The following is a 57,671-nucleotide window of genomic DNA, read 5'->3' on the forward strand; positions in this document are numbered from 1 at the left end:
CACGAATTGAGGTTGTTTATAAAGAAAGAGTGATAAAATTATGACAAATGTTAAAATTGTAACCGATTCTTCTTGTACAATGCTAAAAAGCGTTCGTGATGAGTTGGATATTCAGATGATGCCTTTATCTGTGATGATCGATGGTGTTGTTTACGCTGATGATGATCATTTAGAGGGCGAACATTTTATGGAGCTTATGAGCGGAGCAAAAGCTTTACCTAAGACTAGCCAACCGCCTATCGGTGAGTTTGTTGAGCTTTATGATCGTTTAGGAGCTGATGGCAGCGAAGTGGTTTCGATTCATATGACTAAAGGATTAAGCGGTACAGTTGAAGCAGCTAGACAAGCTGGAAACTTAAGTTCTAGCAAGGTTACAGTGATAGATAGTGACTTTACCGATCAAGGCTTATCATTTCAAGTGATTCAAGCAGCCAAACTTGCTAAAAACGGCGCAAGTGTTCCTGAAATTTTAGCTGAAATCAATCATGTCAAAGAAAATACTAAATTATTTATTGGAATCTCTACGTTGGATAATCTTGTTAAAGGCGGCCGTATCAGTCGTACAACAGGACTTTTATCTAATATTTTTAATATGAAAGTTGTCATGGATTTTGATCATACTGAGCTGATTCCAGTTGCTAAAGGTCGAGGAATGAAAACTTTCAATAAGTGGTTTGAAGAATTAAAAAATGAATTGAGTCATTTATCAAACGTTCGACAAATTGGTATTTCTCACGCTGATGGATTAGAGTTGGCTAATGGATTTAAAGAGGGGCTACAAGCGCTGTTTCCTGACATGGAAATTCCGGTACTTCATACAAATCCTGTAATTGCAACTCACACAGGTAAAGGTGCTTTTGCTATCATGTATTATACAGACTGAGTCAAAAGCCTTCCACTCTGATAAATAAGAAGGAGCTGCTTTTTTGCCGCCTTTTAAGGTTCTGGGATATAACTCCAAGAGTTGTGTCCCAGACTCTTTTTTTATAAAAAATTATTTTTTATAAATTTTACTGTACAAATGCACTTAAAATAGAGATAATTTAATAATCAGGATTTTAAAATCTAAGTAAATAGAAGAAGCAAGGGATCATTTAGAGACTTTGTGCTGTAGATCGACATGCTCTTTTTGATTTGCAGTAAAGGAAGGGATACAATGAAATTATTTTTAGAAAAAAATTGGTCGAGTTTTGCCCTTTTTTTCATTATGATTATCGGCACTTTTGCAGTGTTGATGATAGCTGTTCCTAAGGAAAAACCAGTTTTAGGAATTGTAACAAAGCAAACTGTTAAAAACGAAACCAAAGAAGTGATTCATTATGTTGCAATTGGTGACTCATTGACTGAAGGGATCGGAGATTCAACCAACTCAGGCGGATTCGTTCCCTTAGTTGCCAAAGATTTGCAAGAAAAATACCATTTAAATGGTGTTCAAACCGATAATTTCGGTAAAAACGGCGACCGTAGTGACCAAATTCTTAAACGAATCAAAAAAAACACAGAAATTCAAGAAGGATTGGCTTCAGCAGATATGATTACTTTAACTGTTGGCGGGAATGATTTAATGAAAGTGATTAAGGGAGATGTATTTCGCTTAACCAAAAATTCATTTAGTAATCCTTTGAAAAACTACCAAAAAGAAGTCGCAAAGCTCCTTACAGAAATTCGTAAATATAATGCTGATGCGCCGATATATGTTTTAGGTATTTACAATCCCTTTTACCTTTATTTTCCTGACATCACAGAAATGCAAGAGATAGTGGATAATTGGAATAACGGGACACAAGAAGTTGTAAAGGCAGAGAAGAACGCCTATTTCATTCCAGTCAATGATTTACTCTATAAAGGAGTAGGGGACGAGGTTGGAATTGTCAGCAGCGAAGATATCAATACAACATCAAGCGAAGACCGTGATATCAAAAATAATGCGTTATATGAAGAAGATCGTTTTCACCCCAATAATTTAGGCTACCAAATCATGGCCAGCACAGTACGTGACAAGATGACTAGTACCGAAGATAAATGGTTAAATAAAGGAAGTGAGTGAGACAAATGACGAATGAACCAGAAGGAAAAAAAGCGAATAGACGAAGAAAAAAAGCACCAGAAGTGAAAAAAACGATAAACAATTGGAAAATTGCTTTCCTAGTTTTGATTGGTCTGATGATTGGAAGTATGATTTTTGTTTTTGTAAGAGTGACACAAGTTCGAGAACCAAACTACAAACCGGTTCCTGAATTAGTAGAAAAAGATGGGACACCAGTTATCGCCATCCAATCAAATAAAAAGCAGGTAAATGCATTAATCGATTTTTATCTTGAAGATTTTCAAAAAGGATCTGACATTACTTATAAATTTTATTTAGAAAATGAAGCGATGTTGAATGGTACGTTCGAAGTTCTTGGACACCCAATTCAGTTTTATCTTTATTTTGATCCATATGTAATGGACAATGGAAACGTACAACTAAAAGCAAAAAGTTTATCTGTAGGAACGTTAGGACTTCCAATGAAAGAAATCTTAAAATTCGTTCAAAGGGATTATAAACTACCTAGCTGGGTTGAAGTGAATCCTGATGATATCACAGTTTTACTACGCTTAGATCAATTTAGAATGCAAAACGGTTTATTTATACGGGCTGAAAAAATAAATTTAGTTGATGATGACATCCGAATGAACATTTATTTACCAAAAGATAATACTGATAAAAAGGAGGAGTCAAATTGAGCGAGATCGCAATTTTTGCCGGTGGCTGCTTTTGGTGTATGATTCAACCATTTGATAAACAACCCGGTATTATTTCTGTGACATCAGGCTATACCGGCGGACATGTTCCAAATCCAACGTATGAAGAAGTTTTAAGCCACACAACAGGACATACTGAAGCTGTAAAAATCGAGTTTAATCCAGCTCTAATGTCCTATGAAAAATTAGTAGAAATCTACTGGCAGCAAACCGATCCTACAGATGCTTTAGGGCAATTTGAGGATCGTGGAGATAATTATCGGCCGGTTATCTTTTATATAAACGAGCTACAAAAAAGAACAGCTGAAAAAAGCCGAGACGCTTTGAAAAATAGTGGACGTTTTACAGAGCCTATCGTAACAACGATTGAACCAGCAGCTGATTTTTATCCTGCGGAAGACTATCATCAAAACTTTTATCAAAAAGAACCTGAACGTTACAAAGAATCAAAAACAAATCGAGCAAATTTTATAAAAGAGAATTGGTGAATCTATGAGAAGAAGTTTTTATCACTATTTAATGACATTGAGAGCACCCAAAAAAACAGATGAAAGTCAATTTGCAAATGATGCTGCAAAAGATATTCAATTTCCAAAACAATCAGAAGATTATCATGAACTCTCAACTTATTTAGAAATGAATACAGACTATGTAAAAAACATGTACATTTTTGACGAGTTATGGGAAAAATATGTAGAGAATAATAAATAAAAAAAGAAGGAGGGGGAAAAGAAAGCTTTTCCTTCCTTTTTTTTCATGGTAAACTGGAAAACATGCAATGATAAATTTACAGAAAGAGATGACTTTATGAAAAACAAACAACAAGTCCCATTTCATCAATATATTATTTCTATTGCTTGTGTTGCTTTTTTGGCAGGTGGCAGCTCCTATATTTATTTTGATTATCAATATAAAAAGCAACTTGCTGACAGTCCTGTTCAAAATACAAATTTAAAAAAAGTAGATAATCTGTATAACGAAATACTTAGTAATTATGTAGGGAAAGTTGATGAGAATAAACTCGTAGACGGCGCCTTAAAAGGGATGACTGAAGCATTAGACGATCCTTACTCCACATATCTGAATGAACCAGAAGCTGGCGAATTAGATCAAAGCCTAGCAGGCAGTTTTGAAGGAATCGGCGCAACAATGACAATGACAGATGATCTTCCTGCTGTTGCTCAAGCACCAATTAAAGGCTCTCCAGCTGCTAAAGCAGGAATGAAAGTCAATGATACGATTTTAAAAGTTGATAATGAAGAAACAAAAGGAAAAAAACTTTCTGAAGTAGTCAGTAAAATTCGTGGTAAAAAAGGGACAGAAGTTCGATTGACGATTAAACGTGGTGAAGAAATATTTGAATTGAAGATCACTCGAGATACCATTCCAATTGAAACTGTTAGCGGTGAATTGGATAAAACTGATTCTTCAATTGGCTCAATCAAGATTACTTCTTTTGGTGAAAATACTTACAAAGAACTTCAAGAAACAATAAAAAAATTAAGAAAAGAAGGCGCTACTTCATTTGTGATTGACTTACGTCAAAATCCAGGAGGATTACTTGATCAAGTTGAAAAAATGGCTAGTATGTTCCTAAAAGACGGAAAAACAATCATCAAATTTGAAGACAAAAAAGGAAACACAAGTGAAGATGTTGCTTCTAGCCAATTAGATGGCGGATTTAAAGTTACTGAACCTACAGTTGTTCTTGTTGACGAAGGTAGTGCTAGTGCGTCAGAAATTTTCGCAGCTGCTTTAAAAGAATCTGGCAATAAAAAAATTATCGGGACGAAAACTTTTGGTAAAGGAACCGTTCAAACCGTAAAAAATCTAAATGATAAAAGTGAGATTAAATTAACGGTTCTAAAATGGTTAACACCAAATGGCGAATGGATCCATGAAAAAGGTCTAGAACCAACTATTAAAGCCGATTATCCTGATTACGCCTACTTGACTCCAATTTCTAGAGATAAAACCCTAAAAATAGGCGATTCCTCATCAGTAGTTAAAAATGTCAATTCCTTATTAAAAGCGCTAGACTATGATGTTAATGGAGAAAGTAGTGATTTTTCTGAACAAACAAAAGCAGCGGTTAGTTCTTTACAAACGGATAACAACCTACCTGTTACTGGAGAAGTAGATAATGAAACAGCAACTCAAATCGAGCTAGCTGTATCAAAAAAAATCAAAGAAAATGATCAAGCTTATGAGACAGGAATCAACGAAATTCAAAAAGAAAATAAAAAAGATTAAATAAAATAGGCGTGAAAAAAGTTCGTTTGAAGAAAAAAACGAGTTTTTCACACCTATTTCTCATTGATTTTTAAATGCGTTAACTTTTCCTTTAAATTAGTCGCTTTTTCTAGTAATTTTCCTTTATAATAGAATCAACAAAAGAAAGGGAGAGAAGAGAGTGGAAAAGCAGAAAACATATATCGGGTATTTTATTTTTTTCATGAAATTGCTCATTCCTTCTTTAGTACTGTTATTTATACTAAGAGGTTTTATTCTAATCCCTGTTCCTGTTGATGGTAATTCAATGGAAAAAACACTTAGTCAAGGTGACATGATCGTGATGGAAAAATTCTCATCCATCAAGCGTTTTGATGTAGTTGTATTCAAGCTACCAAATGGATCAATCTATATCAAAAGAGTGATTGGACTGCCAGGAGATGCTGTCAGGTACGAAAATGATCAACTTTATATAAACGAAAAACCGATTGAAGAACCCTTCTTAGAAAAAAATATAAAAAAAGATCATGAAACAGCTCCGTATACGACAAATTTTAATTTAAGTGATCTTACAACAGAAGAAGTTTTACCCCAAAATAGTTATTTTGTGTTGGGAGATAATCGAAGAATGTCAAAAGACAGCCGTTCTTTTGGTGCTGTTGAAAGTAAATATATTATAGGAAAAGCACAATTTGTTTACTACCCAATAAAACATATGAAATTCATACCAAGATAGGTGATAAGATGACAATACAATGGTTTCCAGGACACATGGCTAAAGCCAGAAGAGAAGTATCTGAAAAAATAAAATATGTTGATATCGTTTTTGAGTTGGTTGATGCTAGGTTACCCCTTTCATCTAGAAATCCAATGATGGATCAAATCGTTCAGCAAAAACCTCGTTTGGTTTTATTAAACAAAGGAGATTTAGCTGACAAAGAACAGAACCAGAAATGGCAGCAGTATTTTCAGGAAAAAGGCTATCACACTTTAGTTATTAATGCGCAACAAAATAAAGGTGTCAATAAAATTGTTCCTGAAGCAAAAAAAGCGCTAAAAGAAAAACTTGAACGCGAACGTTCAAAAGGGCTTAAACCACGTGCCATCCGTGCGATGTGTATTGGTATTCCAAACGTTGGAAAATCAACATTAATGAACCGTCTAGTAGGAAAAAAAATCGCTCAGACTGGTAATAAACCGGGAGTTACGAAAGGACAGCAATGGTTACGTTCTGGTACTGACCTAGAGTTGTTGGACACACCAGGAATCCTGTGGCCAAAATTTGAAGATCAGGAAATTGGTAAGAAGTTAGCCTTGACGGGCGCGATTAAAGATCAACTACTTCATTTGGATGATTTAGCTATCTACGGATTGTCATTCTTTTCACGTTTCCATCCTGGGCGTTTAGTTGAACGCTATCATTTAACAGAGGAAGAAACATTTTTACCTGCTGCTGAACTTTTGATGCTGATCAGTCAAAAGCGCGGTTATCGTGATGATTATGATCGAGCAAGTGAGATGATTATTCAAGAAATACGTAGCAGTAAATTAGGTCCGTATACATTAGATCGTTGGGAAGAATTAGGAGTCGTAAAAGATGAAAACTGAGTCAATTCAGCAAATTAAAACAGCTTTAGCAACTATTACAACAAGAGATGATAAAAGAATCCAGCAATGGAAAGAAGATGAACGCAGCGGTGTTCAGCAAGCTATTGCTCAATGGAATAGAAGAATGCAGCGGCATGAAAAAGAGGTAGCATTACTTGAGGAAATGCAAGAGTTTGAAAATAATGCGAGAGCAAAAGGTCATCGTTTGATTGTTGGCATAGATGAGGTAGGCCGTGGTCCTTTAGCAGGTCCAGTTGTAGCTGCTGCAGTTATCTTGCCGGAAAACTTTCAACTTCTTGGAGTAAATGATTCTAAAAAGTTATCTGCCAAAAAAAGAGATGAGCTTTATGATGAAATCCAAAATCAAGCAATTTCGATTGGTATTGGGATGGTGGATCATAATAAAATTGATGAAATAAACATTTATCAAGCATCCAAACTGGCGATGGGAATAGCACTGGAAGACCTTTGCTTCATTCCCGACTATTTATTGATTGATGCAATGGAGCTAGACGTAAAAATCCCTCAAGACAGTATTATCAAAGGTGATGCTCGTTCAGTGTCCATCGCAGCTGCAAGTATTGTTGCGAAAGTTATCCGTGATCGCCTAATGGAAGACTATGCTAAAATGTATCCTGGATATGGTTTTGAAAACAACGCCGGTTATGGAACAAAAGAACATTTGTTAGGTTTAGAGAATCAAGGAATCTGTACAATTCACAGAAAAACATTTGCTCCAATAAAAGATATGTGTTAAAAAAATAAAAAGCCCCTTTTTTTGCGGATACTTACTATAACAAGTATTTGTGAAAGAAGGTTTTTTTATGGAAGAAAAACAACGAGATTTAATATTTAAATTAGCTGTCTGCAATGGTATCGGTAATTTAGGCATGTTAAAAGTCTTAGATTTTTCAATGAAATACAACAATGGTACTGATTTTTCAAAAGAAGAAATCATTCAAATCGCTGGAATCACAACCTATCAGAAATTATTTGCTCAGTCATGGGATCACTGGTCCAAAAACACAGATAAATTGAAAGAATATCAGGCGCAACACACTTTTATCACCATTTTAGATCCAGTCTATCCGTATTACTTAAAACAAATATATAATTGTCCAGTATTATTGTTCTACAAAGGAAACCTACAACTTTTAGAAAAAAATTGTTTGGCTTTTATTGGAGCAAGAGCCGCTTCAGTTTATGGTATAAATGTTGCACGACAATTGATCCCGGAAATGATCAGTAATAATCTGGTTATTGTTAGTGGTTTAGCCAAAGGAATCGATAGTGTTAGCCACCAAGTTGCGATGCAACATGGCGGAAATACTATTGGTGTTATAGGAACAGGTTTGGATATATGCTATCCGAAAGAAACAGCTCATATTCAACGGAAGATGATGGAAGAGCAATTAGTTCTTAGTGAATATCCCAATGGTACAGGACCTAGAAGATATCATTTTCCTATGAGAAATCGGATAATAGCTGGTATGAGTCTAGGTACTTGCGTAATTGAAGCTCGAAAAAAAAGCGGCTCTCTAATAACTGCACAAGCCGCTTTAGAATACGGGAGGGAAGTTTTTGCTGTTCCAGGTAATCTCTTTGATTCGCAATCTGATGGCTGTCATGGTCTTATCAAAGAGGGGGCAAAATGCACTATTTCTCCTAAAGATATCCTAGAAGAAATTCAATTTTTTTCTATTTAACTGCATCAATCCTTGACAAACCTGTGATGAATAGATATGATGAATTACGATTTGTGAGTTCTCTACATTTTGATATATATAATAGAAGAAACACAAAAACCGAAAGGAGCCACACGTTGAATGGCGTATAAATATCTAGTTATTGTAGAATCCCCCGCTAAAGCCAAAACAATTGAAAAATATTTAGGAAAAAATTATAAGGTTGTTGCCAGTGTTGGGCATATTCGAGATTTACCAAAAAGTAAAATGGGGATCGATATTGAAAATAATTATGAACCTCACTATATATCTATCCGGGGCAAGGGCGATGTAATCAAAAGCTTAAAAGCTGCTGCCAAAAAAGCAGATAAAGTTTATCTCGCAGCCGATCCGGACCGAGAAGGAGAGGCCATTGCTTGGCATTTGTCTTTCCTTCTTGGCTTAGATTTGACTGATAAAAATCGTGTTGTATTTAATGAAATTACTAAAGAAGCTGTAAAATCAGCGTTTAAAGAACCTCGTACGATTAATTTAGACTTAGTAGATGCACAACAAGCACGCCGCATTTTAGACCGCCTAGTTGGTTATTCACTTAGCCCAATTCTATGGCGCAAAGTCAAAAAAGGCTTGAGTGCTGGCCGAGTGCAATCAGTAGCTTTAAAAATCATTATTGATCGTGAGAATGATATTCGTAAATTCATTCCTGAAGAATATTGGAGTATTGACGGAAACTTCCAGAAAGGCAAGAAAAAGTTTAAGGCAAATTTCTGGGGTCTAGATGGCAAGAAGAAAAAATTACCAAATGCTGAAGCTGTTAAAGAAGTGACCACTCGCATTAAAGGTAAAGAATATGATGTAACGAAAGTTGAGAAAAAAGAGCGCAAGCGAAACCCAGCACTACCTTTCACAACGAGTAGCTTACAACAAGAAGCAGCTAGAAAGTTAAATTTCAGAACACGTAAAACTATGATGGTTGCACAACAGTTGTATGAAGGAATTCCTTTAGGAAAACAAGGGACTGTTGGTTTGATCACATATATGCGTACAGACTCGACTAGAATAGCTGATTCAGCTAAAAGTGAAGTTGCAGAATACATTGAAAAAGCTTACGGTAGTGAGTTCTCAGCCCATGGCGGACGCAAAGTCAAAAATGCTCAAGGTGCTCAAGATGCCCATGAAGCAATTCGTCCTTCTAGTGTATTGCGTACACCAAATGAAATCAAACAATATTTAGATAAAGATCAATTAAAACTTTATACATTGATCTGGTCACGTTTAGTTGCCAGTCAAATGACACCAGCTGTTTTGGATACAATGAAAGTAACTTTAGAACAAAATGGTGTAATTTTCATTGCTAATGGTGCGAAAGTGAAATTCAAAGGGTTCATGCAAGTTTATGTTGAAGGTCGTGATGACGGCAAAGAAGACAAAGAAAATATCTTACCTGATTTAGTTCAAGGAGATAAAGTGAACGCCCTTGATATTGAACCAAAACAACATTTCACACAACCACCAGCTAGATTTAGTGAAGCGACTTTGATTCGCGCATTAGAAGAAAATGGTGTTGGACGTCCATCTACTTATGCACCAACCCTAGAAACGATTCAAAGACGTTATTATGTTAAATTGACAAATAAACGATTTGAACCCACTGAATTGGGGGAAATTGTCAATTCTCTAATCGTTGAATTCTTCCCACAAATTGTGGATGTTCATTTTACTGCTTCAATGGAAGGTGATTTGGATAAGATTGGTGTTGGTAATGAAAAATGGGTTGAAGTGGTTGACCGTTTTTATCAACCTTTCGAAAAAGAATTAACCAATGCTGAAGAGAAAATTGAAAAAATTCAAATCAAAGATGAACCTGCCGGATTTGACTGCGATCTTTGTGGCCATCCAATGGTGATCAAACTAGGACGTTATGGTAAGTTTTATGCATGTAGTAACTTCCCAGAATGTCGAAATACAAAAGCAATCGTCAAAGAAATTGGCGTAACTTGCCCTGTTTGTAAGGAAGGCCAAGTCATTGAACGAAAATCCAAAAAGAATCGCTTATTTTACGGCTGCAGTCGCTATCCAGAATGTGAGTTTACTTCTTGGGATAAACCAATTGGGCGTCCGTGTCCAAAATGTGGTCAATATCTTGTTGAGAAAAAAGTCAAAGGCGGTAAGCAAGTAGTTTGTATCAATGGTGATTATGAAGAAAACGTTCAAAAATAGCTCGTACTTTTAAAGAAAAAAATTAAAAACCAACGGACAATACCGTTGGTTTTTTGAAGAAAAGAGGAAATATATGACTACTTCTGTAACAGTTATTGGCGCTGGTTTAGCCGGCAGTGAAGCAGCATGGCAAGTTGCACAAGCAGGTGTACCAGTTACACTTTATGAAATGCGCCCTGTAAAAAATACCCCAGCGCATCAAACAGAAAATTTTGCTGAGTTAGTTTGTTCAAACTCATTAAGAGGGAACAACTTAACGAATGCAGTAGGTGTATTAAAAGAAGAAATGCGTCGTTTGGACTCAATTATTATTACTAGTGCAGATAAAACTGCTGTACCAGCAGGTGGCGCTTTAGCAGTGGATCGGGATACTTTTTCACAAGAAATCACTGATAGAATAAAGAATCATCCCCTGATAACAGTTAAAAACGAAGAAATCACAGCAATCCCTGAAGGAATCGTCATTGTTGCAACAGGGCCTTTAACTTCAGAGTCTTTAGCTGAACAAATAAAAGAGTTTAATGGTTCAGATGGTTTTTATTTTTATGATGCAGCAGCACCAATTGTAGATAAAGCAACCATTGATATGGATAAAGTTTATTTAAAATCCCGTTATGATAAAGGGGAAGCAGCCTATTTAAATTGTCCAATGACAGAAGAAGAGTTCAAAGCATTTTATGAAGCATTAATTTCAGCTGAAGTCGTGCCATTAAAAACATTTGAAAAAGAGAAGTTCTTTGAAGGTTGTATGCCAATAGAAGTAATGGCCAAACGCGGTATTAAAACAATGTTATTTGGACCTCTAAAACCAGTCGGATTGGAAGATCCAAAGACTGGAAAACGTCCATATGCTGTGATTCAGCTTCGTCAAGACAATGCTGCGGCATCTTTATATAATCTAGTAGGATTCCAAACACACCTAAAATGGGGAGAACAAAAACGTGTCTTCCAAATGATTCCGGGATTAGAAAATGCTGAATTTGTTCGTTATGGTGTCATGCATCGTAATAGTTTCATGAATTCTCCTGAATTATTAAAACCAACATACCAATCTCAAAAAAGAGATAATTTATTCTTCGCTGGACAAATGACAGGTGTTGAAGGGTATGTAGAAAGTGCTGCTAGCGGTCTATTAGCTGGTATCAACGCTGCACGCTTAGCAAAAGAAGAAGAACCAATTGTTTTACCAAGAGAAACAGCCTTAGGAAGTATGGCGTATTATATTACTCATGCAGAAGGCAAACATTTCCAACCAATGAATGCTAACTTTGGTTTGTTCCCTGAATTACCTGAAAGAATTCGTGATAAAAAAGAGCGCTACGAAGCAATTGCTGATAGAGCTTTGACAACATTAGAGAAAGTTAGTAAAGAACTAGACCTTGTTATAAAGTAAATAAACAAAGAGTGCGAAAAAACTGGACATCAGTTTTTTCGCACTCTTTTTCATTTATAAATTAAATTTCACTTATAATTCAGGGGACTTTATCGCTAAATATGAATAAATTGTTACTAAATTTGAAAATATTAATTAAATTCTGACAATTCATTTGTTTTTTCAAAATGGTTATGCTAAAGTTACTTTGTAATTTATTGGAGGGAGTCATATATGCAGGAAAAAAACTGGTCAGAGCTATTTTTAAATTATTTGATCGTTGAGCGCGGATATTCTGAAAAAACTAAAATTGCCTATGAAGAAGACATTATCAACTTTTTTATTTTTTTAAAGAATACTGGGGACACGAATTACTTAAGCGTGGATCATCTAGATATCCGTACATACTTGAGTTTTCTCTACGATAAAGAATATAGCCGAAACTCTATCAGCAGAAAAATTGCAAGTTTACGATCCTTCTACCAATTTTTACTTAAAAATGAAGTAATCAAAGAGAACCCTTTTTCATACGTACACATGAAGAAAAAACAATTACGTCTACCTAGATTCTTTTACGAAAAAGAAATGGATGCGTTGTTCGAAAGCGCTAAAGGCTCAAAACCATTAGATTTAAGAAATCAAGCATTATTAGAAATACTATATGGCACTGGAATTCGTGTTAGTGAGTGTACAAATTTGACTCTACAGTCAATTGATTTTTCTGCAAATGTACTGCTTATTCACGGAAAAGGGAATAAAGATCGTTATGTACCTTTTGGATCATTTGCCGAAGATGCACTTAAAGAGTATCTTGAAAATGGCCGAGCGGTTTTAATGGACAAATATCATCAAGAACATGCCTTTGTTTTTATTAACCATCATGGTGAGCAGATCACACCGACAGGGATTGAGTATGTTTTAAATCAATTAATCAAAAAAAGTACCTTGAATAGCGATATTCATCCTCACATGCTACGGCATACATTTGCGACCCATTTACTTAATAATGGAGCGGATATGCGTACAGTGCAGGAATTATTGGGTCACTCTGATTTATCAACTACTCAAATCTATGCCCACGTAACAAAAGAAAGCTTACAAAAAAATTATCGAACCTTTCATCCTCGTGCATAACGAGTGAAAATATATAGTTACGTTTATTACTATTATCTTGCTGTGCGGGCTAATCTCTTGAAAAAAAAGAACCCGTTACGCTTTTAAATTAGGAGGAATTATAATGGTTGAATCACAATTTCATTCAACGACCATTTGTGCAGTTGAAAAAAATGGAAAATTTGCAATGGCCGGAGATGGTCAAGTAACGATGGGAGAATCAGTCGTTATGAAAGGGACCGCAAAAAAAGTCCGCAGAATATATAATGACGAAGTAGTCGTCGGTTTTGCAGGAAGTGTCGCCGATGCTTTTACACTGGAGGAAAAATTCGAAGGTAAATTAAACGAATATAACGGTAATTTAACTCGAGCAGCGGTTGAATTAGCGCAAGAATGGCGCACGCAGCAATCAATGCAAAAATTAGAAGCTATGCTGATTGTGATGAATAAAAAAGAAATGCTGTTAGTCTCAGGTACAGGCGAAGTAATCACACCAGACGACGGCATCTTAGCAATTGGTTCAGGTGGTAATTTTGCCCTGTCTGCAGCACGCGCAATGAAACATTACGGAGATAAAGAAATGTCGGCCAAAGAAATCGCTAAAAATGCGTTGAACATCGCCGCAGATATCTGTGTCTTTACAAATCACAATATTATTGTCGAAGAATTATAGATGGGAGACAGCATCCATGAATGAATTAAATAAAACACCAAGAGAAATCGTCAAAGAATTAGATGAGTATATCATCGGACAAGAAACAGCCAAAAAATCTGTCGCAGTCGCATTAAGAAATCGATACCGTCGCTTGCAGTTGGAAGAAAAAATGCAGCAAGACGTAACACCTAAAAACATGTTGATGATCGGTCCAACTGGAGTTGGGAAAACGGAAATTGCGAGACGTTTGGCCAAAATTGTTAACGCTCCGTTTATCAAAGTTGAAGCTACCAAATTTACAGAAGTTGGTTATGTTGGTCGTGATGTAGAGTCGATGGTTCGAGATCTTGTTGAAAATGCGATTCAAATCGTTGAAAAACAACAATATAGTCGAGTTTATTCGCAAGCTTTAAAAAAAGCGAATAACCGTCTAGTGAAAGTACTTGTACCTGGGATTAAAAAAGAACAAAAGCAAACATCGAACAATCAGTTCGAACAAATGATGCAAATGTTCAGCAATGCACAACAACCTCAAGAAACACAAGAAGAAGTAACCGAAGAAATCAAAATCAATCGTAAATCGATTCTTGATCAATTAGAAAAAGGCTTACTAAATAATCGTGAAGTAACAATTGAAATAGAAGAACCTAAAAAAACGATGCCTGCTATGAACAACGGCATGGAACAAATGGGTATTGATTTAAATGAGACTCTAGGTGCTTTATCACCAAAGAAAAAAGTTGAACGAACAGTAACAGTTAAGGAAGCACAAGATCTATTGGTGAAAGAAGAATCAGCAAAAATCGTCAAAGAAGCTGATATTCATAGTGAAGCGATTCGTTTAGCTGAGAGTAGTGGTATTATTTTCATTGATGAATTTGATAAAATCACTTCAAAAAGCCAACAAAATTCAGGTGAAGTTTCTCGTGAAGGAGTACAGCGTGATATTTTACCTATTGTTGAAGGTTCGCAAGTCAATACAAAATATGGTCCGATTCAAACAGATCACATTTTATTTATCGCTTCTGGAGCATTCCATTTATCAAAACCAAGTGATTTGATTCCGGAACTGCAAGGACGTTTTCCAATCCGTGTAGAATTGGATGATTTAACAGCGGAAGATTTTGTACGGATTTTAACAGAACCAAATAATGCATTGATTAAACAATATATCGCCTTGATCGGCACAGAAAATGTAACGGTAATCTTCACAAAAGAGGCCATCGAAAGAATTGCTAATATTGCTTTTGATGTTAATCGTGATACTGACAATATCGGTGCACGTCGCTTGCACACGATTTTAGAACGTTTGTTGGAAGATTTATTATTTGAGGCACCTGATATGCAAATGGGAGAAATTACCATTACTGAAGCTTATGTAAATGAAAAACTGAACAGTATTGTTCAAAATGAAGATTTAAGTCGCTACATTCTTTAAAATTATGCTTCGAAAATAGATAAATTATTAAGGCGCCCGCTGCACGTTTAAATTAGGAGGACTAAAAATGACTACTTTATTAGAAAAAACACGTCAAATAAACAAACTTTTACAACAAAATAATACATTTGACCAAAAAGCAGAGTTACCTTATGACAAAATGGCAATGATTTTGGGGGACGTTTTGGATAGTAATGCCTATATCATTAGTAACGAAGGTGTTTTGTTAGGGTACAACGAAAAATTAGATGTTAATAATGCACGTGTGAAGCATATGTTTGAGGAAAAACGCTTCCCGCAAAGTTATACAGATGCAGTTGATGACTTAATAAGAACGAAGGCAAATATTTCTATCACTAGTGATTTAACTGCCTTTCCAGTGGAATTACGTGAAAAATATCCTTTTGGTTTAACAACGGTTGTACCGATGTTTGGAGCTGGTAAGCGTCTTGGAACGATTATTTTAGCTAGAGTAGAAAAATCATTTAATGATGAAGATTTAGTTTTAGCAGAATACAGCGCAACAGTTGTTGGTATGCAGATTCTTTATCAACAATCAAGAAACATTGAAGCAGAAGTCCGCAGTGCAACGGCTGTGCAAATGGCAATCAATACCTTATCATACAGCGAATTAAAAGCAGTTCAAGCGATTTTCAAAGCTTTGGATGGAGAAGAAGGCAGATTGACTGCTTCAAGTATCGCAGATGAAATTGGTATTACCCGTTCAGTGATCGTGAATGCGTTAAGAAAATTAGAATCAGCAGGAATCATTGAATCTAGATCTCTGGGAATGAAGGGAACCTATCTGAAAGTTTTAAACAAACAATTTATAAAAGAATTGGAAAAAGACAACAAGTAGGAGGCTGTGAAAATGACTGTACAAATAGAAAATGACTATCTGATTGCAACAATTGCTGAAGATGGTGCTGAACTAGTCAGTTTAAAATCAAAAAAAAATAACATTGAATATATTTGGCAAGGAGATCCCGCTTTTTGGGGACGTCATGCACCAGTCTTGTTTCCATTTGTCGGACGTTTAAAAGAAGACCAGTATACTTACCAAAACCAAACTTATCCTATGGGTCAACATGGTTTCGCTAGGGACAGTCTGTTTGAAGTAATTGAGCATGGTTCTGAATTCGTTTCTTTATCGCTAAAAAGCAGTAAAGAAACGAAAAAAATATATCCTTTTGATTTTGAGTTAATACTTTCTTATGCTTTAGAGGGAGAGAACGTAGTTGTTAATTATCAAGTTGAAAATACTGGTAACGATGAAATGTATTTTTCAATCGGTGGACATCCGGCATTTAATGTTCCTTTAGAGCAGAACTTGACGTTCAACGATTATTATTTAAGCTTCTCGCCTAAAAAATCTCGAACTCAAATTCCTTTAGTAGGACCTTTTACCGATTTTGAACACAAAACATTAGGTCAAACCAATACAAGTCTTGATCTGCGCCGTGAATTATTCAAAAAAGATGCAATCATTTTTGAAACTAAAGGCACCAATACATTTACCATTGAAACAGATGAAAGCCCTCATAGCATTAGTTTAAGCTACACAGACATGCCGTATGTAGGAATTTGGTCACCTTATCCGCTAGAAGCGCCATTCGTATGTATCGAGCCATGGTGTGGCATTGCCGACGAAGTGAACGGAACTGGAAATCTTGTTGATAAAAAAGGCATAAATAAATTAGCTGTAAAAGATATTTTCAAAACACACTATACACTTACAACTAAATAATCTAAAAAAGTCAAGGTATGAAATGAGTTTATCCTCTTCATACCTTGACTTTTCTAACACTATTTATTTATTTTTTTAGCACCCAGTCCGAAATGAACGCGACTTTCCGTCCCGTTTTTGATCCGTTTTATATTATCTTTATGGCGGATAAAAATAAAAATCGTCAAAGCTACAGCAATAATTGTCAATAACCAATCAAACTTAGGTAAGATTGCAGGAATCGCAAAGGGCAAGATAATTGTTGAAAGGGTAATCAACACAGCGCTGATCATACTAGTCAAACTTACCATACTGGTAATGTATAACATAATAATAAAAATTAATGCAGAATAAACAAAAAATGTTGGATTGTAAGCTAAAATCATACCAGCACTTGTAGCGACAGCTTTTCCTCCTTTAAAATTCGCAAAGACTGGAAATGTATGCCCTAATACAGCAGCAACACCAAAAATTAGCGGATTAACATCTAAAGAAAATAATACAGGCAAACTAGTTGCCAATGTACCCTTCAAAATATCCATTAATAAAACAGCTATTCCAGCTTTTTTCCCAAGAACTCTAAACGTATTTGTTGTTCCTGTATTACCACTTCCAAATTGACGAAGATCTTTTTTAAAAAAGATTTTTCCGACCCAAACACCAGAAGGGATAGATCCTAATAAGTAGGCTATAACTAATAGCACCAAAAATTTCATTGAGTAACCTCTTTCTCTTCAAACTAGCATTTATTTTATCATGAATAGAAACAGCTAACAATAATTAAATATTCGTTGTATAATGAAATAGAAGAGAAATGAGAAAGGATGACTGAAATGCCTGTAGAAAATCCATCACAAGAAAAAATATTTGATTATTTAAGAGAAGCCAAGAGAATTGCAGTAGTCGGACTGAGCGAAAAAAAAGACCGAACAAGTTATCAAATAGCGAAACTTTTACAAGAAAAAGGCTATGAGATTATTCCTGTGAACCCAATTTTAGCTGGACAAGAAATTCTCGGGGAAAAAGTTTATGAAAAATTACAAGATATTCCAGGGAAGATCGATATTGTTGATATTTTCCGTCGAAGCGAGTTTTTACCGGAAGTTGCTCAAGATTTCATAGAAACAGATGCAAAAGTTTTCTGGGCTCAATTAGGATTAGAGAATGAAGCAGCAGCTGAATTGTTGAAAAAAGCAGGAAGAAATGCTATTATAATGAATCGTTGCATTAAAATTGAATTAGCTGAAATGCCTAAATAGATGCAAATGATCTTAAGAAAGAGTTACCGAATAGGAAAGCTCTTTTTTTTTGAGAGCTTTTAGAGTATTATTGTAATGATGTGGCGAAAAGCCCTATAATTCAAGTATAAGGAGTTTTTTCTTTGGCGAAAAAAGTAAACAATGAATACAATGACGCCTCCATCCAGGTTTTAGAAGGATTGGAAGCTGTAAGAAAAAGACCAGGAATGTATATCGGCTCCACAGACAGCCGTGGATTACACCATTTAGTCTATGAGATTGTTGATAACGCAGTTGATGAAGCATTATCTGGATATGGTAATGAAATTAGCGTAACAATCCAAAAAGATAATAGTATTAAAATCACCGATTCCGGTCGTGGAATGCCTGTAGGAATGCACGCATCTGGAATTCCTACTGTAGAAGTAATCTTCACGGTTCTTCATGCAGGAGGAAAATTTGGGCAAGGTGGATATAAAACATCTGGCGGGCTCCACGGAGTAGGTGCCAGTGTAGTTAATGCATTGTCCAGTTGGCTGGAAGTTCGTATCGTTCGTGATGGCGTTGAGTATATGGAACGCTTTGAAAATGGCGGAAAACCAGTTGGAACACTAAAAAAAGTTGGTAAAACGAATAAAAAGAATGGTACGTCTGTGATTTTCCTTCCAGATGAGACTATTTTTTCTACAATACATTTTTCATACAGCACATTATCTGAACGTTTAAGAGAATCTGCTTTCTTATTGAAAGGTGTAAAGATCTCTCTAACAGACCTTAGAGGTGAAGAACCAAAAGAAGAGATCTTTCATTATGAAGAAGGGATCAAAGAGTTTGTTGCTTATTTAAATGAAGAAAAAGACACTTTAACACCTGTTGTTTATTTTTCAGGTGAGAAAGATGCGATTGAAGTAGAACTATCTTACCAATACAATGACGGTTATTCAGAAAATGTTCTTTCATTCGTAAATAATGTCCGCACAAAAGACGGCGGTACACACGAAGTCGGCATGAAGACATCCATGACCAAAGCTTACAACGAATATGCAAGAAAAGTCGGATTACTAAAAGAAAAAGATAAGAATCTTGAAGGTAGTGACTTCCGAGAAGGCTTAGCAGCTGTTTTGTCAATTCGTGTTCCTGAAAACTTGCTGCAATTTGAAGGGCAAACCAAAGAAAAGCTAGGAACTCCAGCCGCACGTAATGCTGTCGACAACGTTGTTGGTGAGCAAATGGGCTTTTATTTACAAGAAAATAGTGAAATGAGTCAGCAGCTTATTCGTAAAGCAATCAAGGCTCGTGAAGCTCGTGAAGCAGCTCGTAAAGCCCGTGAAGAAAGCCGTAATGGAAAAAAACGGAAAAAGGGTGAATCTCTTTTATCTGGAAAATTAACACCTGCGCAATCACGAAATCCTAAAAAGAACGAACTTTATCTAGTCGAAGGAGATTCTGCCGGTGGTTCAGCAAAACAAGGACGAGACAGAAAATTCCAAGCGATTTTACCTTTACGAGGAAAAGTTCTAAATACTGAAAAAGCTAAAATGCAGGATATCTTGAAAAACGAAGAAATCAACACCATGATTTATACTATTGGAGCAGGTGTGGGTCCTGAATTTTCAATTGAAGACTGTAACTACGATAAAGTTATTATCATGACCGATGCGGATACCGATGGTGCTCACATTCAAGTTTTATTACTGACATTCTTTTATCGCTATATGAAACCTTTGATCGAAGCTGGCAAAATCTACATTGCTTTACCGCCTCTTTATAAAGTATCAAAGGGAATCGGAAAAAAAGCTGTAACAGAATATGCTTGGACAGACGAAGAACTGTCTAGCGTAACAGAGCAAGTCGGTAAAGGATATATGCTTCAACGATACAAAGGGTTAGGGGAGATGAACGCTGATCAGCTGTGGGAGACAACCATGGACCCTGAGACACGTACATTGATCCGAGTTAGAATAGATGATGCAGCACAAGCAGAACGTCGTGTAACGACACTCATGGGCGATAAAGTAGAACCAAGAAGAAAATGGATTGAACGTCATGTCCAATTCACTTTAGAAGAAGATGGCAGTATTTTAGATAGAAAAGACGGAGAAACAGAAATTTCTCCATCCATTTCAAATGAAGTTTTAGATGAAGAAAAAAGAGAAGAAGCTGAACGTAAAAATGCAGAAGCAGAAGAAATCAGTTTATTTGATTTAGAGTAGGGAGTGACGAATTTGGAAAAACGCCAAGATATTCAAGAATTGACTCTTGAAGAAGTAATGGGCGATCGTTTTGGAAGATATTCCAAATATATCATTCAAGAACGTGCCCTACCTGATATTCGTGATGGGTTAAAACCTGTACAACGTAGAATTTTATTTTCTATGAATAAAGATGGAAACACCTTTGAAAAAAGTTTTAGAAAATCCGCAAAATCTGTCGGAAATATCATGGGGAACTACCATCCCCATGGTGATAGTAGTATCTATGAAGCAATGGTTCGTTTAAGTCAGGACTGGAAACTCCGTGAAGTCCTAATTGAGATGCACGGAAATAACGGAAGTATGGACGGAGATCCGCCAGCTGCGATGCGTTATACGGAAGCACGCTTGTCTGAACTAAGTGGAGAACTTTTAAAAGATATCGAAAAAGAAACCGTTGATTTTGTTTGGAACTTTGATGATACAGAAAAAGAACCTACTGTTTTACCAGCAAAATATCCAAACTTACTGGTAAATGGTTCGACAGGGATCTCAGCAGGGTATGCAACTGAAATTCCTACACATAATTTAGCTGAAATCATTGATGGGACGATTTACTTGATCGATCACCCAAATGCAACTTTGGATAAGCTGATGGAATTTATTCCAGGACCAGATTTTCCAACAGGCGGGATTTTACAAGGAAAAGAAGAAATCAAAAAAGCCTATGAAACAGGTCGTGGAAAAGTTATTCTTCGTTCAAAAACAAGAATAGAACCGCTAAAAGGCGGCAAGCAACAAATTGTTGTCACTGAAATTCCATACGAAGTCAATAAAGCCACATTGGTTAAGAAAATGGATGAAGTTCGTTTAAATAAAAAAATCGATGGTATTGCTGAAGTACGCGATGAAAGTGACCGTACGGGATTACAAATTGCAATCGAGTTGAAAAAAGATACAAATGCGGAAGGTATATTAAACTACCTATTCAAGAATACTGAATTACAAATCAACTATAACTTTAATATGGTGGCCATCGATAATATGACACCACAACAAGTTGGGCTAAAACGTATTTTAGACAGTTATATTGCTCACCGTAAACAAGTTATTACTAACCGTAGTCAGTTTGAATTAAACAAAGCTAAAAAACGTCAGCATATCGTTGCTGGATTGATAAAAGCTTTATCTATTTTGGATAAAGTAATCGAAACAATCCGCGGCAGTAAAGATAAAAAAGACGCAAAAATGAACTTAGTAAAAGCCTATGAATTTACTGAAGAGCAAGCTGAAGCTATTGTAACTTTACAATTATATCGCTTAACCAATACAGATATCACTCAACTTGAAAAAGAAGCAGAAGAGTTGAATCAGCTTGTTTTTGAATTGACAAAAATTCTAAGTGATGAAAAAGAATTATTCAACGTAATGAAAAAAGAATTACGTGAAGTCAAAAAACAATATGGTAATCCACGTCTAACTCAGATTGAAGATGAAATACAAGAAATTAAAATTGATACCAAAGTATTAGTTACTCAAGAAGACGTAGTTGTTACTGTTACTCACGAAGGCTACATTAAACGCAGTAGTTTACGTTCTTACAGTGCATCAAAACCAGAAGAAGTCGGAATGAAAGAAGGGGACTTCCTTCTCTATACAGGCGAAGTCAATACGCTCGATCATATTTTATTGATTACAAACAAAGCCAATGTGATTTACAGACCTGTTCATGAACTTCCAGATTTAAAATGGAAAGAAATAGGTGAACATATTTCACAAACGATTTTAAACCTATCAATAGATGAATCGATTATTGCTGTTCACACCTATAAGGAACTTTCTCCAACTAAAACATTTGTTTTCATGACCAAAGAAGGTATGATCAAACAAAGTAAAATGACTGATTTTGAGCCATGGAGAACATACAAGAGCCGTCCGACAAATTGTATGAAACTAAAATCTGAATCAGATGAAATCGTCAATGTTTATTTGACAAACGAACAAAAAATCTTAGATGTCTTCTTAGTAAGCAATCGCGGTTTTGGGTTACGTTATCCGTTAGATGAAGTGCCTGTAGTAGGCGCAAAAGCAGCAGGTGTAAAAGCCATGAACTTAAAAGATCAAGATTATGTTGTGAATGGTCTATTGGTCCATGAAGATGGTGATACACCGATTGTGATCTTAACACAAAGAGGAAGTATCAAACGAATGTTAGCGCAAGAGTTAACACAACTGGGAAGAGCAAAACGAGGATTGATGGTTCTTAGAGAATTGAAAAAAAATCCGCATCGTGTAAGCTTCATGTCTGAAAGTAGTTCTTTAGAACTATTAGTTACTACACAAAAGGGCAAACAATACACCATTGATTCCAAGAGCTATCCAATAAATGATCGAACATCAAACGGTTCATTCATGCTGGATGAAAAAGAAGATGGTGAAATTTTAGAAGTTCATGAAATGCATACAGCAGAATTAGAAGAAAAAGCGAATGAAGAGTCAAAATAACTCTTCTGTCTGTTCTATATAATTAATAAAAAGAGTTATCTGTATTAGTACAGATAACTCTTTTTATATTACAGAATTCATATGATTCACATTATAATCACGCTATTTAGTTATATATATCACAAACTGAAAAACCTTATTAAATAGGCATTTAATGATAATTTTCTTCAAAAAAACACTAGTTAGTTCAAGAAATAGTAATTAAATACTTGCATAAAAACGATCGTGTGTTATACTAATCACATAAAGCTGTTACAGTAGATTTCAGCATACTAAGGAGGCCCACAATGGAACAATGGAAAGGCTTTAAAGGCGACAAGTGGAAAACATCAGTAGATACACGTGACTTTATTCAAAGAAACTATACTGAATACACAGGTGACGATTCTTTCCTAGAAACTATCGCACCAAGTACAGACAAATTATGGACAAAATTACAGGAATTATTTGAAGTACAGCATGAAAAAAATGGTGTTTACGATATGGATACAAATATTCCTGCAACTGTTACTTCTCATGAACCTGGGTACTTGATTAAAGAAGAAGAAACAATCGTTGGTTTACAAACAGATGTACCATTAAAACAAGCATTTATGCCATTTGGCGGTATCAATATGGCAAACAATTCTTTAACTTCAAATGGTTACGAAGTAGACGATGAAATGTCTAAAATCTTTACTGAGTGGAGAAAAACACATAACCAAGGTGTTTTTGACGCTTACACTCCAGAAATGAGATCAGCACGTAAAAACAAAATTATCACTGGTCTTCCAGATGCTTATGGCCGTGGTCGTATCATCGGTGACTATCGTCGTATTGCACTTTACGGGATGGACTTCCTAATTGCTGAAAAGAAAAAAGATTTAAGCAACACCGGGAATAAAGTAATGACAGATGATGTCATTCGCTTAAGAGAAGAAATTTCTGAACAAATCAGAGCAATGGCTGACTTAAAAGAAATGGCTTCAACATACGGATTTGATATCTCTAAACCAGCAACAAACGCTCAAGAAGCAATCCAATGGTTATACTTTGGTTACTTAGGTGCTATCAAATCGCAAAATGGTGCAGCAATGTCTATCGGACGTATTTCAGCATTCTTGGATATCTATATCCAACGTGATTTAGAAGCTGAATTGATCACTGAATTTGAAGCACAAGAAATGATTGACCACTTAATCATGAAATTACGTATGGTTAAATTTGCACGTACACCAGAATATAACCAATTATTCTCTGGTTACCCAATCTGGGCAACTTTATCAATTGCCGGTATGGGCTTGGATGGACGCTCATTAGTAACTAAGAGTGATTTCCGTATCTTGCACACACTAACAAATATGGGACCATCACCAGAACCAAACTTAACTGTGTTGTATTCTTCACACTTACCAGTAGGTTTTAGAACGTTTGCATCTAAAATTGCGAAACAAAGCTCATCTATCCAATTTGAAAATGATGATTTACTACGTTCAAACTGGGGATCAGATGACTGTGCAATCGCATGTTGTGTATCTGCAACAGTTATGGGTAAAGACATGCAATTCTTCGGTGCCCGTGCTAACTTAGCTAAAGCTGTTCTTTACGCTATCAATGGAGGAGTAGACGAAAAAACTAAAATGCAAGTTGCGCCTAAGTTCCGTCCTATGACTGGTGATACATTAGATTACAACGAATTTATTGATCGTTATAAAGACATCATGGATTGGTTAGCTGAATTGTATGTAAATACTTTAAACGTTATCCATTATATGCATGATAAATATTCTTATGAAGCTGCTCAATTAGCTTTCATGGAAAGTAATTTACAACGTACATTTGCAACGGGTATTGCAGGGATTTCACATGCTGCTGACTCGGTAATGGCTATTAAACATGGTAACGTACAAGTTATTCGTGATGAAGATGGTTTAGCAATTGATTATATTCCCCAAAATGAGTTTCCAACTTATGGTAACGACAATGAAGAAGCGGATGCTATGGCTAACTGGATTCTTGAGTACTTTATGACTCAAATCAGACGTCAACATACGTACCGTAACGCTAAACCAACAACATCACTATTAACAATCACTTCAAATGTTGTATATGGTAAAGCAACTGGTAATACACCAGACGGACGTCGTGCAGGTAAACCATTAGCACCAGGTGCTAACCCAAGTTATCAAGATGGCAAATTCTTAGGTGAGAAAAATGGTCTTTTAGCATCACTTAACTCAACTGCTAGATTAGAATACACAAGTGCATTAGATGGTATTTCTAATACACAAACAATCAATCCAAACGGTCTAGGTAAAGATGACGCCACAAGAATCGATAACTTACGTAACGTAATGGATGGCTACTTTGATAAAGGTGGATACCACTTGAACGTTAACGTATTCACAAACGAATTATTATTAGACGCGCAAGCTCATCCAGAAAAATATCCGAATTTAACAATCCGTGTATCAGGATATGCTGTTAAATTCCGTGACTTAACACCTGAACAACAAGCAGATGTTATCTCTAGAACGTCACATGACAGACTGTAATAGATAAACAATTGAAGGGGTGACCTCGCGTCATCCCTTTTTTTAAAGAAATACTGAGCAAACTTGAATAACTATAAAGTAAAACAACAAGAAATGAGGAACAAGGAATGACAACTCCTGTTATTGGTAGAATTCACTCTACAGAAAATTTTGGAACTGTTGACGGGCCTGGTGTTCGCTTTATTGTATTTACACAAGGTTGTCGTATGCGTTGTCAATTTTGTCATAATCCGGACACTTGGAAAATCGGTTCTGGCGGACGTGAAGTAACTACAGATGAAGTATTAGATGAAGCAATCAAATACCGTTCTTACTGGGGTGAAAAAGGGGGTATCACTGTTAGTGGGGGCGAACCATTGCTTCAACTAGAATTTCTAACCGACTTATTTAAAAAAGCGAAAGCCAAAGGGATACATACAACAATAGATACTTGCGGAAAACCATTTACAAGAGAAGAACCATTTTTTAGTCAATTCCAAGAGTTGATGAATTATACTGATTTACTACTATTTGATATTAAACATATAGACAATGAACAGCATAAACTATTAACTTCTTTAGGAAATGAGAACATTTTAGAAATGGCTCAATATCTTTCTGAAATCGGGAAACCTGTTTGGATTCGTCACGTTTTAGTTCCTGAACGTAGTGATTATGATGATTACTTAATTCGCTTAGATAGCTTTATTAAGACCTTAAAAAACGTTGATAAAGTAGAAGTTTTACCTTATCATACAATGGGTAAATACAAGTGGGAAGAATTAGGTTTAGATTATCCATTAGAAGGCATTGAACCACCCGCAGATGATCGTGTAGAGAACGCTAAGAAACTACTAAATGTTGATGAATACAACGGATACGCTGCAAGATAGGTTATAAAAATAGAAAAGAGCAGCAATTATTGTTGTTTCTTTTCTATTTTTTGTTATTATTAGTAATGAAGAAAAAGAAGGAGTGAACTATAATTATGTCAAAAATTCTTGTTTTTGGACACCAAAATCCAGATACAGATGCAATCGGAGCTGCTATCAGCTTTGCTTATTTACAAAAAGAACTTGGAAAAAATACCGAAGCAGTAGCTCTAGGTACGCCAAGTGAAGAAACACAATATGCCTTAGATTATTTTAACGTTGATGCACCAAGAGTGGTAGAAAGTGCTGCTGGTGAAACAAACCAAGTAATGTTGGTCGATCACAACGAGTTTCAACAAAGTATTTCTGATATTGCAACATTAAATATCCTTGCAGTCGTCGATCACCATCGTATCGCTAACTTTGAAACAGCGGATCCTTTGTATTATCGTGCAGAACCAGTTGGTTGCACAAGCACAATCGTCTTGAAAATGTTTAAAGAAAATAACGTTACTATTCCTAAGCAAATTGCTGGAATGATGGTATCAGCAATCATTTCTGATACGTTATTATTCAAGTCTCCAACATGCACACAAGAAGATATTAATGCAGCGAATGAATTAGCTGATATAGCAGAAATCAATTTAGATGGCTATGGCTTAGACATGTTAAAAGCTGGTACGAATTTAAATGATAAATCTGCTGAAACGCTATTAGATTTAGACGCTAAAAGCTTTCCAATGGGGGATAAAAACGTCCGCATCGCTCAAGTGAATACAGTTGATTTAAATGACGTGTTGAATCGTCAAGCAGAATTAGAAGCGGCTATGAAGAACGAAAACTCTTCAAAAGGCTATGATTTATTTGTTTTAATTATCACAAATATTTTAAATAGTGATTCTGAACTGTTAGTAATCGGTGATTCATTAGATAAAGTAGAAGCAGCATTTAATGTGAGTTTAGAAAATAACCGTGCATTCTTAAATGGGGTTGTTTCACGTAAAAAACAAGTCGTTCCTCAATTAACTGAAGCCTTTAGCTAAATTTACACATCTTTTAAACAAAACCGCAGATGGAGCAATTATAAGGCCATCTGTGGTTTTTGCTACTAGATTGAAAAAAGGAAGAGTGATTTGACTTTGGAAAATGTAGCATATTATTTTGGATCAAATAAATACGACGCAACCTTAAATAAAATCGTGTCTGATCCATTGTTCAAAAAAATAGTGGATTACCTTTTGGAACGCGAGGGACAAGAAGTGATATTACGGCAACTAAAATTGGATATTCAGACAGATAGCAATCTCGAACTCTATCTGGATAAATTAATCAAATACAATCTTCTTGAACGTAAAAACAGAAGATATACTGTATCATTTCCTATCTATTCATCAAAAAAAGAGTCTCAGTTACAAGTAAGTGATTCAATCAAACAATCAATACAAATGATTATAAAAGAAGATATAGGTATGAGTTACTTTGTATTCGGAGAATGGTTATGGTCCATGCTTTTCGAAGGAGAAAATGGAAATTATTTTTTTGGTGTGGACAATTCTTCACAAAGTCTCCCAGTATTTTTAAACAGAAGGGAAGAGGGGACTGCGAACATGCGTGTTGTTTCTATCTTCTCAGATAACACTATCCCGTTTGATTTGGCAAACTATTTCTTTATACTTGCTCAAAGACTTGAATTACCTCAACGATTTGAGGCATTGCAAAGCTTAATTGGTGATGTAGATATTAATTATTTTATTCCTCAAGTTCAAAAAGTGATTCGTGCAACTAAACGAAGTAAACCTGATCAGGGTAAAAAGAATATATTTCAAGAAGCATTATTATTAACTGGGGATTTAAAAAGAAATACAGAGGGACAAGTTTATTTTGCAACGCCTATTCTTAAAGACTATGTACCTTCAGCGGACATTCAAGAATCATTAGATACGCTGAAAATAGAGTTAAATTCGCTATGGCAATCCATCGAAGATCAAAATCAACGAGTGTTCTTAAAAAAACAATTATACAGTGTATTATTTAGTGATTGTTTTCAAAAATCCACTTCATTTCATTATTTTAAATAACTAATTAACTATAATTATATTATGTAAACTAATAGTGTGAATATATAAACAACGCCTCTTAATTAATAAAAGAAGAAGGCGTTGTTTACTTAGTTGTTTCTTTTTCGTACTTTCTTTGTCCAAAAGCCTCCTGAGATAAACTTTGGCTCATAAGAAATAATAAATGCTCTAGGTTCTGTCTCATTGATTAGTTTGTACAAACTACGTTCATTTTTACGGGGAGACAGGATTTCTAAAATCATTCGTTCACCTTCACGTCCATGACCAAAACTTTGGGTCACTCCATAGCCGTGTTCTCTTAAAATTTCAGGTAAATTTAGTTGTTCAGTTGAAGAAGGAAGAATTGCCGTGACCATGATATAGCCTAAAGCCAGATAGTCTTCAATTTTAATTCCAACACTGATTCCTACAGCATACCCTAAAGCGTAAACAACTAAATTCAAAGGATCATCTAAACGATTAAGAACCATACTTAATCCTAAGACATAAATAGTTATTTCAGCCATACTTACCAAAGGAGCAATCAATCGATAACCTTTCATAGTCAACATAAAACGAATGGTATTCAATGTTATATAAGAAAAGTTTATAACAAAAATCATAAAAAACATTTTAAAATCCATGTTCTGTGAGCCTCTTTTCAATTAAATATATCAGCATATTATAGTACAAGTTTATGAGAATTGAAATAGGTAATGGGCCAAAAGTATAGTTAGTCTTTTCTTTACAAACTATTACTTATAGTGATGTTATATTTGTTGGATGAATGGATAGTTTTTGCTATAATCAATATATTATGTAAATAGAGGGAGAAATGAAAACAGATGAGAATTTTTATCATCATACTTTTGGGGTTATTGTTATTAAATACCACAGCAGCACTGATTACCGTTTTTAGAAAACCAAGAAGCATTTCAAGCGTTTTAGCTTGGATTATGACTTTACTATTTTTACCAGGTATTGGATTTATTATTTATATTTTTTGCGGAAGAGGAATCAATGGTCAAAAAGTGTTTAATTTGACGAATTATGATAAAGAACAAATCACAAAAATTAAACACAAAGTCGATGATGATAACTTAAAAGCTGACGGCACGTTAGATATCAATTTATTAACCGATGCTCGTGTACTCAATAAATACTTTAGAAATATGGATTCTTCGCCATTAAGTAAACGAAATAGCTTGAAAATTTATACAGATGGAAAAGAAAAATTTGCCGCATTATTTGAAGATATTCGTCAAGCGAAAGAAACTGTTCATGTGGAATACTACTCATTTTTCAATGATAAGATAGGAAATCAATTTTTAGATTTACTAGGAGAAAAAGTGAAAGAGGGACTGTCAGTTCACCTGATTTATGATCCGTGGGGGTCTCCTGGAGCAAACAAAAAGTTTTTTAAAGAATTTGTCGAGCTCGGTGGGAAAGTAACACCTTTTATTACTTCTAAAAACATGATCAGCAAGACTCGTTTAAATTATCATTTACATCGTAAAATGGTAGTAATTGATGGGAAAATAGGGTGGACTGGTGGATTTAATGTTGGCGATCAATATTTAGGTGAAAGTAAGAAATTTGGTTATTGGCGTGATACACACATTCGTATAGTTGGCTCGTCTGTTTTTTCTTTACAGGAAATATTTATTATGGATTGGAATGCATCTGTGCAGCATGCTGCACAAAAAATGGACTATCAGGAGAATTATTTTCAAATTGCTGAAGATAGCCAGCTTGATAATCTAGCTTTACAAATCGTTTCTGACGGACCTGATTCGGAAGAAGAAATTTTAAAAAGCGGCTTCATCAAAATGATCTTATCTGCAGAAAAATCCGTATGGATACAAACGCCGTATCTAATTCCTGATGATAGTATGATTAACGCTTTATTGATTGCAGTTCGTTCAGGTATCGATGTACGTATTATGATTCCGTGTATGCCAGATCATCCGTTTATTTACCGTGCAACACAATACTATGCAAACTATCTCCATAAAAGAGGCATCAAGATTTATATGTATCAAAATGGCTTTTTACATGCCAAAACAATGATTATTGATAATGAGATATCCATGGTTGGTACAACAAATCAAGATATTAGAAGCTATGCATTGAATTTCGAAGTGAGTACATTTATATACGATACAAAAATCTCATGTCAATTAACACAAATATTTGAACAAGACATGGAACAAAGCATCTTGTTAACAGATAATATTATAAAGGAGCAATCACATTGGTTGCGTTTTAAACAAAACTTTTCAAGATTATTATCACCAATACTTTAAAAATTTTTTATAAAAACCACGTAGGCACTAAAAGGTCTTATGTGGTTTTTATTTATAAATAGAGGTAGAAGCTAGAATGAACAATCATATTGATTTATCTATTTATTCTAGTTTACATAATATACATTATACAAAGTAGATTTAAATCTTAACCGATCGTCAATAAACCTATGTTTTCTCTGGATGCCTACCTCAGTTCGTTTGTTATACAAAAATTCACTCTAGAGAATCAACGTCTTATTTAGAAGAAACATTTTTATTAGTTTACACATTCCGAAAAGTCTTTTCGTTTTCTGTGGAATTCCACCGTGAAGGACGAAGTTTTTTTGGATATCCAAAAATTCTATTCCTATGCATTAAAAGACTTTTAACTGCAGTTCATCAAAATGATCTATCGCCAAAAGTCTTTTCTGAATCAGGGTTTAAATCAACTATAAGATTAGTTTATTAGGAATATTTTAGATTCATAAAAATAGCCTAAAACGGTGTCCCCTCTCGTCTTTTTCTGCTACTTCATTAATTTACGTAATATTAATGACAGTCCAAACCACAGTACCACACTTATTACAATCGTAATAATCCACCCAAAAACATTATGTTCCAAGGGTAGTGGCATATTCATTCCAAAAAAACCGGTTATTATTGTAGGGATTGTTAGTAATATTGATAAAACTGTCAAAATTTTCATCGTATCATTTAAGTTATTATTTAATACATTGTTATACGTTCCTGATAACTGTTGCAAAATTTGTGAAGATAACTGTGTCATTTCTACCAACTGTCTTGCTTCAATCAATGCATCCTCTAATTGTTCTTTCTCATTTTCAGTTAGAACACGATAAATATAGTGTGTCTTGACCTGTTCAAGTAAAACAACATTTTGCTTTGAAGCGGAAACAAAGTACACAATCCCTGTCTCGAGATCTGATAATAAAAGTAAGTTTTGTTTTGTCGTTTTATTTTTCAATTTATGATTGATCAATTTCTGATCCATATTCATTTCTTCAACGAGGGGAAAAAATAAATCAACAATCAAGAATAAACTGTTAAATAAAAAATTAAAAATAGTTGTGTGAGAATTATGAGCTAAATATTTTTTCATCTCAAAAAAAACATAATGATTGGTATTGTTTGTTACGGTAATTAATTGCGTGCCCTTGACTATAAAAGTCATAGGAATAGTTTCGTAGTGATCATCAATTTTATTTTGGTTAGGAACATTGAAAATCAAGACAAATGTATTTGTAGACTGGTCGTAATCTAGATGAGCTCTTTCGTTTTTATCTAAAGAATAGGCAACAATTTCTTCATCGATATCATATTTTTCATATAGCTTTTCCAATGTATCTTTATCATCTGTATTGATGTTGATCCAATGATCATTATTATTCAACGGCAATTTAGTAATCATAAAAGTAACTCCTTGATGTAACGTTTATTTTAGTAGTTAATATACTTGTTTTAAGTTTAACACACTATCGACGAATTGTTATAAGTGCTAAAACTTTTCTATTTTTATAGAAAAAAGACTATAGTAAATTTATATCTACTACAGTCTTACTATTATTTATTAAAAAGCAGCTAAACTTTCAGCAACCATTCCAGGATCAGCTATTTCTTTAACCATTGATAAAAATGGCATCCCCCAATAATTACCATGAGCTGCTCCATCAAAGTTTTGTGTGAAAATCAATCCAGTGTTGGTTGCAAAATTCCAAACATTGCCAGCAAACCAAGCACAGTTATTTATTGGTGTATAGGCACCATTAGAAGGATTTTCGATAGGAATCCCCATGATTTTTCCAATCTCGGCACTTTGTTTGTTAAGTGTTGGTATAATTTCATTTTCTAATTTCTCAGTAGTCATGTTTTTATCTAGTGGCAGTGCGCGTTCAACATGAAATTTGCGTTCTGGATTATCATTTCTGTCACCAGCTTTTCCGTTTTTTACAAAGCCGTATTTCTCATGATAACCATATGTTGTAGCATCCCCTTTTTTATTACTATTAAATACAATAATCCAGGTATGGCCAAATCTACCGCTGCCAAATTCTTTGGTAAGTTCTTGTGTTACCGCTTTAGCTCTGTTTTCTTTATCTTCTATCGGGTATTGATCTGCTGCGTTGTCAGCTTTTTTTATTACATCATTCATGTCTGTTCGTTCAGCTGTCCGGTTCGTTCTAATAACAATTTGCGGGTACGAAACGTTGGGATTACCTACGGGTTCATACTTATCGTTTTGAATAGCTCTGCTTGACATTACTTGATTATTTTCTAATTCAGATGCATGAACCTCCTCAGTATGAATAATTGCTCCAGATAAAGTAATGCAAAATAAAAATAACACTTTTTTAAACATAGTATCTCTCCTTGTTCACTTTTTGTAGTACCTGATTGAGTATAAAGTAGAAATATTACAGAAAATAAAATTAATACTAACAATTTGTTTATCTCAACATTAAATAACCCGAATTATTAAATCAATATATATGAAATAATTTAACTTAAGTAAGTTTATAATGGCTAAATTATTAAGAAGAAAGAGACAATATTAGTGATAAATCCATACCTAAAGTCTTTTTTCTATCATTCAAATTACATTTAAATTATTTCAGAATTAAGAATGCTAAAAAAGCTGTTGCAAAACTAAAAATAGTTTTGCAACAGCTTTTAAAAGAAAATTATTGTTCATTTTTCATTGCCACTAAAGCAGCAGTGTTGATAATATTCCAAGGTTTATCAAATGAAGGTTGGAAGAAAAAGTCAGCATAGGCTAAATCTTCTATCGTCATTTTTGCTTGAATTGCTAATGAAATCGCATTGATATTTGCTGTTAGATCAGCTTTTGACATCAATTGTGCTCCTAAAATTTGAGTTGTTTCTGGATCATAAACAAGTTTGAACCAAGCTTTTTGTTTATCTGGATTAAAATCCATTAAATAATCTTCAACAACTAAAGCTGATTTTGTTTTCTTATTCAACTTTTTAGCCATTTCTTCGTTAATTCCTGTTGAGGCGAATTTATAATCAAAGACAGCTAAACCAGATGAACCTTGTATACCAGGGAAAGGTTTTACAGGTCCTTCTAAGTTCTTCACTGCAAAGCGACCTTGCTTTCTTGCATTTGTTGCCAAAGCAATATTCACTTCAGTCTCACCAGGATTGTATTTGATTAACGTAGCATCTCCCACTGCAAATACATCTGCAGCACTTGTTTGCATATACTCATCTGTTTTGATCAAACCGTTAGGATGTAACTCCAGTGTATCCTTCAACCAGCCTGTATTAGGACGAACTCCTACTGCAACGACAACAAGATCAGCTTTATATTCATTTTTATCCGTTACAACTTTTTGAACTTGTCCTTCTCCGATGTAACTTTGTACGGTTTCGTTTGTAACTACTTTGATATTATTCGCTTCCATTTCTTCCGTCAGAACATCTGTAAATTCTTTATCTAAATAAACGCCCAAAGGACGATCTAAAATATCGATAACTGTGACATTTTTACCTGCCTTAGCAAAGGATTCTGCAGCCTCAATGCCAATGTAACCACTACCAATAACTACTACATTGTTCACAGTTGGATCAACTGTTTTTGCTTTCAATTTGATGGCCCATTTTCTACCACGCATCAAATAGATATTTTCTAAATCCTTACCTGGAACATTTAATTCAAAAGGAACGGCTCCTGGACTGATAATCAATTTATCGTACTCTTCAACGCGTTCTGTATCTGCTATTAAGTCTTTAACAGTAACTTGATGTTCCTCCGCATTGATAGCAGTAATCTCAGTATTTGAAAAGACGCTGACTCCTCTATTTTCCATATTTTCAGCAGTCATGTAACGAACAGAATTGACATCTTTTACTTTTCCTTCTAAATATAGCTGCATACCACAAGATAGAAAAGAAATAAAATCTCCTTTTTCATACCATTGAATTTCTGCATTGGGATGAAGATTTAATAATTCCTCCACTGCTTCATAACCACCATGTGATGAACCTAAAACAATAACTTTCATTTCATGTACCTCCAATATTATTTATTACATAATAAAGAGTATCATATAATCACATGAAATAACAAGCATTCAAGCTTAATTTTCTCAATTATGTAATTTAATTGAGAATAGAGCTTTTTTTAAGGTTTACATAACATATTTATGGTAACTTGAGCAGAGATAGAAAGAAACAGCTAACTATAAACAAGAATATCCTGTTCATAATTAGCTGTTTAACATCTCTTATTTAAAAATGGTTACTTCTTTTTTTACTTCAACAGTAATTTTGCCGTTTTTGATAACAAAATTTCTTTCCGGGATATCGATAATCGCATCCGCTTTAACCTTTGTATCTAACAACACTAAGTCCGCTTTATTTCCAATTTGAATACCATAATTTGAAAGGCCTAATGCTTTTGCAGGATTATTTGTTATCATTGGTAAGACTGTTGGTAAATCGTCAGCTCCACCAAGATGCCCGACAGGAATTGCTAACATTGCGATTTGCATCAAGTCACCGTTGCCGTATGGAGTAAATGCATTACGAATATTGTTCGTTGCAAGACACACATTAACTCCAGCATCACGTAACTTTCTAATTGGCGTTACCGCTCTTCTTACATTATACTGATCATTTCTGGCTCCAAGATGTAAATCGGTAGCTGGAAGTGCCATAACGCTAATATTAGCTTCTGCCATCAGTGTGATGATCTCTTTTAATCGCTCGGGTTTTAATGCATGTAATGCAGTCAAATGTCCTACAGAAACTCTTCCTTGATAATTTTCAGCAATTGTTTTTTTACATAAATATTCAATAGAAATATCTGTTGCTTCATCACTGAAATCTTGATGAAGATCGATATCTTTATTATATTTTTTAGCAATTTCAAAAACTACATCAATATGCTTTTCTGCTGGTGCATCATTATAAGGAATTCCTCCTACAACATCTGCTCCCATCTCCATAGCTTCATACATCATCTTTTCAGTACCTGGTGCTTTAAAAATCCCCTCTTGAGGAAATGCTACAACTTGCATATCAATTAAATCCTTGTACTCTTCTTTTAACTTCATAATCGTTTTGAAACCTGAAAATCCTTGTGCTGGATCAAATTCCGCATGAGTTCTAACCGCAGTGACACCATGAGAGATAATCATTTCCAACGCTTTTTTTGCTCTTTGATAAATGTCTTCTTCAGTGAATGTTGGTTTTAGTTCAGCTGTAACTTTGATTGCCTCTTGTAATGTACCCGATTTATTTGGTTTTCTATCAGCTATTAATGCTTTATCCAAATGAATATGACTTTCTACTAAACCAGGAATCAGCACACGTCCATGAGCTTGAATCACTGTAACTGCATCATCCGTCAATTTTTCTGAAATGGCAATGATTTTCCCATCTTTAATTCCGACATCTTGCAACTGTTCACTATCGTTTAATCTCGCTTGTTTAATTAATATATCCATTTTTTCCACCCCTTTTTTATATTAAATGAAGAAACCAATTCCAATTAAAACTATTGATGCTGCACTTATCCATTTTATGTTGCCTTTTACCACTTCTAGAATTGGAATTTGGAACCCTGATGATAGTGCCTGCATCGTTATATTTACAAAGCTCATTTGGCTACCTAACCCTACTCCAACAGCAACTAAACCAAGTTCGATTGAAGAAAAACCTAATGATACTGCGACTGGTAAAACCAGCGTTAAGACAGAACCTACATACGCACCGGCGGGAACTCCGATTAAAATTCCCGTTAAAATTGCGACAGGAACCATAATCATGGTTGGTGCTGCACTAGCGATACCTGCAATAACAGCAAAAGTTCCAGTTTGTGCAATGATATTAATGAAAGCAAGGAAGATCCCCACTTGGAATAACCGAGTCAAAATATAAGTTGAACCATCTACCATTGCTTCAACAGATTCATTCAAAGTAAATGTTGTACAAATAAAGATTAGTACAATCGTTACAACCATATAAACTAATGGTGTTAATAAAGCAAAACCTACTAGGTCATTTACGATAGGACCAAAAATAACAGCAAAAAGTAAAAAAATAGCTGGTAATGTTAATTTGAATAATTGCTTATTGCTCATTGTTGCATATTCATCATCCGCATTTTCTTTAAAACCGATATTTCGTCTCTTTGTTCCCCAAAAGGCCAAAATAATTGCCAAAACACAAAATAAAAGCCAAATCGGACGCATATTAGAAACATACGTAGCAACACTAAAATCTCCTAGCTTGGAGACGATACTTGATTCTAATGACGCTGGTGATGTTGTAAATGATACGGCTGCAGCAAGTGACATCGCTGCTATCAACTCTGGAACTACACCTACAGCTACAAATGCCAATGGTGCTATTACCATCGCACTACCACCACCGATACCGGACATATACGTTGCAGCAGCCAATAATATAACAATAAAGGCTGAAACATATTCGACTTTGCCTTTCGTTCCTCGTTTAGCTAATGTTAGCGCTGCTGAATAACCACCCGATTTAAAAACAGCCATCGCAACTGCTGAATTGATGATCGGGACAGTGATACCCAACATCATAGGTATGGTTTCCAGTAATTGTTTGTTCGCTTGTTCTAAACCGATTCCTCCAATAATCATCGCTAATATGCCACCAACAAATCCCGCAATAATCATATCTACTTTTAAAAACAATAATACCAACACTAAAATCAACGGAATAATCACAATCACTGCTTTTATACCTGTTGGAGCGCTAATATTTCCGATTTCTTGTGCAAAAGCTGGAACAAATGAAAGCAAAAATAAAATTGCAATAACTAATCCACCTAAAAACCTTTTTGGCATTTTCATACTTATTCTCCTCACTAAAATTGATTAAATTACTTTTAACTTACTTCATGAACATCTACTTCCCTTTTGATTATTAAAAGAAATTGAAACATTCCTCCTTTCTTTATATAATACGTTTATTTTCACTAAAAGGAAAAGAGAATGCATCGAATAAATAGCGTTAATATATAAAAAAGACAGCGTTATCATTTTTATGTTTTTAGATAAATAAAACTAAAACATATATCACTAAATCATCTTGTTGCAGCTTTAATCTTTTAACCCAATAACCTAGTTAAATCATATGGAGTATTTTGATACACAGCATAATTCAACCAATTAGAGAATAACAATGAGGCTGCCATATGCCATCTCAATTGCGGAGATGTTTCATAATTATTGTTTGGGAAATAATTTTTAGGCAATGTGGGATATAATCCCTTTAATTGATCGCGTTCAAATTCTTGTTGTAATGTCTCGCGATCATATTCTAGATGACCCATTGCATAAAAAGCTCGATTATTTTTATTTCCTACTAAAAAAAGACCGGCTTCTTTTGATTCAACCAACACTTTTAATTCACTAACTTTTTCTATATCACTTCTTCTAATTTCGGTATAACGAGAGTGTGGTGCTAAAAATACATCATCAAACCCTTTTAAGATGCTCCAAGTAGGCTCTAATACATCATGATCATAAATGCCAGTCAATTTTTCTTCTAACGAATATTTTTTGATATTATGATGGAAATAGAGTCCGGCCTGCGCTCCCCAACAGATATGAAAAGTCGAAAATACATGAGATTTACTCCATTTAAAAATTTTTTGCAACTCTTCCCAATAATCAACTTGTTCAAATGGGAGTTGCTCAATCGGTGCACCTGTAATAATCAAGCCATCATAAAATTTTTCCTCTATCTCATCGAATTGATGATAAAAACGTTTTAAATGGTCTCTTGAAGTATTTTTTGCTTCATGACTGCTCATGTGTAAAAACTCTACATTGATTTGTAAAGGTGTGTTACTTAATAGCCGCAAAAGCTGAACTTCTGTTTCAATTTTTTTAGGCATCAAATTCAAAATTAGAATTTCCAACGGGCGAATATCTTGGTGCATAGCGCGATCTTCGTCCATTACAAAAATTTTCTCTTTTTCTAACACTTTAATTGCTGGTAATTCTTTTGGAACACGAATCGGCATGTCTATATCCTCCCCTTTTATTTATATATTGTCATTTTACGATAAAAATGAGCAGAAAGAAAGAACCTTTATACGAAATGCTAAATTAGCTTGAAACAATCAGGTGTACTATAAAAAAACATGAGATAGGACATACATCCCACCTCATGTTTTTACTTATAGAAGGCTAATTTAGCGTTTTATTCTTCTTCTTTTTTACTTTTACGTATAAAGCCGAATACTCCTAAACCACCAAGTAACAATGCTCCCACTAATCCCCAATTGTTAACTATTTCTCCATTGTTCGGGAGATCTTTTTGAGTTCCTGAGCCGTATCTTCCATTACTGGTTAAAAGACCGCTGCTGCCGTTGCCGTTATTATTAGTACCATTACCATTACCGTTCCCGTTCCCGTTACCAGAATCAGCTGGTATAAGGAATTCAGTTGGGGCACTTAGATTACCATCTGGATCAACAGAGACCGCTGTATCTTTCTCATTTGGCATTACCATGCCAATCAGTAATTTGACACTGTAGTTACCTGAACCATCAACTTCAGCTGTTCCCACTAATACCCCGTTTACGTTATAAATTTTGATAACATCATCAGGATCAGCGGTTCCAACTACTGTATAACCAGTTGTTGAATTACCATTTACACTAATTACTTTTGGTGGAGTAACAGATCTTGAAATTGAATCAGGTGGTAAATTAAAGTTAGCTGGCTCACTTTGATTATTATTACTATCTTTTGCAATTGCTTTTAATGCCTCACTAGGGAATGCAAATCCGATAGGAATTTTAATTTCAAATACACCATCTGTTCCTGCGACTGCTTGACCCAGAAGAGTACCATCCACATTACGAATCTCTACTTTGTCTCCAGGTGCTGCTTTACCAAGAATTGTATATCCAGTTAGTGAGTTCCCACTTACTTTACTTATTGTTGGTGTAGGAACGACAACTTTTGGATCCGCTGGTGTTTTGAACGGTGTAGCAGAGCTAGTGTTACCACTTCCATCTTTAGCTACAGCTTTTAATTGCTCATTTGGTGTTGCTGAACCAACTGGAATTATCGCTGTATAGTTTCCACTGGAGTCTGCAACATTTGTTCCAATTACTGTTCCACTTACATTTCGAATTTCTACAGTATTGCCAGCAGTTGCTTTACCAGTTACTGTATAACCAGATTTTGAGTTACCAGTTACTCCTGTTACTGTTGGTGCAACGACCGTGACTGGGTCTGCTGGTGTAGTAAATGGTGTTGCTGTACTTTGATTACCGTCTGGATCAGAGGCGATCGCCTTTAATTGTTCTAATGGTGTTGCTAAACCTGTTGGAATTGTTACTGTATAGTTTCCACCAGCATTTGCTACTGCTGTACCTATAGTAGTACCATTTGTATTTTTGATATTTACTGTGTCTCCAGGAGTTGCAGCTCCGGTCACTGTATAACCTGTTGCAGCTGTCCCTGTTACTCCTGTTACACTTGGCGCGATAACAGTTACTGGATCTGCTGGTGTAGTAAATGATGTTCCAGCACTTGAATTCCCTGCTCCATCCGTTGCTGTTGCAGTTAATTGTTCATTTGGTGTTGCCGCTCCTGCTGGAATTGTTACTGTATAGTTTCCACTTGGATCTGCTGTTGCTGTGCCAACTACTGTACCACCGGAGTTTTTAATCGTTACTACATCGCCTGCTGGCGCCGTTCCTGTTACTGTATAGCCTGTTCCAGAGTTCCCTGTGACACTTGTCACTGTTGGTGCTGGAACAACTGCTGGATCTGCTGGTGTTGTAAACGGTGTTGCTGTACTTTGATTACCGTCTGCATCAGATGCAACTGCTTTTAGTTGTTCTACTGGTGTTGCTAAACCTGTTGGAATTGTTACAGTGTAATTTCCACCAGCATTTGCTACTGCTGTACCAATTACTGTACCACCTGTATTTTTGATTGATACTGTGTCTCCAGGTGTTGCTGTTCCAGTTACTGTATAACCTGTTGAAGATTTACCAGTTACTCCTGTTACTGTTGGTGCTACCACAACTGCTGGATCTGCTGGTGTAGTAAACGACGTACCCGCACTTGAGTTCCCAGCACCATCTGTTGCTGTTGCAGTGAGTTGTTCATTTGGTGTTGCCGATCCTGTAGGAATTGTTACTGTAAAGTTCCCACTTGGATCCGCTGTTGCCGTACCGACAACTGTACCGCCAGAGTTTTTAATTGTTACTACATCGCCTGCTGGCGCTGTACCTGTTACTGTATAGCCAGTACCTGAGTTCCCTGTAACACCAGTTACTGTTGGTGCAGGGACAACGACTGGATCTGCTGGTGTAGTAAATGGTGTTGCTGTACTTTGGTTGCCGTCTGCATCAGATGCAACTGCTTTTAGTTGTTCTACTGGTGTTGCTAAACCTGTTGGAATTGTTACTGTATAGTTTCCACCAGCATTTGCTACCGCTGTACCAATTACTGTACCACCTGTATTTTTGATTGATACTGTATTTCCAGGTGTTGCAACTCCTGTTACTGTATAGCCTGTTCCAGAGTTCCCCGAAACGCCAGTTACTGTTGGTGCAGTGACAACCGTTGGATCTGCTGGCGTAGTAAATGATGTTCCAGCACTAGAATTTCCTGCTCCATCCGTTGCAGTTGCAGTTAATTGTTCATTTGGTGTTGCTGCTCCTGCTGGAATTACTACTGTATAGTTTCCGCTTGGATCTGCTGTTGCTGTGCCAACTACTGTACCACCGGAGTTTTTAATTGTTACTACATCGCCTGCCGGCGCTGTCCCGGTTACTGTATAGCCAGTACCTGAGTTTCCAGTCACGCTTGTTACTGTTGGTGCAGTGACAACAACTGGATCTGCTGGTGTAGTAAATGGTGTTGCTGTACTTTGATTACCGTCTACATCAGATGCAACTGCTTTTAGTTGCTCTACTGGTGTTGCTAAACCTGTCGGAATTGTTACTGTATAATTTCCGCCAGCGTTCGCAACTGCTGTACCAATTACTGTACCACCTGTGTTTTTGATTGACACTGTGTCTCCAGGTGTTGCTGCTCCCGTTACTGTGTAACCAGTTGCTGCTGTTCCTGTTACTCCTGTTACTGTAGGGGCCACAACTACTACTGGATCAGCTGGTGTGGTAAACGATGTTCCTGCACTAGAATTTCCAGCTCCGTCTGTTGCTGTTGCAGTTAACTGTTCATTTGGTGTCGCTGCTCCAGTTGGGATTACAAGTGTGTAATTTCCGCTTGGATCAGCTATTGCTGTACCGACAACTGTGCCTCCTGCATTTTTGACTGATACAAGGTCTCCTGCTGGTGCTGTCCCTGTCACTGTATAACCAGTGCCTGAGTTTCCAGTCACGCTTGTTACTGTTGGTGCTGGAACAACGACTGGATCTGCTGGTGTAGTGAATGGTGTTGCTGTACTTTGATTGCCGTCTGCATCAGATGCAATAGCTTTTAATTGTTCAACGGGTGTTGCTAAGCCTGTTGGAATTGTTACTGTATAATTTCCACCAGCGTTCGCTACTGCTGTACCAATCACTGTACCACCTGTGTTTTTAATTGACACTGTATCTCCAGGTGTTGCTGCCCCCGTTACTGTATAGCCTGTAGCTGCTGTTCCCGTTACCCCTGTTACCGTAGGTGCTGGTACCACAATTGGATCAGCAGGAGTTTTGAACGATGTTCCTGCACTAGAATTTCCAGCTCCGTCTGTTGCTGTTGCAGTTAACTGTTCATTTGGTGTTGCTGCTCCAGTTGGGATTATAAGTGTGTAATTTCCACTTGGATCAGCTATTGCTGTACCGATAACTGTGCCACCTGCATTTTTGACTGATACAAGGTCTCCTGCTGGTGCTGTCCCTGTTACTGTATAGCCAGTACCTGAGTTTCCAGTCACGCTTGTTACTGTTGGTGCTGGAACAACGACTGGATCTGCTGGTGTAGTAAATGGTGTGGCTGTACTTTGATTGCCGTCTGCATCAGATGCAATAGCTTTTAATTGTTCAACGGGTGTTGCCAAACCTGTTGGAATCGTTACTGTGTAATTCCCGCTAGCGTTTGCCACTCCTGATCCGATAACTGTGCCACCTGTATTTTTAATTGACACTGTATCTCCAGGTGTTGCTGTTCCGGTTACCGTATAACCTGTGGCAGATGTTCCTGTCACGTTTGTTACTGTTGGCGCTGGAACAACGACTGGATCTGCTGGTGTAGTAAATGGTGTACCGACACTTGAATTTCCAGCACCATCTGTTGCGACTGCAGATAATTGTTCGTTTGGTGTGGCTGAACCAACTGGAATTATCGCAGTATAGTTACCACTTGGGTCAGCTATTGTTGTTCCAATAACAGTTCCCCCTGGATTTTTGATTGACACTGTATCTCCAGGCGTTGCTGTTCCGGTTACTGTGTAACCTGTTGCTGAGTTTCCTGTCACGCTTGTAACTGTTGGTGCTGGAACAACAACTGGATCTGCCGGTGTGGTAAATGGTGTGGCTGGACTTTGGTTTCCACTTCCATCAGAAGCAGTTGCTGTCAGTGCTTCTTCTGGCGTAGCTAAACCTGTTGGAATTGTTGCTGTATAGTTTCCGCTTGGATCTGCAGTTGCGGTTCCAATAACAGTTCCCCCTGCATTTTTAATTGAAACAATATCGCCAGCTGTTGCTGTTCCGGTTACTGTGTAACCTGTTGCAGATGTTCCAGTTACTCCAGTTACTGTTGGTGCTGGAATTACAACTGGGTCAGCTGGTGTAGTAAATGGTGTTGGCGTACTTTGGTCACCACCTCCATCAACTGCGACAGCTGTTAATGCTTCACTAGCTGTTGCTTTTCCTTGAGCAATTGTTGCGCTGAAATTACCACTTGGATCCGCTGTTGCGGTTCCAATAACTGTGCCTCCAGCATTAAGAATGTTCACTGTATTACCAGCTGTTGCTGTCCCGGTTACTGTATAGCCTGTTGTAGATGTTCCAGTTGTGTTAGTAACAACTGGAGCGGCTACTGCCGTTGGATCAGCTGGTGTTGTAAATGGTGTAGGCGTACTTTGGTTGCCGCCTCCATCAACTGCGACAGCTGTTAATGCTTCACTAGCTGTTGCTTTTCCTTGAGCAATTGTCGCACTGAAATTACCACTTGGATCTGCTGTTGCTGTGCCAATTACCGTTCCTCCTGCATTGAGAATATTTACCGTGTCGCCAGCTGTAGCCGTTCCTGTTACTGTATAGCCTGTTGCAGATGTTCCAGTTGTATTCGTTACAACTGGCGCTTGAACAACAGCTGCAGTCCCTGCGTAGTAAATATCTGAAACACCGTTTGCAGTATTTAGTAAGTTTACATCAATGGTATCTGTCTGAACCACAGTACCAACAAATTTTGCATCTAAATTTTGAGTTAAGTTTGTTGGGCTAACAACTGTTGTAGGGATATTGATAGTTGTTGAACCTAAAAGAGATGCATCTAGTAATTGATTAAAACCAGTTCCACCAGCTTGAACTAATGGTACGGCTGTATTAATAGCACCATCTACAGCTAATTTCACTGGTGCTAAGGCCGTGTTAATAAGGATTGCTGATGCGGGACCTGTTAACCCAGTTCCTGTCGCGTGTAAAGCATCCACTGCTGATTTTAAATTTTGAAGGATAGTTGTAATATTTTGTGATAATACCACCCCTAGACCATCGTCAATATTAGCACTAATATATGAACCGTCAGCCGAAAGCGTTGGAGTAGAAGTGAATGATGCGCTTCCGAAGTTTTCAATATTGTTTAAAAGATTTAATTGTTGTTGAACTGTAGTCAAATCCAGTGTAACGCCCGTTAGTGAAGCTATTGTACCACTGCTAATTTGATTTAATAATGTTGCCAAGTTATTTGCTGCTGTTAAAGTAGCAGTCAAAAATGACAATTGTCCAACTGTAATAGTGACATTCGTATTGATTTGAGCCGTTCCATTAGGCGTTACATTCCCTTTTAATTGCGTTGGGACTGTCAAAACAGCTTGTTTTGTTCCAGTTTTAATGACCGATCCGCCTACTAGCGCACTTCCTGAAATTGTGAAATCAACATTCTTAGAGGACCCATCAGATGCCCAAGGAGCTCCGCTTGTAGTTCCGCTATCATTAGAACTTGTGATATTAGACAAAATCTCTGCATCTAAGATTGCAGCAGAAGCCGTAATTCCCCCAGGTAAATAAAATGTCAATGGAACAGTCAGGGGTGCAATAACCAAACTACTTGTTAACACTAACGATAATGCACGATACTTATTTTGTTTTTTTGATTTAGTACCATTTTTTTTCTTCTGCTTATCATTTTTCATAATTGTCCTCCTCCTGCATTTAAACTAAAATTGCATAATAAAAAGATGTTAGAAGCTAGTTAAAACCAATAGACACTCTCCTTTCAAAAAATGTGAGCAACATAAAAATTTATTTAAGCTTCTACCTATGGATTTTATAACCTTTATAATATTTTTGGAAATGATATGAATCGTAAATGCTTATTTTTTTTTAATATAAAAATAAAAAAACAAATATAACTGTATAAAAAAACGCCAATATCATTAATATAGAAAGGTTTTCCGACCTTGTATATACTAATCCAATTTTAATGAAATTAAATAATTGAATCGATTTAATATTACTCAAATAATATGTCCTTTTAAAGGTTTTTAATTGTCAGCGCTAACAATTTATTTTTTGAATACTACAAAAAGAATGAGTCGGAGATACAACTTTTGGAGTTGTATCTCCGACTCATAAAATCAAAATAAATGACAATAAAAAGAACCTAGTAAGATTTCATTAAATAATCTAAAGTTAATGATTTGCATCATCTTTTTAAATTTTTTTCAATAATAGGTACACTTACTTTTTTGTTCCAAAAATCAATTAGCGGTCCTGTGAAAAAAGCATTTATTACTGTACCAATTCCTACTGGGCCTCCAAAAATAAAGGCTAATATTACAAAAAAGACATCTTGAATCACTCTTACGAACCGATACTGTGCATGAGTGCGGTCGACAATAATCGGAGCAATTGCATCATACGGAGCATTTCCTAGTTTAGCAGACATATAAAATGATGCACCAAAAGTGAAAATCAATACACCCACAACAAGTAATACTAGTTGAATGAGTAGATTGATTTTAATCGTAAGCACGTTTGTATAAATCCACGTATAAAAATCAATAAAGAATCCTGTCAATATCATGTTGATTAATGTCCCTATACCGATATACTGTTTCCCGAAAATATATACCAATCCCAAAATAATAATATTGATAATGAGCTGATAAACTCCTAATGAAAGACCTAAAATACTACCTATACCAATATTAGCTGCAGTATAAGGATCTAATCCGACTTGTCCCACTCGTAATGTTGCCGCTCCAAACGATAGTATTGCTACACCAATCAAAGCATATAAGGAACGTATGACAATTTCTTTAGTTCCTCTTTGTCCTTTCACAAACACACACCCCATTTCAATTAACATGATAAGTTTCTCAAAAATAGACATAAAAGGCAAACCATTAATCTTTTACAAAAAAACTAGAGTTTTATTTATCTCAAACTCTAGTTTTTCTCTATTAATGTTTGGCAATATCCTTTAATGCAGCTTGAGCTAGTAAATTTAAATAGTTCCAAGGGCGATCAAAATGTGGCTGGAAGAAGAAATCAGATAAGGCCAAATCTTCAACAGTCATATTATTTTGAACAGCTAATGACAAAGTATTGGCTGATTGAGTAATATCATATTTAGACATTAATTGACCACCTACTATACGATTTGTTCCTTTTTCATAAACTAATTCCATCATCACATTTTCAGTTGTAGGCATAAACTCTGGTCGATAGTTATCTTCGAATTGTGTTGCTTCAACTTCTAAATTGTTCATTTTCGCACTTTCTAACGTTACACCTGTTGATCCAATTTTCCAACCGAACAAATAGAGTCCAGAAGTCCCTTGAGTCCCACGGTATGCAAGCTTTTCCTCAATTAAATTATAGCCAACTAGCATTCCTTGACGGACCGCATTCGTAGCTAATGGGATGTAATTAGTTGAATTACTCGGGTTATAGTGTACAACTGCACTATCACCTGCAGCAAGAATATCTGGATTGCTTGATCTCATATATTTATCTACTACAATAGCACCATTAGTCATCATATCCACTTTATCTTTAAGCAATACAGTATTTGGAGTGAATCCCACACACATAATGACCATATCTGCTTCAAATTCTTGGCTAGGAGTAATTACTTTATTCACATGTCCGCTTGCATCAGATTTGAATTCTTGAACATTTTCACCTAGTGCTAAAGTCACACCTCGATCAACAAGTTCTTTCTCTAAAACATCCGTAAAGGGCTTGTCCAAATATTTGTTTAAAATACGATCTAATCCATCGATTAAAGTGACTTCTTTTCCTGACTCCACAAATGCTTCTACTAATTCGATACCAATGTATCCACCACCTACAACAACAACTTTTTTTGCATCTTTCGCTCGTTCAATAATCACATTTGCTTGATTATAGTTTTTACATAGTAAGATATTTTCAGCATCAATTCCCTTGATTGGCGGAATAATTGGCCATGATCCGGTTGTCATTACTAATTTATCATACGAAACGGTTTCTTCTATACCCGTGTGTAAGTTTTTTGCAGTAATTGTTTTATGATCCACGTCGATCGTTTCGACTTCATGCTCCATTTTGACGGTAGCTCCAAGTGACGCAAGTTCTTCTGGGCTTGAATAAAACAAGCTAGATGCTTCTTTTACGACACCTCCTACATACAGAGCGATACCGCATGATAAAAATGACACATTATCATTTCGCTCATAAACGATTACCTCCGCATTTGGGTGATTTGTTAAAATACTTTTGACTGCTGCAGTTCCTGCATGCGTACATCCTACGACTACGACTTTCATTTTGTAAATCCCTTCTTTCAAGTTAAATTTTTCACCAATGAACTCATTATGAATCTATTGGTATACTAGAAATATAACAAAGCGGAAGGACACATTCGAGTTCTTTGCTTGTGAATCGCAAACATATTTTTTCACAAACTCTTCTTATTTTAACTGGATTATCCTATGTAATATTTCGGAAAACAATAAAAATGTAGTGTTTACAATAAAAAAAGCTGAGAAAAAACTCTTTCTCAGCTTGTGAAAACAAAATGCTATTCATTTATTTCCGCAATAATTTCTATTTCAATAAGAACATCTTTTGGCAAACGGGCTACTTCAACAGCGGAACGCGCTGGTAATTGATTTACAAAAGCTGAACCATAGACCTCGTTAAAAGCTGCAAAATCATTCATATTCTTTAAAAAACAAGTTGTTTTTACAATATGATCAAAATCACTTCCTGCTTCTTCTAAGATTGCCGCAATATTTTTCAAGACTTGTTTTGTTTGTTCCTCTATTGTAGAACCAACAACCTCTCCTGTCTCAGGACTTAATGGTACTTGTCCTGAAGCGAACAACAGACCATTTACGATATTCCCTTGAACGTAAGGTCCAATCGCTTTTGGCGCTTTCTCTGTATGTATAGATTTCATTTTTTCACTCCTTTTATTTTTTTTCTGCTTGTTGGCACTCTGGACATAGTCCATAAAGCTCTAATCTGTGTTCATTAATCTCAAAACCTGTCAACTTACTTGCCGCCATTTCCACATCTTCCAAACCTGGATAATGAAAATCGACAATTTTACCACAGTTTTGGCAAATCGCATGATAATGTTTTTTAGAACTAAAGTCAAAACGGCTTGATGCATCGCCATAATTCATTTCTTGAACAAAACCGATATCTGTAAATAATCGCAGATTGTTATATACAGTAGCTACACTCATATTAGGAAAACGATCTTCCAACGAACGATAAATTTCATCAGCGGTTGGATGGCTATGATTCTCAATTAGATATTCTAAAATCGCATATCGTTGAGGAGTAATACGAATATTGGCTTCTTTTAATTCTTCAAGTGCATTTTTTACCAATATATTGTCCATTTGGTTCCCCTCCCAGTCTTTCTTTCTTAAATAATACTATTTCTAATCTAGATTGACAAGAATAATTAAAGAATATAACAGGAAATATCAATTTTATCTCTCAATTATTCAGACAACAAAACAATTACATACTTTTTGTTTGAATTATGTATAAAATGGGAATGGTCTATTATTCCCATTTTAAAAAAATTAATCAGAAAAATCATAAAGAGCAGTTGACAGATACCTCTCTCCATTGTCCGGAATTACAGTCAAGACTTTTTTACCCGATCCTAGCTCTTTAGCAACTTGAATAGCAGCAGCAACCGCAGCACCTGCAGATATCCCTGCCAACAGCCCTTCTTTTGTTGCTAATAGTCGAGCTGTTTCAATAGCAGTATCACTCGACACTGCTATGACTTTGTCATAAATGTCTGTGTCTAAAACTTTAGGAACAAAACCAGCTCCAATCCCTTGAATCTTATGCGGTCCTGGGCTCCCTCCTTCTAGAACAGGAGATTCAACTGGTTCAACAGCAACAATTGAAATAGTTGGATAAACACGTTTTAATTCCCTGCCGACGCCTGTGATTGTCCCACCGGTTCCAACACCTGCTACAAAGCCATCTAAACCTGAAGAACCGAATGCATCTTGGATTTCTTTTCCAGTCGTTTTTTCATGTGCTTGCGCATTTGCTGGATTTTCAAATTGCATCGGCATAAAGTAACCATCTTTTTCTGATAATTCAGCTGCCTTAGCAATGGCACCTTTCATTCCTTCTGCCCCTGGAGTTAATAGTAATTCAGCACCATAAGCCTGCATTAATTTTCTTCGTTCAATGCTCATTGTATCAGGCATAACAATCATGACTTTATATCCTTTAGCAGCCCCTACCATCGCTAAACCAATTCCAGTGTTTCCACTTGTCGGTTCAACAATCGTATCTCCTGCTTTAAGTTCCCCGTTTTTTTCAGCTTGATTAATCATATTTAATGCGATTCGATCCTTTACACTCCCGCCTGGATTAAAAAACTCCAGTTTCACATAAACATCTGCTGCATTTTCAGGAACGATTTGGTTTAATTTGACAATTGGTGTTTTCCCAATCAAGTCTGTAACTGAATTAAAAATTTGAGTCATATTACATTCCTCCATTTTCTTTTTTACAGATAAACTTTCTCTTTTTTTATAATAGCTTATATAGTGTCATCTGGCTATTAATTTGCTATTGTATGTACTCTTTAAACAAATTTAACAAAAATGATGTATAGTATAGAAGACTGAAAAAAGTAAAGAGGAGTATTCATAGATGAAAATTATAAATATTAGTCCACGTGGTTATTGTTATGGTGTTGTAGATGCAATGGTCATAGCGAGAAACGCTTCTCTAGATGAAACATTACCTCGCCCCATCTATATTTTAGGAATGATTGTTCATAATAAACATGTAACTGATGCTTTTGAAAGTATTGGCATCCATACACTAGAAGGAGAAAATCGAGAAGAGATTTTAGCCAAAGTTGATCGCGGGACAGTCATTTTTACCGCTCATGGGACATCTCCTAAGGTAAAAGAACTAGCAATCGAAAAAGGCTTGACTATGATTGATGCCACCTGCCCAGATGTAATGATTACACATGAATTGATTGCTGAGAAAGTTTCTGAAGGCTATGAGATTATTTATATCGGAAAGAAAAATCACCCTGAACCTGAAGGTGCACATGGCGTTTCACCAGAACACGTTCACTTGGTTTCAAACTCAGAAGATATTTCTTCTCTAGCATTAATAGCTGATAAAATTTTTGTAACAAACCAAACAACGATGAGTCAATGGGATGTGAGCGATTTAATGGACGCAATCAAAACTAAATATCCTCATGTATTGATTCATAAAGATATCTGCAAAGCTACCCAAGTACGTCAAGAGGCGGTTGTTGAACAGGCTAAAGGTTGTGATTTAACGATTGTTGTGGGGGATCCTAAAAGTAATAACAGTAATCGTTTAGCTCAAGTTTCAATTGAGCAAGCTGGTGTTAAAGCGTATCGAATCTCTGATGTTTCACAAATTGATCCTAATTGGTTAATGAATGTTGAACAAATCGCAGTAACTGCTGGGGCTTCCACACCTACGCAAATTGTTCGAGAGGTTATTGACTATTTAAAAAACTTCGATATAAAAGATTCTTCTACGTATAAAAAACATTCAACAACAACAGCAGAGGCTATTTTACCTAGACCAAGAATCAAGGATATAACTAAAAATCGTCAACGTAGACTAGAAGAACTTCGCGCTGGAAAAAGATAAAAAATAACCCCCGAAAGATTGCCACTAACAATGACAATCTTTCAGAGGTTTATTTTTTATGAAATTTGTAACACTTGTCCAACTGTAATTAATTCAGCTGTTAGTCCATTGAGAGACATTAGTTGATCAACTGAAAGACCATTTTTATCGGCAATAGCCCAAAGCGTATCTCCTGATTCAACTGTGTACGTATGTGCGGTTGAATCAACTGAACTAGCTCCACTTTGTCCAATAGCAGTTATATCGAATGTTGTATTTCCTGTTGTAGCTGCTCCCCAATCATAATCTGTTAAATTATATGTTGCAATTAACCAATTTAACTTACTTGCATAATCAGGATCTGTTGCATAACGTCCAGCTAATGCAGCTGTAGCATCCATATAACTAGATGTATTACTTTTCCACACACCTGAGTAGTGATAGTTTCCACTAGAACCTACAGTCGTTCTAAGAACATTAGCATGATCTTGAAACGAGTCTGCATATGAAGGATAACTTCTAAAAGGTTCGTTCAATGTAACCCATTCACCGTTTAAATACTCTGAAGTAGCCATATAGACTGTTTGACCATTATAGCTACCTTTTACACCAAATAAATTATAATTTGGTGCCGCGGCTAAGCCAGATGTGCCATAGCTACTTTCTAACAACGCTTGTGCAATCATTACAGATCCGTATAAATCATTAGCGTTCGCAACCGAAGCAGCCGAATATCCAATAGATTCAATAAATGCTTGTGGGGAAACCTCTCCTTGTTGATCAGTTTCTGTCGCTTGTACACTTACGGGCAGTAAATTACTTGCAACAGGAAGAAAAATCAATGAAGTTCCTAGCGCAGCTGCAACCTTTTTACTACTGATAGTGTGGACTTTATTTTTATGCCTGCTGCTTCTTGTCTTTTCTTCCATTCCTTTGTCCTCCTTGATAGAACATTATAATCACATTTTACTTTGGTCTCTTTTTAGAAACAATTATTTACTCTAAAATCTTGAAGTTTTAAAGGCTATGTAATGCATCTGAAATTTTTGTTTTATTAATAATCCAATTTATGTTTCATCATTTTTACATGTTGTAGATTAATTGAATATTATTTTAGCTACAGATGCTTTAAATTCAATTTTATTAAAAAACCTTTAATTAAAAAAATAAATATTTCCATATTTTTCTTTTATATCGATATTATTGCACAAATATTACAAAAAAGAAAATATAAGCACAAATAAAAAGGATGAGAATTTTCTCATCCTTTTTATTTTATAAATTATTGTATTTCTCAACTACATTTTCAGTTGTAAAACCAAACTCTTTCAATACCAAGTCACCTGGAGCTGATGCACCAAAATGATTGATTGTCACTGTTGTACCTGCTGTACCAACATAACGCTCCCAACCAAATGGAGAAGCAGCTTCGATTGCCACACGTTTTTTGACATCTTCCGGTAAAACAGACTCTTTATATTCAGCAGTTTGTTTTTCGAATAAATCAAAGCTAGGCATTGAAACAACAGAAACGTCTTTTCCTTGTTCTGCTAATGCTTTTTGGGCTTCGATTGCTAAGTTTACTTCAGAACCAGTGGCAATTAAAATCCCTTCAGGTTTAGTCCCTTTTTGCGAAGAAATCACATATGCCCCTTTTTGAACAAATTCAGAAGCTTTTTCTTTTGTTCCCTCAATAACTGGTAAGTTTTGACGACTTAATACTAAAACAGTCGGTGCATCTTTGGTTGTCATTGCAATTTTCCAAGCTGCAACAGTCTCATTACCATCAGCTGGGCGTAAAACTTGTACACCATGCATACAGCGAATACTTGCTAATTGTTCAACAGGCTCATGTGTTGGTCCATCTTCTCCAACTGCAACAGAGTCATGTGTTAAAACATAAGTAACAGGTGTATTTTGAATAGCCGCTAAACGGAGAGCTGGGCGTAAGTAATCGGTAAATACAAAGAATGTTCCTCCGTAAACTCGACTTCCACCATGCAATTGAATACCATTCATCGCTGCGGCCATCGCAAATTCACGAACACCAAACCAAATATTTCGGCCTTCATATTGTCCAGGTTCAAAATCTTTTTCAGCTGCAACCATTGTATTATTAGATGCAGATAAATCAGCAGAACCTCCCCAGAAGCTAGGGACAGATTTGGAGATTGCTTGGATTGTTTCTTTACTTGTTACACGGCTTGCCGCACTTGATCCTACTTCATATACTGGTAATTCTTTATCCCAATTTTCAGGTAGTTCGTCAGCAAACGCTTGTTTAAATTGTTTTGCTAGTTCTGGATGTTCTTTCTCATAATTTTTGAACATATTAGTCCAGTCATCTTCAGCTTTTTCGCCTTTTTCAACCATTGTTTCTTTGAAACGAGCAGCTACTTCATCCGGCACAGTAAAATCAGGATATTCCCATCCATAAACAGCTTTTGCTGCTGCAATTCCTTCAGCTCCGATTGGTGCACCATGAACTGAAGAAGTGCCTTCCTTTGGAGCGCCATAACCAATTACAGTTTTAACTTCAATTAAAGTCGGTTTATCCGACTCAGCTTTCGCTGCTTCAAGGGCTTTAGAAATGGCTTCTAAATCATTCCCATCCTTAACTAGAATATGTTGCCAACCATAAGCTTCATAGCGAGCCCCGACATTTTCAGTGAATGCTTTTGATGTTGGACCATCTAAAGAGATGTCATTTGAATCATATAACACAATCAACTTGCCTAGTTTCATATGACCTGCCATTGAACTTGCTTCTTGAGATACCCCTTCCATCAAATCACCATCACCACATAATGCATAAGTGTAATGATCCACTACAGGGAAGCTGTCACGATTATAAACTGCTGCTGTATGAGCTTCAGCCATCGCCATACCAACAGCCATTGCAATCCCTTGACCTAAAGGACCAGTTGTCGCTTCAACACCGTCTGTATGATGAACTTCTGGATGACCTGGTGTTTTACTTTCCCATTGGCGGAAACTTTTCAAATCATCTATCGTAACATTATAGCCTGCTAAGTGAAGTAAGCTATAAAGCATTGCTGAGCCATGACCAGCAGAAAGAATAAAACGGTCTCTATCTGCCCAATTTCTTGATGTTTTAGGATTTACTTTTAAGTGTTTTGTCCAAAGTGCATAAGCCATAGGTGCAGCACCCATTGGTAATCCAGGATGACCTGAATTTGCTTTTTGTACCGCTTCGATACTTAGTGTACGAATGGTATTGACGCCTAACTGATCAGTGTTATCGAACAAAAAAATCATCTCCTATTTAGGTTTTTTTTACCTTTATTAACTATATTTTATCGTATTTCACTTATGAAAGCAATTACTTTTAGTAAAAATAACTAAAATTATTCTCGATTATGCAATCCTTTAGCTTTTTGAATCTCTTTTAATTTTTCTGGAGTGACATCATTTCCTTTTGGATCAACAACTTTCATCCCTTCAATATGATGACGCATTCCTCCTCGAAAAGCAGCTAAGTATTCTTGCCGAAGAATATTTTGTTCTTCTTTTTCTTTCTCAGTTAACGAAGTTTCTTTTGCTTTTTTTGCAAGTTCATTTATTCGGCTCATTTTTTCTCTTGATAACATGCTTATCCCCCTTAAATTTTAAAACGCTAAATTTTTTCTACAAAACTAGACAAAAACATAATAATATACGAGCCAAACAAGTTTGTTTAACAAAACCTGTTTACTTTCCATGTCTATCTTATAAGATGGGCTTGAAAAACACAACTATATTCTTGATAAAAAAGAAAAACAATCTGTTATTCTTACGTAATCATTTTCTGATTAAGGCATAAAAAAAGTTTAACTATATTTTCCACTAAAATTGTCTAATTAAATGCAACACTTGTGAGATAATATAAAAATTTATTGCTATTAAGACCCTTTCTATAAAAAAATAGCCGCACTTTTGAATTAGATTCTCAAAGAGTGCGACTGTTCTTTTTTTATTTATCCAGCTTTCTACTGGCCATCCACTTAATCATTTTTGGGTCTGCATGAGAGAAAAATTGGCTTCCTCCTTCATTCAAGCTCGCAATTTTTTGCTTATCATCATCAGATAAAGAAAAGTCAAAAACATTCAAATTTTCAGCCATTCGTTCTGGTTTTATTGATTTAGCTAGAACGACAATCTCTTGTTCTAGCAACCAGCGAATGATTACTTGTGCCACTGTCTTATTATACTTATTTCCAATACTCATAAGAAGTTCATTTTTAAAAATATTATTTTTGCCTTCAGCAAAAGGAGCCCACGCTTCTGGAAAAATGCCTTCTTCCTTTAACGCTTGAATATTTTTAACTTGTTGATTGAACGGGTTGATTTCTATTTGATTTACCTGCGGAGTTATCTTATTAAACTCTGCTAGATCTACCGCTCGATCAACAGCAAAATTAGATACACCTATTGCTCTGATTTTTCCGTCAGCTTGTAATTCTTCCATCGCATGCCAAGCACCGTATATATCGTTGTAAGGTTGGTGTAATAACAATAAATCTATATAGTTCATTCCTAAACGATCAAGAGATTCTTGAAACGATTTCATAACACCGTCATAAGATACATTTTCAACCCAAATTTTAGTAGTAACAAACAGCTTGTCACGTGAAATACCTGACTTAGTAATACCTTGGCCAACAGCTTCTTCGTTCATATAAGATTGCGCAGTATCGATATGACGATAGCCGGCTTTAATAGCCTCATAAACTGCTTCTTCCGCCTCTTTCGGATCTGTTATCTGATATGTACCAAAGCCCAACACAGGAATATTCACTCCATTATTAAGTTTAATTGTTTGCATTATTTATTTCCTCCATTTCATTATTAGTTGTCTTTGTTCATATGCTTCATTGTCCAAAGCTCCTCAATATCATCATCAGACATATTTCCAGCTCTAAATTTTGCGATATGTTCATCATAAGTTGTAATTTTATATTGCAGCAGCTTACGAACTTGTGCAAGTTCGTCGATTTTTTCATCTAACTCTTTTAACTGATCTTTAAGAATATCCTTTTGAGCGAGTCGCTCATCACCTTCCATTTGAGAGAGTGTGGCAAATTCGATTAATGACTCAATAGATAACCTAGCATTTCTTAAACTTTTAGCTAGAAAAACCCAATTCAAATCTCGTTTTGTAAATATACGATAGCCGTTCTTGTCCCGTTTAATAGGAGGAATCACTCCTACACGTTCATAATACCGAATAGTCTCAACTGTTAAATTGAACATATCCGCCACTTGTTTTATGTTCATTCCAATAAACTCCTTTACTCTAGCATGGAGAAATCATGATTAATGATTTCTTTTAAATAGAATGTGTCATTCTCAAAATCAAACTTCAAAATACAACAATTTCCGATTCGCTCTTCTTGATCTACGGTACTTGCGTGTTGCCATTCTCGCATAAATTGCCGACAAGAAGCCCCGTGTGAGACCCCTAAAATAATTTCTCCTGAAGTCTGTTTCATAATTGTAAATAAACTAGAAGAAACTCTTTCTCGAAATTTTTGTTCACTTTCTCCGCCATATGTAACAAAGAAGTCCCCATATGGAAGTGGCGGGTTTAAATATTCATGTTCAGCTTCTAAATCACCAAAATTCCATTCTTTAAGTTCTTTTATTCGACTATAAGAAATATCTGTAACTAATTCCAAAGTATCGCACGTACGCTCAGAAGTAGACGAATACGCATCATCAAAAACAATATTTTTATCTTTGAAATAGTTCCTTGCAATGATCGCCTGTTCCTTTCCTTTTGATGTAAGAGGAGAGTCACACCAACCTTGAATTTTTTTCTGTCGATTGAATAGTGTTTCGCCGTGTCTCATCAAATATAATGTTTTCATCATAGCACCAACTACTTTCCTAAAGAGTTTTTTCATGCACACTTATCATAAACCCTGAAGTTCACTTTATAGCAAGAGAAAAATATATCTAACCAGTATTATTGAATTAAGCATAATGATTTATCATAAAATATCTCATAAGACGTTCTCCAGTTTAAACATTTTCTAGGACGATTATTTAATTTATGAATGACTGATTCAATATACTCTTCTGAAACAGGTGACATGTCTGTACGTTTTGGTAAGTACTCACGTATCAATCCATTTGTATTCTCATTTGTTCCAAGTTTCCATGGAGACCAAGGATCTGCAAAATAGCATTCTATACCACATAATCTACTGAAGTACTTATATTTTGCAAATTCTGATCCTCTGTCTGGCGTAATAGTTTTGCGTTGTTTCCTGTTTAGAGGCGATAATAATTTTACAATCATATCTCTTACACAAATTGAATCATTATTAGAAATTCTCCCCGCTAACAAGAATCGAGATTTTCAATCAACCAGTGTGACCAGACATGATTTTTCTCAGCGTCCTAATACAGTATCTGCCTCCCAATGTCAAAATTCTTCTCTAGTCTCAGCTTTTGTCGGATGTTCATGAATCGTTTTCATATCAGTAAATCTTCCACAACGATCACCGATTCTTTTATTCACTGATTTTCTTCCTTTTCGTCTTAACATTTTTCGTGCTCTAGGACTTCCTACAGGAAATCCTTCATCAAATAGACCATTGTAAATAGTAGGGTAACTGATAACAGATTCATTATTCTCTAAGTTAATTCTATTCGCTATCTGTTCTGGAGACCATTGGGCTTAAAAAAGTAGCTTACGAATGATTTCCTTATACGGTGACTGTTCCAAGATTCTCTTTCTTTCGCATTTCTGCTTGTTCTTATGATACGATTTTTGTGCTAGAGAAGGCGAATATGCTCTAAACTTTGTAGTATTCCTCTTAAGTTCCCTCATAACAGTTGAAAGACTTCTTTTGATTAAGCACCCAATTCTACGAATAATAAA

Annotated in this window: 46 protein-coding genes and 1 pseudogene (1 of these 47 cut by a window edge); 26 read left to right on the top strand and 21 right to left on the bottom strand. The window is 35.8% G+C overall.

Annotated features, from left to right (window positions below):
• Nucleotides 1-40 precede the first annotated feature (40 nt).
• The 17 genes from AC4BB2_RS06725 to AC4BB2_RS06805 all read left to right on the top strand — a co-directional run bounded on the left by AC4BB2_RS06725 (nt 41) and on the right by AC4BB2_RS06805 (nt 16,815).
• The gene (locus AC4BB2_RS06725) at nt 41-883 is read left to right on the top strand and encodes a DegV family protein (RefSeq protein ID WP_490472198.1); all 843 of its coding nucleotides are present in this window, start codon (nt 41-43) and stop codon (nt 881-883) included.
• Between the two features lie 273 nt (nt 884-1,156).
• Nucleotides 1,157-2,047, top strand: a complete 891-nt coding sequence (locus tag AC4BB2_RS06730; protein WP_490472199.1) for an SGNH/GDSL hydrolase family protein — start codon at nt 1,157-1,159, stop codon at nt 2,045-2,047.
• Nucleotides 2,048-2,052: 5 nt separating this feature from the next.
• Entirely contained in the window at nt 2,053-2,727 is a 675-nt protein-coding gene (locus AC4BB2_RS06735; protein ID WP_490472200.1) for a YpmS family protein, read from the top strand.
• A complete protein-coding gene (msrA, locus tag AC4BB2_RS06740; RefSeq protein WP_490472201.1) occupies nt 2,724-3,233 on the top strand; it encodes a peptide-methionine (S)-S-oxide reductase MsrA in 510 nt (169 codons plus the stop codon). The genes AC4BB2_RS06735 and msrA overlap by 4 nt, the downstream gene beginning before the upstream one ends.
• Nucleotides 3,234-3,237: 4 nt before the next feature.
• Nucleotides 3,238-3,456 (top strand): YozE family protein, encoded by a 219-nt coding sequence (locus AC4BB2_RS06745; protein WP_490472202.1) that lies wholly within the window; start codon nt 3,238-3,240, stop codon nt 3,454-3,456.
• A 96-nt stretch (nt 3,457-3,552) separates the two neighbouring features.
• Nucleotides 3,553-4,998: a S41 family peptidase gene (locus AC4BB2_RS06750; RefSeq protein ID WP_490472203.1), complete on the top strand. Its 1,446-nt coding sequence runs from the start codon at nt 3,553-3,555 to the stop codon at nt 4,996-4,998.
• Between the two features lie 160 nt (nt 4,999-5,158).
• Complete coding sequence (gene lepB / locus AC4BB2_RS06755) at nt 5,159-5,713, top strand: signal peptidase I (RefSeq protein ID WP_490472204.1); 555 nt, start codon at nt 5,159-5,161, stop codon at nt 5,711-5,713.
• Nucleotides 5,714-5,721: 8 nt separating this feature from the next.
• Complete coding sequence (gene ylqF, locus AC4BB2_RS06760; protein WP_490472205.1) at nt 5,722-6,585, top strand: ribosome biogenesis GTPase YlqF; 864 nt, start codon at nt 5,722-5,724, stop codon at nt 6,583-6,585.
• Entirely contained in the window at nt 6,575-7,342 is a 768-nt protein-coding gene (rnhB, locus tag AC4BB2_RS06765) for a ribonuclease HII (RefSeq protein WP_490472206.1), read from the top strand. Before ylqF ends, rnhB begins: the two co-directional genes overlap by 11 nt.
• 67 nt (nt 7,343-7,409) lie before the next feature.
• Nucleotides 7,410-8,291, top strand: coding sequence for a DNA-processing protein DprA (gene dprA / locus AC4BB2_RS06770; RefSeq protein WP_490472207.1), 882 nt, complete (start codon nt 7,410-7,412; stop codon nt 8,289-8,291).
• A gap of 120 nt (nt 8,292-8,411) precedes the next feature.
• On the top strand, nt 8,412-10,490 hold the full coding sequence (topA, locus tag AC4BB2_RS06775; protein WP_490472208.1) for a type I DNA topoisomerase: 2,079 nt from the start codon (nt 8,412-8,414) through the stop codon (nt 10,488-10,490).
• Nucleotides 10,491-10,563: 73 nt separating this feature from the next.
• A complete protein-coding gene (gene trmFO, locus AC4BB2_RS06780; RefSeq protein ID WP_490472209.1) occupies nt 10,564-11,883 on the top strand; it encodes an FADH(2)-oxidizing methylenetetrahydrofolate--tRNA-(uracil(54)-C(5))-methyltransferase TrmFO in 1,320 nt (439 codons plus the stop codon).
• A 213-nt stretch (nt 11,884-12,096) separates the two neighbouring features.
• Complete coding sequence (gene xerC, locus AC4BB2_RS06785; RefSeq protein ID WP_490472210.1) at nt 12,097-12,996, top strand: tyrosine recombinase XerC; 900 nt, start codon at nt 12,097-12,099, stop codon at nt 12,994-12,996.
• 103 nt (nt 12,997-13,099) lie between these two features.
• Complete coding sequence (gene hslV / locus AC4BB2_RS06790; RefSeq protein WP_069634112.1) at nt 13,100-13,648, top strand: HslVU peptidase proteolytic subunit; 549 nt, start codon at nt 13,100-13,102, stop codon at nt 13,646-13,648.
• A 16-nt stretch (nt 13,649-13,664) separates the two neighbouring features.
• Nucleotides 13,665-15,068, top strand: coding sequence for an ATP-dependent protease ATPase subunit HslU (gene hslU, locus AC4BB2_RS06795; RefSeq protein WP_490472211.1), 1,404 nt, complete (start codon nt 13,665-13,667; stop codon nt 15,066-15,068).
• Between the two features lie 67 nt (nt 15,069-15,135).
• On the top strand, nt 15,136-15,927 hold the full coding sequence (gene codY, locus AC4BB2_RS06800) for a GTP-sensing pleiotropic transcriptional regulator CodY (RefSeq protein WP_490472212.1): 792 nt from the start codon (nt 15,136-15,138) through the stop codon (nt 15,925-15,927).
• 12 nt (nt 15,928-15,939) lie between these two features.
• On the top strand, nt 15,940-16,815 hold the full coding sequence (locus AC4BB2_RS06805; protein ID WP_490472213.1) for an aldose 1-epimerase family protein: 876 nt from the start codon (nt 15,940-15,942) through the stop codon (nt 16,813-16,815).
• 59 nt (nt 16,816-16,874) lie between these two features.
• Here the strand turns inward: AC4BB2_RS06805 and plsY are convergent, their stop codons facing one another.
• Entirely contained in the window at nt 16,875-17,510 is a 636-nt protein-coding gene (gene plsY / locus AC4BB2_RS06810; RefSeq protein ID WP_490472214.1) for a glycerol-3-phosphate 1-O-acyltransferase PlsY, read from the bottom strand.
• A 117-nt stretch (nt 17,511-17,627) separates the two neighbouring features.
• Here plsY and AC4BB2_RS06815 point away from each other — a divergent pair, with 117 nt between their 5' ends.
• The 7 genes from AC4BB2_RS06815 to AC4BB2_RS06845 all read left to right on the top strand — a co-directional run bounded on the left by AC4BB2_RS06815 (nt 17,628) and on the right by AC4BB2_RS06845 (nt 28,192).
• Nucleotides 17,628-18,053, top strand: coding sequence for a CoA-binding protein (locus AC4BB2_RS06815; RefSeq protein WP_490472215.1), 426 nt, complete (start codon nt 17,628-17,630; stop codon nt 18,051-18,053).
• A 122-nt stretch (nt 18,054-18,175) separates the two neighbouring features.
• Nucleotides 18,176-20,245, top strand: a complete 2,070-nt coding sequence (gene parE, locus AC4BB2_RS06820; protein ID WP_490472216.1) for a DNA topoisomerase IV subunit B — start codon at nt 18,176-18,178, stop codon at nt 20,243-20,245.
• A 12-nt stretch (nt 20,246-20,257) separates the two neighbouring features.
• Entirely contained in the window at nt 20,258-22,729 is a 2,472-nt protein-coding gene (gene parC / locus AC4BB2_RS06825; protein ID WP_490472217.1) for a DNA topoisomerase IV subunit A, read from the top strand.
• Between the two features lie 287 nt (nt 22,730-23,016).
• The gene (gene pflB / locus AC4BB2_RS06830) at nt 23,017-25,263 is read left to right on the top strand and encodes a formate C-acetyltransferase (RefSeq protein ID WP_490472218.1); all 2,247 of its coding nucleotides are present in this window, start codon (nt 23,017-23,019) and stop codon (nt 25,261-25,263) included.
• Between the two features lie 107 nt (nt 25,264-25,370).
• On the top strand, nt 25,371-26,135 hold the full coding sequence (gene pflA / locus AC4BB2_RS06835; RefSeq protein WP_490472219.1) for a pyruvate formate-lyase-activating protein: 765 nt from the start codon (nt 25,371-25,373) through the stop codon (nt 26,133-26,135).
• Nucleotides 26,136-26,230: 95 nt separating this feature from the next.
• Complete coding sequence (locus AC4BB2_RS06840; RefSeq protein WP_490472220.1) at nt 26,231-27,157, top strand: manganese-dependent inorganic pyrophosphatase; 927 nt, start codon at nt 26,231-26,233, stop codon at nt 27,155-27,157.
• Nucleotides 27,158-27,253: 96 nt separating this feature from the next.
• Nucleotides 27,254-28,192, top strand: coding sequence for a DUF1803 domain-containing protein (locus AC4BB2_RS06845; RefSeq protein ID WP_490472221.1), 939 nt, complete (start codon nt 27,254-27,256; stop codon nt 28,190-28,192).
• An 89-nt stretch (nt 28,193-28,281) separates the two neighbouring features.
• Here AC4BB2_RS06845 and AC4BB2_RS06850 read toward each other — a convergent pair whose 3' ends face one another.
• Nucleotides 28,282-28,815 carry a DUF2179 domain-containing protein gene (locus tag AC4BB2_RS06850; RefSeq protein ID WP_490472222.1) on the bottom strand — a complete coding sequence of 178 codons (534 nt, stop codon included), beginning with the start codon at nt 28,813-28,815 and terminating at the stop codon, nt 28,282-28,284.
• 201 nt (nt 28,816-29,016) lie between these two features.
• Between AC4BB2_RS06850 and cls the strand changes: the two genes are divergently transcribed.
• Complete coding sequence (cls, locus tag AC4BB2_RS06855) at nt 29,017-30,477, top strand: cardiolipin synthase (protein WP_490472223.1); 1,461 nt, start codon at nt 29,017-29,019, stop codon at nt 30,475-30,477.
• A 508-nt stretch (nt 30,478-30,985) separates the two neighbouring features.
• Here the strand turns inward: cls and AC4BB2_RS06860 are convergent.
• From AC4BB2_RS06860 to cysK, 12 genes are all read right to left on the bottom strand, one after another.
• Nucleotides 30,986-31,888, bottom strand: coding sequence for a magnesium transporter CorA family protein (locus AC4BB2_RS06860; protein ID WP_490472224.1), 903 nt, complete (start codon nt 31,886-31,888; stop codon nt 30,986-30,988).
• Between the two features lie 159 nt (nt 31,889-32,047).
• Entirely contained in the window at nt 32,048-32,836 is a 789-nt protein-coding gene (locus AC4BB2_RS06865) for a hypothetical protein (RefSeq protein WP_490472225.1), read from the bottom strand.
• A gap of 322 nt (nt 32,837-33,158) precedes the next feature.
• Complete coding sequence (locus AC4BB2_RS06870; protein ID WP_490472226.1) at nt 33,159-34,502, bottom strand: FAD-dependent oxidoreductase; 1,344 nt, start codon at nt 34,500-34,502, stop codon at nt 33,159-33,161.
• A 222-nt stretch (nt 34,503-34,724) separates the two neighbouring features.
• Complete coding sequence (locus AC4BB2_RS06875) at nt 34,725-35,948, bottom strand: amidohydrolase family protein (protein ID WP_490472227.1); 1,224 nt, start codon at nt 35,946-35,948, stop codon at nt 34,725-34,727.
• A 21-nt stretch (nt 35,949-35,969) separates the two neighbouring features.
• Nucleotides 35,970-37,325 (bottom strand): citrate transporter, encoded by a 1,356-nt coding sequence (locus AC4BB2_RS06880; RefSeq protein WP_490472228.1) that lies wholly within the window; start codon nt 37,323-37,325, stop codon nt 35,970-35,972.
• Between the two features lie 257 nt (nt 37,326-37,582).
• On the bottom strand, nt 37,583-38,503 hold the full coding sequence (metA, locus tag AC4BB2_RS06885) for a homoserine O-acetyltransferase MetA (RefSeq protein WP_490472229.1): 921 nt from the start codon (nt 38,501-38,503) through the stop codon (nt 37,583-37,585).
• A 179-nt stretch (nt 38,504-38,682) separates the two neighbouring features.
• Complete coding sequence (locus AC4BB2_RS06890; RefSeq protein ID WP_490472230.1) at nt 38,683-44,811, bottom strand: Ig-like domain-containing protein; 6,129 nt, start codon at nt 44,809-44,811, stop codon at nt 38,683-38,685.
• 512 nt (nt 44,812-45,323) lie between these two features.
• A complete protein-coding gene (locus AC4BB2_RS06895) occupies nt 45,324-45,989 on the bottom strand; it encodes a YczE/YyaS/YitT family protein (RefSeq protein ID WP_490472231.1) in 666 nt (221 codons plus the stop codon).
• A 94-nt stretch (nt 45,990-46,083) separates the two neighbouring features.
• Nucleotides 46,084-47,433, bottom strand: coding sequence for an NADH oxidase (locus AC4BB2_RS06900; protein WP_490472232.1), 1,350 nt, complete (start codon nt 47,431-47,433; stop codon nt 46,084-46,086).
• A gap of 254 nt (nt 47,434-47,687) precedes the next feature.
• Nucleotides 47,688-48,068: a RidA family protein gene (locus AC4BB2_RS06905; protein ID WP_490472233.1), complete on the bottom strand. Its 381-nt coding sequence runs from the start codon at nt 48,066-48,068 to the stop codon at nt 47,688-47,690.
• Nucleotides 48,069-48,081: 13 nt separating this feature from the next.
• Nucleotides 48,082-48,519: a peroxide-responsive transcriptional repressor PerR gene (gene perR / locus AC4BB2_RS06910; protein ID WP_490472234.1), complete on the bottom strand. Its 438-nt coding sequence runs from the start codon at nt 48,517-48,519 to the stop codon at nt 48,082-48,084.
• Nucleotides 48,520-48,708: 189 nt separating this feature from the next.
• Complete coding sequence (gene cysK / locus AC4BB2_RS06915) at nt 48,709-49,638, bottom strand: cysteine synthase A (RefSeq protein WP_490472235.1); 930 nt, start codon at nt 49,636-49,638, stop codon at nt 48,709-48,711.
• A gap of 169 nt (nt 49,639-49,807) precedes the next feature.
• On the opposite strand from cysK, the gene AC4BB2_RS06920 reads away from it, so the two are divergent.
• Nucleotides 49,808-50,803 (top strand): 4-hydroxy-3-methylbut-2-enyl diphosphate reductase, encoded by a 996-nt coding sequence (locus AC4BB2_RS06920; protein WP_490472236.1) that lies wholly within the window; start codon nt 49,808-49,810, stop codon nt 50,801-50,803.
• 56 nt (nt 50,804-50,859) lie between these two features.
• On the opposite strand, the gene AC4BB2_RS06925 is transcribed toward AC4BB2_RS06920, so the two are convergent.
• The 7 genes and pseudogenes from AC4BB2_RS06925 to AC4BB2_RS06955 all read right to left on the bottom strand — a co-directional run.
• Nucleotides 50,860-51,711, bottom strand: coding sequence for a glucosaminidase domain-containing protein (locus AC4BB2_RS06925; protein WP_490472237.1), 852 nt, complete (start codon nt 51,709-51,711; stop codon nt 50,860-50,862).
• Between the two features lie 346 nt (nt 51,712-52,057).
• Nucleotides 52,058-54,052, bottom strand: coding sequence for a transketolase (gene tkt, locus AC4BB2_RS06930; protein WP_490472238.1), 1,995 nt, complete (start codon nt 54,050-54,052; stop codon nt 52,058-52,060).
• A gap of 98 nt (nt 54,053-54,150) precedes the next feature.
• Nucleotides 54,151-54,393, bottom strand: a complete 243-nt coding sequence (locus tag AC4BB2_RS06935; protein WP_490472239.1) for a DUF896 family protein — start codon at nt 54,391-54,393, stop codon at nt 54,151-54,153.
• A gap of 362 nt (nt 54,394-54,755) precedes the next feature.
• Entirely contained in the window at nt 54,756-55,607 is an 852-nt protein-coding gene (locus AC4BB2_RS06940) for an aldo/keto reductase (protein ID WP_490472240.1), read from the bottom strand.
• A 23-nt stretch (nt 55,608-55,630) separates the two neighbouring features.
• A complete protein-coding gene (locus tag AC4BB2_RS06945; protein ID WP_490472241.1) occupies nt 55,631-56,059 on the bottom strand; it encodes a MerR family transcriptional regulator in 429 nt (142 codons plus the stop codon).
• A gap of 14 nt (nt 56,060-56,073) precedes the next feature.
• Complete coding sequence (locus tag AC4BB2_RS06950; protein WP_490472242.1) at nt 56,074-56,655, bottom strand: histidine phosphatase family protein; 582 nt, start codon at nt 56,653-56,655, stop codon at nt 56,074-56,076.
• Nucleotides 56,656-56,750: 95 nt separating this feature from the next.
• Nucleotides 56,751-57,671, bottom strand: a pseudogene (locus AC4BB2_RS06955) (IS30 family transposase); it runs 42 nt beyond the window's last position.

The organism is Enterococcus sp. AAFC-DPL-5146 (genome assembly GCF_058216635.1).

Coding starts and splice junctions, on each gene's coding strand:
- AC4BB2_RS06725 (WP_490472198.1), top strand. CDS start 41: ATGACAAATGTTAAAATTGTAACCGATTCTTCTTGTACAATGCTAAAA.
- AC4BB2_RS06730 (WP_490472199.1), top strand. CDS start 1,157: ATGAAATTATTTTTAGAAAAAAATTGGTCGAGTTTTGCCCTTTTTTTC.
- AC4BB2_RS06735 (WP_490472200.1), top strand. CDS start 2,053: ATGACGAATGAACCAGAAGGAAAAAAAGCGAATAGACGAAGAAAAAAA.
- AC4BB2_RS06745 (WP_490472202.1), top strand. CDS start 3,238: ATGAGAAGAAGTTTTTATCACTATTTAATGACATTGAGAGCACCCAAA.
- AC4BB2_RS06750 (WP_490472203.1), top strand. CDS start 3,553: ATGAAAAACAAACAACAAGTCCCATTTCATCAATATATTATTTCTATT.
- ylqF (WP_490472205.1), top strand. CDS start 5,722: ATGACAATACAATGGTTTCCAGGACACATGGCTAAAGCCAGAAGAGAA.
- rnhB (WP_490472206.1), top strand. CDS start 6,575: ATGAAAACTGAGTCAATTCAGCAAATTAAAACAGCTTTAGCAACTATT.
- dprA (WP_490472207.1), top strand. CDS start 7,410: ATGGAAGAAAAACAACGAGATTTAATATTTAAATTAGCTGTCTGCAAT.
- topA (WP_490472208.1), top strand. CDS start 8,412: ATGGCGTATAAATATCTAGTTATTGTAGAATCCCCCGCTAAAGCCAAA.
- trmFO (WP_490472209.1), top strand. CDS start 10,564: ATGACTACTTCTGTAACAGTTATTGGCGCTGGTTTAGCCGGCAGTGAA.
- xerC (WP_490472210.1), top strand. CDS start 12,097: ATGCAGGAAAAAAACTGGTCAGAGCTATTTTTAAATTATTTGATCGTT.
- hslV (WP_069634112.1), top strand. CDS start 13,100: ATGGTTGAATCACAATTTCATTCAACGACCATTTGTGCAGTTGAAAAA.
- hslU (WP_490472211.1), top strand. CDS start 13,665: ATGAATGAATTAAATAAAACACCAAGAGAAATCGTCAAAGAATTAGAT.
- codY (WP_490472212.1), top strand. CDS start 15,136: ATGACTACTTTATTAGAAAAAACACGTCAAATAAACAAACTTTTACAA.
- AC4BB2_RS06805 (WP_490472213.1), top strand. CDS start 15,940: ATGACTGTACAAATAGAAAATGACTATCTGATTGCAACAATTGCTGAA.
- plsY (WP_490472214.1), bottom strand. CDS start 17,510: ATGAAATTTTTGGTGCTATTAGTTATAGCCTACTTATTAGGATCTATC.
- AC4BB2_RS06815 (WP_490472215.1), top strand. CDS start 17,628: ATGCCTGTAGAAAATCCATCACAAGAAAAAATATTTGATTATTTAAGA.
- pflB (WP_490472218.1), top strand. CDS start 23,017: ATGGAACAATGGAAAGGCTTTAAAGGCGACAAGTGGAAAACATCAGTA.
- pflA (WP_490472219.1), top strand. CDS start 25,371: ATGACAACTCCTGTTATTGGTAGAATTCACTCTACAGAAAATTTTGGA.
- AC4BB2_RS06840 (WP_490472220.1), top strand. CDS start 26,231: ATGTCAAAAATTCTTGTTTTTGGACACCAAAATCCAGATACAGATGCA.
- AC4BB2_RS06850 (WP_490472222.1), bottom strand. CDS start 28,815: ATGGATTTTAAAATGTTTTTTATGATTTTTGTTATAAACTTTTCTTAT.
- cls (WP_490472223.1), top strand. CDS start 29,017: ATGAGAATTTTTATCATCATACTTTTGGGGTTATTGTTATTAAATACC.
- AC4BB2_RS06860 (WP_490472224.1), bottom strand. CDS start 31,888: ATGATTACTAAATTGCCGTTGAATAATAATGATCATTGGATCAACATC.
- AC4BB2_RS06865 (WP_490472225.1), bottom strand. CDS start 32,836: ATGTTTAAAAAAGTGTTATTTTTATTTTGCATTACTTTATCTGGAGCA.
- AC4BB2_RS06870 (WP_490472226.1), bottom strand. CDS start 34,502: ATGAAAGTTATTGTTTTAGGTTCATCACATGGTGGTTATGAAGCAGTG.
- AC4BB2_RS06875 (WP_490472227.1), bottom strand. CDS start 35,948: ATGGATATATTAATTAAACAAGCGAGATTAAACGATAGTGAACAGTTG.
- AC4BB2_RS06880 (WP_490472228.1), bottom strand. CDS start 37,325: ATGAAAATGCCAAAAAGGTTTTTAGGTGGATTAGTTATTGCAATTTTA.
- metA (WP_490472229.1), bottom strand. CDS start 38,503: ATGCCGATTCGTGTTCCAAAAGAATTACCAGCAATTAAAGTGTTAGAA.
- AC4BB2_RS06890 (WP_490472230.1), bottom strand. CDS start 44,811: ATGAAAAATGATAAGCAGAAGAAAAAAAATGGTACTAAATCAAAAAAA.
- AC4BB2_RS06895 (WP_490472231.1), bottom strand. CDS start 45,989: ATGTTAATTGAAATGGGGTGTGTGTTTGTGAAAGGACAAAGAGGAACT.
- AC4BB2_RS06900 (WP_490472232.1), bottom strand. CDS start 47,433: ATGAAAGTCGTAGTCGTAGGATGTACGCATGCAGGAACTGCAGCAGTC.
- AC4BB2_RS06905 (WP_490472233.1), bottom strand. CDS start 48,068: ATGAAATCTATACATACAGAGAAAGCGCCAAAAGCGATTGGACCTTAC.
- perR (WP_490472234.1), bottom strand. CDS start 48,519: ATGGACAATATATTGGTAAAAAATGCACTTGAAGAATTAAAAGAAGCC.
- cysK (WP_490472235.1), bottom strand. CDS start 49,638: ATGACTCAAATTTTTAATTCAGTTACAGACTTGATTGGGAAAACACCA.
- AC4BB2_RS06920 (WP_490472236.1), top strand. CDS start 49,808: ATGAAAATTATAAATATTAGTCCACGTGGTTATTGTTATGGTGTTGTA.
- AC4BB2_RS06925 (WP_490472237.1), bottom strand. CDS start 51,711: ATGGAAGAAAAGACAAGAAGCAGCAGGCATAAAAATAAAGTCCACACT.
- AC4BB2_RS06935 (WP_490472239.1), bottom strand. CDS start 54,393: ATGTTATCAAGAGAAAAAATGAGCCGAATAAATGAACTTGCAAAAAAA.
- AC4BB2_RS06940 (WP_490472240.1), bottom strand. CDS start 55,607: ATGCAAACAATTAAACTTAATAATGGAGTGAATATTCCTGTGTTGGGC.
- AC4BB2_RS06945 (WP_490472241.1), bottom strand. CDS start 56,059: ATGAACATAAAACAAGTGGCGGATATGTTCAATTTAACAGTTGAGACT.
- AC4BB2_RS06950 (WP_490472242.1), bottom strand. CDS start 56,655: ATGATGAAAACATTATATTTGATGAGACACGGCGAAACACTATTCAAT.